The sequence below is a fragment of the Paenibacillus sp. An7 genome (assembly GCF_009870785.1).
Lineage (GTDB): Bacteria > Bacillota > Bacilli > Paenibacillales > Paenibacillaceae > Paenibacillus.
In genome coordinates, this window is the sequence record NZ_WTWX01000006.1 from 1 (window position 1) to 57,671 (window position 57,671).

At 42.6% G+C, this 57,671-nt stretch carries 48 protein-coding genes and 1 pseudogene (1 of these 49 running past the window's edge); 36 read left to right on the forward strand and 13 right to left on the reverse strand.

Features of this window, described 5'->3' with window-relative positions:
* From purE to GQY27_RS09690, 14 genes are all read left to right on the forward strand, one after another.
* Window positions 1–403: 5-(carboxyamino)imidazole ribonucleotide mutase (gene purE / locus GQY27_RS09625; RefSeq protein ID WP_160033707.1), on the forward strand; the 403-nt coding region annotated here is incomplete at its 5' end.
* Window positions 400–1,614 (forward strand): 5-(carboxyamino)imidazole ribonucleotide synthase, encoded by a 1,215-nt coding sequence (gene purK, locus GQY27_RS09630; RefSeq protein ID WP_160033709.1) that lies wholly within the window; start codon window positions 400–402, stop codon window positions 1,612–1,614. The genes purE and purK, both read left to right, overlap by 4 nt.
* Complete coding sequence (purB, locus tag GQY27_RS09635) at window positions 1,611–2,906, forward strand: adenylosuccinate lyase (protein WP_160033711.1); 1,296 nt, start codon at window positions 1,611–1,613, stop codon at window positions 2,904–2,906. The genes purK and purB overlap by 4 nt, the downstream gene beginning before the upstream one ends.
* Before the next feature lie 149 nt (window positions 2,907–3,055).
* On the forward strand, window positions 3,056–3,925 hold the full coding sequence (locus tag GQY27_RS09640) for a phosphoribosylaminoimidazolesuccinocarboxamide synthase (protein ID WP_160033717.1): 870 nt from the start codon (window positions 3,056–3,058) through the stop codon (window positions 3,923–3,925).
* A gap of 701 nt (window positions 3,926–4,626) precedes the next feature.
* Window positions 4,627–4,872: a phosphoribosylformylglycinamidine synthase subunit PurS gene (gene purS, locus GQY27_RS09645; RefSeq protein ID WP_160033719.1), complete on the forward strand. Its 246-nt coding sequence runs from the start codon at window positions 4,627–4,629 to the stop codon at window positions 4,870–4,872.
* Window positions 4,873–4,875: 3 nt separating this feature from the next.
* Window positions 4,876–5,565, forward strand: a complete 690-nt coding sequence (gene purQ / locus GQY27_RS09650; protein WP_160033721.1) for a phosphoribosylformylglycinamidine synthase subunit PurQ — start codon at window positions 4,876–4,878, stop codon at window positions 5,563–5,565.
* Window positions 5,543–7,786 (forward strand): phosphoribosylformylglycinamidine synthase subunit PurL, encoded by a 2,244-nt coding sequence (gene purL, locus GQY27_RS09655; protein ID WP_160033723.1) that lies wholly within the window; start codon window positions 5,543–5,545, stop codon window positions 7,784–7,786. The genes purQ and purL overlap by 23 nt, the downstream gene beginning before the upstream one ends.
* Entirely contained in the window at window positions 7,771–9,252 is a 1,482-nt protein-coding gene (gene purF, locus GQY27_RS09660) for an amidophosphoribosyltransferase (protein ID WP_160033725.1), read from the forward strand. Before purL ends, purF begins: the two co-directional genes overlap by 16 nt.
* A gap of 192 nt (window positions 9,253–9,444) precedes the next feature.
* Window positions 9,445–9,678, forward strand: a complete 234-nt coding sequence (locus GQY27_RS09665) for a hypothetical protein (RefSeq protein ID WP_160033727.1) — start codon at window positions 9,445–9,447, stop codon at window positions 9,676–9,678.
* Window positions 9,679–9,811: 133 nt separating this feature from the next.
* On the forward strand, window positions 9,812–10,852 hold the full coding sequence (gene purM, locus GQY27_RS09670) for a phosphoribosylformylglycinamidine cyclo-ligase (protein ID WP_160033729.1): 1,041 nt from the start codon (window positions 9,812–9,814) through the stop codon (window positions 10,850–10,852).
* Window positions 10,852–11,496 carry a phosphoribosylglycinamide formyltransferase gene (gene purN / locus GQY27_RS09675; RefSeq protein WP_160033731.1) on the forward strand — a complete coding sequence of 215 codons (645 nt, stop codon included), beginning with the start codon at window positions 10,852–10,854 and terminating at the stop codon, window positions 11,494–11,496. Before purM ends, purN begins: the two co-directional genes overlap by 1 nt.
* A 217-nt stretch (window positions 11,497–11,713) precedes the next feature.
* Window positions 11,714–13,261 carry a bifunctional phosphoribosylaminoimidazolecarboxamide formyltransferase/IMP cyclohydrolase gene (gene purH / locus GQY27_RS09680; RefSeq protein WP_160033733.1) on the forward strand — a complete coding sequence of 516 codons (1,548 nt, stop codon included), beginning with the start codon at window positions 11,714–11,716 and terminating at the stop codon, window positions 13,259–13,261.
* Between the two features lie 275 nt (window positions 13,262–13,536).
* A complete protein-coding gene (gene purD / locus GQY27_RS09685) occupies window positions 13,537–14,802 on the forward strand; it encodes a phosphoribosylamine--glycine ligase (protein ID WP_160033735.1) in 1,266 nt (421 codons plus the stop codon).
* Between the two features lie 434 nt (window positions 14,803–15,236).
* Complete coding sequence (locus tag GQY27_RS09690) at window positions 15,237–15,851, forward strand: alpha/beta hydrolase (RefSeq protein ID WP_442950899.1); 615 nt, start codon at window positions 15,237–15,239, stop codon at window positions 15,849–15,851.
* A 135-nt stretch (window positions 15,852–15,986) separates the two neighbouring features.
* On the opposite strand, the gene GQY27_RS09695 is transcribed toward GQY27_RS09690, so the two are convergent.
* On the reverse strand, window positions 15,987–16,271 hold the full coding sequence (locus GQY27_RS09695; protein WP_160033739.1) for a DUF4176 domain-containing protein: 285 nt from the start codon (window positions 16,269–16,271) through the stop codon (window positions 15,987–15,989).
* A 218-nt stretch (window positions 16,272–16,489) separates the two neighbouring features.
* On the opposite strand from GQY27_RS09695, the gene ilvA reads away from it, so the two are divergent.
* Complete coding sequence (ilvA, locus tag GQY27_RS09700) at window positions 16,490–17,770, forward strand: threonine ammonia-lyase IlvA (RefSeq protein WP_160033741.1); 1,281 nt, start codon at window positions 16,490–16,492, stop codon at window positions 17,768–17,770.
* A 147-nt stretch (window positions 17,771–17,917) separates the two neighbouring features.
* Here the strand turns inward: ilvA and GQY27_RS09705 are convergent, their stop codons facing one another.
* Both GQY27_RS09705 and GQY27_RS09710 read right to left on the reverse strand, forming a co-directional pair.
* Entirely contained in the window at window positions 17,918–18,298 is a 381-nt protein-coding gene (locus GQY27_RS09705; RefSeq protein WP_160033743.1) for a VOC family protein, read from the reverse strand.
* A gap of 101 nt (window positions 18,299–18,399) precedes the next feature.
* Window positions 18,400–18,858, reverse strand: a complete 459-nt coding sequence (locus GQY27_RS09710; protein ID WP_160033745.1) for a hypothetical protein — start codon at window positions 18,856–18,858, stop codon at window positions 18,400–18,402.
* 196 nt (window positions 18,859–19,054) lie between these two features.
* Between GQY27_RS09710 and GQY27_RS09715 the strand changes: the two genes are divergently transcribed.
* Window positions 19,055–21,850, forward strand: coding sequence for a copper amine oxidase N-terminal domain-containing protein (locus tag GQY27_RS09715; protein WP_160033747.1), 2,796 nt, complete (start codon window positions 19,055–19,057; stop codon window positions 21,848–21,850).
* A gap of 113 nt (window positions 21,851–21,963) precedes the next feature.
* Here GQY27_RS09715 and GQY27_RS09720 read toward each other — a convergent pair whose 3' ends face one another.
* Window positions 21,964–22,989, reverse strand: coding sequence for a PocR ligand-binding domain-containing protein (locus tag GQY27_RS09720; RefSeq protein ID WP_160033749.1), 1,026 nt, complete (start codon window positions 22,987–22,989; stop codon window positions 21,964–21,966).
* 313 nt (window positions 22,990–23,302) lie between these two features.
* On the opposite strand from GQY27_RS09720, the gene GQY27_RS09725 reads away from it, so the two are divergent.
* Together GQY27_RS09725 and dhaK are read left to right on the forward strand one after the other, a co-directional pair.
* Window positions 23,303–24,436: a glycerol dehydrogenase gene (locus GQY27_RS09725; RefSeq protein ID WP_160033997.1), complete on the forward strand. Its 1,134-nt coding sequence runs from the start codon at window positions 23,303–23,305 to the stop codon at window positions 24,434–24,436.
* A 5-nt stretch (window positions 24,437–24,441) separates the two neighbouring features.
* Window positions 24,442–26,199 carry a dihydroxyacetone kinase subunit DhaK gene (gene dhaK / locus GQY27_RS09730; RefSeq protein WP_160033751.1) on the forward strand — a complete coding sequence of 586 codons (1,758 nt, stop codon included), beginning with the start codon at window positions 24,442–24,444 and terminating at the stop codon, window positions 26,197–26,199.
* A gap of 70 nt (window positions 26,200–26,269) precedes the next feature.
* Here dhaK and GQY27_RS09735 read toward each other — a convergent pair whose 3' ends face one another.
* Window positions 26,270–27,022, reverse strand: coding sequence for a DUF1129 family protein (locus tag GQY27_RS09735; protein ID WP_160033753.1), 753 nt, complete (start codon window positions 27,020–27,022; stop codon window positions 26,270–26,272).
* Window positions 27,023–27,217: 195 nt separating this feature from the next.
* Here GQY27_RS09735 and GQY27_RS09740 point away from each other — a divergent pair, with 195 nt between their 5' ends.
* Window positions 27,218–28,048: an alpha/beta hydrolase family protein gene (locus GQY27_RS09740; protein ID WP_160033755.1), complete on the forward strand. Its 831-nt coding sequence runs from the start codon at window positions 27,218–27,220 to the stop codon at window positions 28,046–28,048.
* A gap of 102 nt (window positions 28,049–28,150) precedes the next feature.
* Complete coding sequence (locus tag GQY27_RS09745; RefSeq protein WP_160033757.1) at window positions 28,151–28,933, forward strand: DODA-type extradiol aromatic ring-opening family dioxygenase; 783 nt, start codon at window positions 28,151–28,153, stop codon at window positions 28,931–28,933.
* 71 nt (window positions 28,934–29,004) lie between these two features.
* Here GQY27_RS09745 and GQY27_RS09750 read toward each other — a convergent pair whose 3' ends face one another.
* Together GQY27_RS09750 and GQY27_RS09755 are read right to left on the reverse strand one after the other, a co-directional pair.
* Complete coding sequence (locus tag GQY27_RS09750) at window positions 29,005–29,217, reverse strand: hypothetical protein (RefSeq protein WP_160033759.1); 213 nt, start codon at window positions 29,215–29,217, stop codon at window positions 29,005–29,007.
* Window positions 29,218–29,342: 125 nt separating this feature from the next.
* Window positions 29,343–29,873, reverse strand: coding sequence for a DoxX family protein (locus tag GQY27_RS09755; protein WP_160033761.1), 531 nt, complete (start codon window positions 29,871–29,873; stop codon window positions 29,343–29,345).
* Between the two features lie 309 nt (window positions 29,874–30,182).
* Here GQY27_RS09755 and GQY27_RS09760 point away from each other — a divergent pair, with 309 nt between their 5' ends.
* From GQY27_RS09760 to corA, 4 genes are all read left to right on the forward strand, one after another.
* Entirely contained in the window at window positions 30,183–31,265 is a 1,083-nt protein-coding gene (locus GQY27_RS09760; RefSeq protein WP_236570542.1) for a DUF3048 domain-containing protein, read from the forward strand.
* 321 nt (window positions 31,266–31,586) lie between these two features.
* Window positions 31,587–32,204: a DUF47 domain-containing protein gene (locus tag GQY27_RS09765; protein ID WP_201450713.1), complete on the forward strand. Its 618-nt coding sequence runs from the start codon at window positions 31,587–31,589 to the stop codon at window positions 32,202–32,204.
* A gap of 14 nt (window positions 32,205–32,218) precedes the next feature.
* Window positions 32,219–33,211, forward strand: coding sequence for an inorganic phosphate transporter (locus GQY27_RS09770; RefSeq protein ID WP_442950898.1), 993 nt, complete (start codon window positions 32,219–32,221; stop codon window positions 33,209–33,211).
* Between the two features lie 306 nt (window positions 33,212–33,517).
* The gene (gene corA, locus GQY27_RS09775; protein ID WP_160033763.1) at window positions 33,518–34,477 is read left to right on the forward strand and encodes a magnesium/cobalt transporter CorA; all 960 of its coding nucleotides are present in this window, start codon (window positions 33,518–33,520) and stop codon (window positions 34,475–34,477) included.
* Between the two features lie 151 nt (window positions 34,478–34,628).
* On the opposite strand, the gene GQY27_RS09780 is transcribed toward corA, so the two are convergent.
* Complete coding sequence (locus tag GQY27_RS09780; protein ID WP_160033765.1) at window positions 34,629–35,327, reverse strand: hypothetical protein; 699 nt, start codon at window positions 35,325–35,327, stop codon at window positions 34,629–34,631.
* A 407-nt stretch (window positions 35,328–35,734) separates the two neighbouring features.
* On the opposite strand from GQY27_RS09780, the gene GQY27_RS09785 reads away from it, so the two are divergent.
* The 4 genes from GQY27_RS09785 to rlmD all read left to right on the forward strand — a co-directional run bounded on the left by GQY27_RS09785 (window position 35,735) and on the right by rlmD (window position 39,903).
* On the forward strand, window positions 35,735–36,025 hold the full coding sequence (locus GQY27_RS09785; protein WP_160033767.1) for a YerC/YecD family TrpR-related protein: 291 nt from the start codon (window positions 35,735–35,737) through the stop codon (window positions 36,023–36,025).
* Window position 36,026: 1 nt separating this feature from the next.
* Window positions 36,027–36,800, forward strand: a complete 774-nt coding sequence (locus GQY27_RS09790) for a sirohydrochlorin chelatase (RefSeq protein WP_160033769.1) — start codon at window positions 36,027–36,029, stop codon at window positions 36,798–36,800.
* 272 nt (window positions 36,801–37,072) lie between these two features.
* A complete protein-coding gene (locus GQY27_RS09795; protein WP_160034005.1) occupies window positions 37,073–37,954 on the forward strand; it encodes a diacylglycerol kinase in 882 nt (293 codons plus the stop codon).
* A gap of 56 nt (window positions 37,955–38,010) precedes the next feature.
* Window positions 38,011–39,903, forward strand: coding sequence for a 23S rRNA (uracil(1939)-C(5))-methyltransferase RlmD (rlmD, locus tag GQY27_RS09800; RefSeq protein WP_201450714.1), 1,893 nt, complete (start codon window positions 38,011–38,013; stop codon window positions 39,901–39,903).
* A gap of 465 nt (window positions 39,904–40,368) precedes the next feature.
* Here rlmD and GQY27_RS09805 read toward each other — a convergent pair whose 3' ends face one another.
* The 3 genes and pseudogenes from GQY27_RS09805 to GQY27_RS22070 all read right to left on the reverse strand — a co-directional run.
* On the reverse strand, window positions 40,369–40,587 hold the full coding sequence (locus tag GQY27_RS09805; RefSeq protein WP_160033771.1) for a hypothetical protein: 219 nt from the start codon (window positions 40,585–40,587) through the stop codon (window positions 40,369–40,371).
* A gap of 226 nt (window positions 40,588–40,813) precedes the next feature.
* Window positions 40,814–40,933, reverse strand: coding sequence for a hypothetical protein (locus GQY27_RS22065; RefSeq protein WP_442950900.1), 120 nt, complete (start codon window positions 40,931–40,933; stop codon window positions 40,814–40,816).
* Window positions 40,879–41,046: pseudogene (locus GQY27_RS22070) on the reverse strand (hypothetical protein); the annotation flags it as partial. The gene GQY27_RS22065 and the pseudogene GQY27_RS22070, both read right to left, overlap by 55 nt.
* A gap of 228 nt (window positions 41,047–41,274) precedes the next feature.
* Here GQY27_RS22070 and GQY27_RS09815 point away from each other — a divergent pair.
* A complete protein-coding gene (locus GQY27_RS09815; RefSeq protein WP_160033773.1) occupies window positions 41,275–45,933 on the forward strand; it encodes a PDDEXK-like endonuclease domain-containing protein in 4,659 nt (1,552 codons plus the stop codon).
* 1,127 nt (window positions 45,934–47,060) lie between these two features.
* Window positions 47,061–48,221, forward strand: coding sequence for a glycoside hydrolase family 27 protein (locus tag GQY27_RS09820; protein WP_160033775.1), 1,161 nt, complete (start codon window positions 47,061–47,063; stop codon window positions 48,219–48,221).
* 237 nt (window positions 48,222–48,458) lie between these two features.
* On the opposite strand, the gene GQY27_RS09825 is transcribed toward GQY27_RS09820, so the two are convergent.
* Window positions 48,459–49,271, reverse strand: a complete 813-nt coding sequence (locus GQY27_RS09825; RefSeq protein ID WP_160033777.1) for an AraC family transcriptional regulator — start codon at window positions 49,269–49,271, stop codon at window positions 48,459–48,461.
* 118 nt (window positions 49,272–49,389) lie between these two features.
* Between GQY27_RS09825 and GQY27_RS09830 the strand changes: the two genes are divergently transcribed.
* From GQY27_RS09830 to GQY27_RS09845, 4 genes are all read left to right on the forward strand, one after another.
* The gene (locus GQY27_RS09830; protein WP_160033779.1) at window positions 49,390–50,493 is read left to right on the forward strand and encodes a DUF1648 domain-containing protein; all 1,104 of its coding nucleotides are present in this window, start codon (window positions 49,390–49,392) and stop codon (window positions 50,491–50,493) included.
* 552 nt (window positions 50,494–51,045) lie between these two features.
* Window positions 51,046–52,014, forward strand: coding sequence for a tRNA dihydrouridine synthase (locus GQY27_RS09835; RefSeq protein WP_160033781.1), 969 nt, complete (start codon window positions 51,046–51,048; stop codon window positions 52,012–52,014).
* Window positions 52,015–52,373: 359 nt separating this feature from the next.
* Window positions 52,374–53,531 (forward strand): cobalamin-independent methionine synthase II family protein, encoded by a 1,158-nt coding sequence (locus GQY27_RS09840; protein ID WP_160033783.1) that lies wholly within the window; start codon window positions 52,374–52,376, stop codon window positions 53,529–53,531.
* A 280-nt stretch (window positions 53,532–53,811) separates the two neighbouring features.
* Window positions 53,812–54,381 (forward strand): SF0329 family protein, encoded by a 570-nt coding sequence (locus GQY27_RS09845; RefSeq protein ID WP_160033785.1) that lies wholly within the window; start codon window positions 53,812–53,814, stop codon window positions 54,379–54,381.
* A 247-nt stretch (window positions 54,382–54,628) separates the two neighbouring features.
* On the opposite strand, the gene hcp is transcribed toward GQY27_RS09845, so the two are convergent.
* Window positions 54,629–56,317 (reverse strand): hydroxylamine reductase, encoded by a 1,689-nt coding sequence (gene hcp, locus GQY27_RS09850; protein ID WP_236570543.1) that lies wholly within the window; start codon window positions 56,315–56,317, stop codon window positions 54,629–54,631.
* A gap of 212 nt (window positions 56,318–56,529) precedes the next feature.
* On the opposite strand from hcp, the gene GQY27_RS09855 reads away from it, so the two are divergent.
* A complete protein-coding gene (locus GQY27_RS09855) occupies window positions 56,530–57,552 on the forward strand; it encodes a 2-oxoacid:acceptor oxidoreductase family protein (protein ID WP_160033787.1) in 1,023 nt (340 codons plus the stop codon).
* On the forward strand, window positions 57,549–57,671 hold the 5' end (the start) of the coding sequence (locus GQY27_RS09860; protein ID WP_160033789.1) for a thiamine pyrophosphate-dependent enzyme. It continues 2,175 nt past the right edge of the window; the window shows 123 of its 2,298 coding nt (coding positions 1–123); it begins with the start codon at window positions 57,549–57,551; the stop codon falls past the right edge of the window. The genes GQY27_RS09855 and GQY27_RS09860 overlap by 4 nt, the downstream gene beginning before the upstream one ends.

The following is a 57,671-nucleotide window of genomic DNA, read 5'->3' on the forward strand; positions in this document are numbered from 1 at the left end:
TGGTCTTTCTTATGAGAAAAAAGTAGTATCTGCTCATCGTACACCAGATCTTATGTTTGAGTATGCAGAGACCGCTTATGAACGTGGAATTAAGGTCATTATTGCCGGAGCCGGGGGCGCTGCGCACTTACCTGGGATGGTAGCATCCAAAACGGTCGTGCCTGTCATTGGTGTTCCTGTACAGACAAAAGCTCTAAATGGTCTGGATTCTCTGCTATCCATCGTGCAAATGCCGGGCGGCATTCCTGTTGCTACCGTAGCGATCGGAAAAGCGGGTGCAATAAACGCTGGGCTACTAGCTGCACAGATGATCGGCTCCTTTGACCCTGAGATTGCAAAACGTGTAACAGAAAGAAGAGATCGGATTCGCACTGAAGTCCTAGAAAGCAGTGACACTTTATGAGTCAAAACACAACTAGCAGAGTAGTGCCTGAACGGAACGTGATTGATTCAGAGAGTAAGGTACTGAAACCAGGTTCAGTTATAGGGGTACTGGGCGGTGGACAGCTTGGACGTATGATGACTCTCTCAGGAGCTGCGATGGGATACCGGTTCATTACTTTAGATCCGGCCCATGCATCTCCCTGTGGTCAGATTGCTGAGCAGATTGTTGCTGATTACAGTGACCAAGATGCGGCTCGTGAGCTTGCAAGACGGTGCGATGTCATCACATATGAATTCGAGAATGTAGATGCAGGGGTCGCAGCTCTTTTAGAAAAAGAATCTTATGTTCCTCAAGGAAGTAAGCTGCTGTACACAACACAGCACAGACTTAGAGAGAAACAAGCCATAGAAGCTGCGGGTGTTCCTGTTGCTCCCTACCGGGAAGTGAAGAGTGCGGCCGGCATGGAAGAGGCAGTAGAAGCGCTTGGTGTACCTTGTGTACTTAAGACAGTCACTGGCGGTTATGATGGAAAAGGGCAGCGAGTGATTCGTGAGAAAGAGGCAGCACTCCCTGCATATGAGGAACTTGGCGGTTCTTCAGTGGAACTCGTTCTTGAGCAGTTTGTTCCTTTTACTTGTGAAATCTCTGTCGTTGCAGCGCGTAATCCGCAAGGGGAGATCAAAACATTTCCACCGGCAGAAAACATACATGTAAACAATATTCTTCATACCTCTATCGTACCTGCCAGAGTATCTTCGGAACTTCAGCTCGAAGCACAGCATCTAGCTTCACAGCTTGCTGAATCCTTACAGGTTGTAGGGCTGCTGGCTGTAGAGCTGTTTGTCACAGAGGATGGGAAACTTTACGTTAATGAACTGGCTCCGCGTCCTCATAACTCAGGTCACTATACGATGGAAGCCTGTACGACAACTCAGTTCGAGCAGCATGTAAGAGCGATCTGTGGTTTACCTCTTGCAGATACAACGCTGCTAAGTCCTGTGGTTATGGTCAATGTACTTGGCGAACATATGGAAGAAGTAGTAGATCGCTTTTCTGTATCCGACCTGGAAGCAGAAGAACTGGGTATAGCGGCTAAACTTCATCTGTATGGAAAAGCGGAAGCAAAAACAGGACGTAAAATGGGACATATCAATCTCTTATGCCACGATGTGCAGCATGCATTGATGTGGATTGAGAAAACGAATATTTGGAGGAATCAAAATTCATGATTGAACGTTATAGCAGACCCGAAATGAGGGCTATCTGGACGGAAGAGAATAAATTTCAAGCTTGGTTAGAAGTTGAACTTTGTGCTTGCGAAGCATGGGTAGAACTTGGCGTTATTCCTAAAGAAGATGCGGAGTTGCTCCGGAAAAATGCAAGTTTCGATATTGAGCGGATCTATGAAATTGAGAAAGAAACGCGCCATGACGTGATTGCTTTTACTCGTACGGTATCGGAGAGCTTAGGCGAAGAGCGCAAATGGGTGCATTACGGATTAACTTCTACTGACGTAGTGGATACAGCGAATGGCTATCTGCTTCGTCAAGCTAATGAAATTTTGGAAAAAGATATCTTGAATTTCATTGAAATCTTGAAAGACAAAGCGATCCAATACAAACACACCCCAATGATGGGACGTACGCATGGTGTACACGCAGAGCCGACTACTTTTGGTCTGAAAATGGCACTTTGGTACGAAGAAATGAAACGGAATTTGGAGCGTTTCCGCCGTGCAGCTGACAATGTACAGTTTGGTAAAATTTCAGGTGCGGTTGGAACATATGCAAATATCGATCCTTTTGTTGAAGAGTTTGTATGTAAGAAACTCGGTACAAAAGCAGCTCCAATCTCTACCCAAACACTGCAGCGTGATCGTCATGCGGAATACATGGCTACTCTCGCTCTAATCGCAACATCACTCGACAAATTTGCTACAGAAGTGCGTGCGCTTCAGAAGAGTGAGTTCCGTGAAGTGGAAGAGGCTTTTGCTAAAGGTCAAAAAGGTTCATCTGCGATGCCGCATAAACGTAACCCAATCGGCAGCGAAAATATTTCCGGTCTGTCCCGCGTTATCCGCGGACATATGCTGACTGCTTACGAGAACGTAACGCTCTGGCATGAGCGTGATATCTCTCATTCATCTGCTGAGCGTGTCATCTTGCCAGATGCAACGATGCTGCTGAATTATATGTTAAACCGTTTTGGTAACATCATTAAGAACCTGACGGTATTCCCAGAGAATATGAAACGCAACATGGCTAGAACATATGGTGTTCCTTTCTCCGGCCGCATTATGACGAAGCTGATCGACAAAGGGTTCAGCCGTGAGCAAGCATATGACACGGTTCAACCACGGGCAATGGAAGCATGGGAAACACAGCGTCAGTTCCGTGAGATTGTAGAATCTACACCAGAGATCACTGAAGTGCTAAGTGCAGAGGAGATTGAAGATGCATTTAACCCAGCTTGGCATCTGAAGCATGTGGATACGATTTTTGCGAAACTCGGCCTGAACTAGAAACGAAGATAGCATGTACTAGCCTTGCCATGATATGAATTGATATTTGTTCTTTAGCAACATGATTCCTGATCTGCCTTTGACGCTTCATAAGAAAATGAGAAGGCAGATCGATTTTCTAAATATAAAGTTGTGGAGTGATTCAGGCTATGACACTATCAACCGCGGTAGAGCTCGTAAACGCACCGCTGTTATACAAAGGAAAAGTTCGTGAATTATATGATCTTGGTGAACATTATCTAATTGTTGTAACGGACCGCATTTCCGCTTTTGACTATATACTTGAGCCGGCTGTCCCTGAGAAAGGGAACGTTCTTAACCGCCTAAGTGCATTCTGGTTCGAGCAGACAAAAGATTGGATGGAGAACCACGTTGTTCATACCGATGTAGAACTGCTTGGCGATATAGTCAAGGACAAAGAGCAGTTGAAAGATCGCATCATGGTTACCCGCAAAGCGGAACGTATTGATATCGAGTGTGTTGTTCGCGGCTATATTACAGGCGGCGGCTGGAGACAATACGAAGCTTCAGGAACCGTAAACGGGATTAAGCTTCCGCAAGGACTGCGTAAGAATTCCAAGCTGGAACAGCCGATCTTTACGCCTGCTGCCAAAAATGATGTCGGTCATGACGAAGATATCTCAATGGCTCAGATGGAAGAGATGGTTGGAAAAGAGCTGGCTGAGGAACTGGAAGCGAAAAGCCTTGAACTCTATGCCTATGCAAGAGATTATTGCGAGAAGCGGGGCATTATTTTAGCAGACTGCAAGTTTGAATTCGGTATGGTAGATGGGAAGGTCATTCTCATCGACGAGATTTTTACACCGGATGCTTCAAGATTCTGGGCGAAAGAGAATTATGCACTGGATGTAGAGATTGACAGTATGGACAAAGAACCGGTAAGAACGTACCTTTCTTCTACTGGTTGGGATAAAAATAGTCAGCCTGATCCTCTTCCGCAGCATGTGGTGGAAGCTACGTCAGCCCGCTATATGGATATTATGAACCGATTGATATAGGGGGACCTCATAGGGGTCTCATATTCAACTCCCTCACTCCGGTTGGCTTCGCCAAAAGTCGGGGGTCTCATATTCAACTCCCTCACTCCGGTTGGCTTCGCCAAAAGTCGTTCGGGATTTGAATATTTCGACCTAGCAGGGAAGAGAAGAGATTAAGGGCAAGAGTAGAAGCTTAAGAGCAAGGTTAGAGACACAAAGTTAAGAGCGAAGATTAGAGATTAGAGATTAGAGTCAAGTACTAGGACAATAGCAATCCTTAAGGTGAAAAGCAACAATAAAGAGGGCGACTCAAAGAGCAAAACAAAGGGGTACAGACCCAGGAGTAACAAACGAAAAGAAAAACGAAGATATAATCAAAAGAGCAAGAACAAAGGGCAGAAATAGTGAATTAAAGAGAAGCTGCAAAACAAAGTTATTAGTGTTGTAGATAGTAAAAACTAACTCGGCAAACAACGCTCAAACGCGGCCTAATACTTCATCCCATAAATCATTCAGATAAGAAGTTATTAATCTCATATCTATTTGGTGCAATGAATGAGAAGATCGGGCACGCCCTGAAATAAAGATAGATTCATAAATAGATAGAGTCTTTAATTGCTAGATTTTGAAAACAATTAAATTTTATATCATCACAGTTAATCGCAAGCCTGTAACGAATAACACCAAAATCTTTTACCATTCCTTAGGAGGAACTTCCGATTATGATAAAAGCTACTGTATACGTAACGATCAAACAAAGCGTGCTAGATCCACAAGGGGTTGCGGTGCAAGGGGCACTTCATTCCATGGGTTTTGCAGAAGTGGAAAGTGTACGAATTGGGAAATACCTTGAACTTACTTTAGATACAAGTGATAAAAAGGAAGCAGAAGAACGCGTAAAAGTGATGTGTGAAAAGCTGCTCGCGAACACGGTTGTAGAAGACTATCGCTTTGAGTTGGAGGGTTAATCCATGAAATTTGCAGTTCTTGTGTTTCCGGGTTCCAACTGTGATATCGACTGCTTCAAAGCAGTAGAAGAAACGGTAGGGCAAACGGTCGATTATGTATGGCATACGGCGACGGATTTGTCAGCTTACGATTGTATCATCGTTCCTGGAGGTTTCTCCTATGGCGATTATCTTAGATGCGGAGCGATTTCTCGTTTTGCTCCTGTCATGAATGAAGTAGCTAAAGCAGCAGAACAAGGCAAATATATCATCGGAATCTGCAACGGATTCCAAATCCTGACGGAAGCGGGTCTCCTGCCAGGTGCGCTGCTTCGCAACGAAGGAATGAAGTTCATTTGTCATGATGCGGTACTTAAAGTGGAAAACAACAATACTCCATTCACTCGCGAATATGAGGCAGGCGAAGAAATCGTCATTCCGATTGCACACGGGGAAGGTAACTATTACTGTGATGAAGAGACACTGGCTGAGATTACTGCAAATAACCAGATCGTCTTTACTTATAAAAATAATCCAAACGGATCTTTAAATAACATCGCCGGTGTCAGCAACAAAGCCGGTAACGTCGTTGGCATGATGCCTCATCCGGAACGTGCCGTAAACGAAGTGCTTGGAACAACGGATGGCAAACGTATGTTTACTTCGATTTTGAATGCTTGGAGGGATCAACATGACGCAGCAAGTATCCGTTAAAGAACCAACCGCAGCACAGGTTGCGGAGCATAAACTTTATCAGCAAATGGGCGTTTCGGACAGTGAATATGATCTGATTGTATCCTTTATGGGACGTCAGCCTAACTATACAGAGATCGGCGTATTCAGTGTAATGTGGTCTGAGCACTGTGCATACAAGAACTCAAAACCATTGCTTCGCCGTTTCCCAACGACAGGAGAACGGGTTCTGATGGGACCTGGGGAAGGTGCCGGAATCGTTGACATCGGTGATAATCAAGCAGTTGTATTTAAAATTGAAAGTCATAACCATCCATCCGCAGTTGAACCTTTCCAAGGTGCAGCAACAGGTGTGGGCGGGATTATCCGCGATATTTTCTCAATGGGAGCAAGACCGATTGCAACACTGAACTCCTTGCGTTTTGGTAAGCTCGAAAGCGACCGTGTGAAGTATTTGTTCGAACATGTTGTCTCCGGTATTGCTGGCTATGGTAACTGTATCGGGATTCCAACCGTTGGCGGCGAAGTGATGTTCGATGAGAGCTATGACGGTAATCCGCTCGTGAATGCAATGTGTGTTGGACTGATCGATCATGATAAAATCCAGCGCGGTGTAGCTAAAGGGGTAGGTAACCCTGTGTTTTATGTGGGACCTCCAACGGGCCGTGATGGAATTCACGGGGCAACATTTGCTTCTGTTGAACTTACGGAAGAGTCCGAATCCAAGCGTACGGCAGTTCAAGTTGGTGATCCGTTCATGGAAAAACTCGTTATGGAATCTTGTCTTGAACTGATCGACTCCGGTATCGTGCTTGGTATTCAGGATATGGGCGCAGCAGGACTTACATGTTCTAGTGCGGAGATGGCAAGTAAAGCAGGAAATGGTCTGGAACTATACCTTGACCAAGTACCACAGCGTGAAGAAGGTATGACTCCTTATGAAATGATGCTGTCTGAATCTCAAGAGCGGATGCTCTTCGTTGTTGAGCCGAAAGATGAAGCACAAGCGATGGAAATCTTCGAACGTTGGGGCGTTATCTGTGCCAAAGTTGGTAAAGTAACCGATGACGGAAGACTCAAACTATATCATCACGGCGAGGTTGTTGGCGACATGCCAGTTCATGCACTTGTTGACGAATGTCCAGTGTACAACAAACCTTCTGCTGTTCCTGAGTATTACATTGAAAATGGAAAAATCGACACCCTGCGTTATGAAGAAGTGTCGGATCTTACAGGCGCTCTTAAAACGGTACTGTCCTCTCCGACCGTTTCCAGCAAGGCGTGGGTATACAACCAATATGACTATATGGTTCGGACAAGTACAGCCGTTCGTCCTGGTTCCGATGCAGCCGTGGTAACGGTTCATGGAACACGCAAAGGACTTGCCATGACAACAGACTGTAACGGACGTTACGTATATCTCGATCCAGAAGTAGGCGGGAAAATTGCAGTCAGCGAAGCTGCTCGTAACATTGTCTGCTCTGGAGCAGAACCACTGGCAATTACAGATAACCTAAACTTTGGTTCTCCTGAGAAACCAGATATTTTCTGGCAAATGGAAAAATCCGTAGATGGTATGGCAGAAGCTTGTAACGTACTTGGAACACCAGTTATCGGCGGTAACGTAAGTATGTACAACGAGAATGCCAAAGGAGCAATCTATCCAACTCCGGTTGTCGGTATGGTGGGTCTCGTACATGATACAGATCATATTACGACACAAGGCTTCAAAAACGAAGGGGATGTTATTCTCCTGCTCGGAGATACTTTCGCTGAACTTGGCGGCAGTGAATTCCAGTATGCGGTTCATGGTGTGACCGAAGGACGTCCGCCGAAATTGGATCTGGCTACGGAGAAAGCACTTCTAGATACAGTACTTGGCGCGATTCAAAAAGGACTTGTCGAGTCTGCACATGACTTATCTGAGGGCGGTCTCGCTGTTGCTCTAGCGGAAAGCTGTATCAGCGGCGGTAAAGGGGCTAAGGTAAGTATGGCAACAGAGCTTCGCAGAGATCATGCTTTGTTTAGTGAAAGCCAGTCTCGGATCTTGCTGACAGCAACAAAAGAAAATGCAGAAGCTTTAGAAGCATTTGTGAAAAATAATGGAGTTCCTGTACAAGTGATCGGACAAGTAACAGGCAGCAATCTAACAGTGGAGTTGAACGGTACATCAGCTGTGGACGAATCGGTAGCGGTTCTGAAGCAGGTCTGGGAGGATGTTATTCCATGTCTGATGAAGTAAGCGTTCCGAAGTTCTGGACAGGTGACTATTACAACGAAGGTTCGGGTAAAGAAGGACTTTTCGATAAATTAAAAGAGGAATGCGGGGTTTTCGGGGTGTATAGACACCCTGAAGCCGCTTCTTTATCCTATTACGGACTTCACGCCCTTCAGCATCGTGGAGAAGAAAGTGCCGGCATGTGTGTTAGTGACGGTAATGAGTTCCATTACCACCGCGGGATGGGACTTGTAAAAGAAGTATTTACAAAAGATCTTATGGCTACGTTGACTGGAGATATCTCCATAGGTCATGTGCGCTACTCCACTAGTGGAGACAGCAAGCTGACAAATGCACAGCCGCTTGTATTTAAATACCGTGACGGCGATCTTGCCGTTGCTACGAATGGTAATATCGTGAATGCGCCCGAAATCCGTAAAGAACTCGAGCAGAGCGGTTCGATTTTTCAGACAACCAGCGACACGGAAGTCATTGCTCACCTGATTGCACGGTCATCGAAGGATTTAGTCGAGGCAGCGAAAGATGCTTTCCGCCGAATAGTGGGGGGATATGCTTTTCTGATTATGACGAACGATCGTCTGCTCGTAGCATCTGATCCACACGGACTTCGTCCGCTGACGATGGGCAAGCTCGGGGATGCTTATATTTTCGCTTCCGAGACCTGTGCACTGGAGACAATTGGTGCGGAACTGATTCGTGATATTGAGCCTGGCGAGCTGCTGATTTTGGATGAGGACGGACTTCACGAAGATCGTTTTGAGGAGCAAAAGCACCGGAAAGCACTTTGTGCAATGGAGTATATCTACTTTGCTAGGCCGGATAGTGATATGAATGGTTCTAACCAGCACGCAGCAAGAAAACGGATGGGCAGCCAAATGGCGCTTGAGTCTTTCGTCGATGCTGATGTAGTAACAGGGGTACCTGACTCTAGTATATCGGCAGCGATTGGATATGCAGAGCAAACAGGCATTCCGTATGAGCTTGGAATGATTAAGAACAAATATACAGGTCGTACATTTATTCAGCCAAGTCAGGAACTGCGAGAGCAGGGCGTGAAGATGAAGCTGAGTGCGGTACGCCGGGTAGTAGAAGGCAAACGTGTGGTTATGATTGATGATTCCATCGTGCGGGGAACGACGTCGCGCCGGATCGTCAATATGCTGCGTGATGCTGGAGCAACGGAGGTACATGTACGGATTACCTCACCTCCATTTAAAAATCCTTGTTTCTACGGGATTGATACACCAAATCGGGATGAACTCATTGCTTCTTCCAGATCGGTTGAAGAGATTTGTAGAGAGATTAATGCGGATTCTTTATCTTTTCTTAGTCCCGAGGGCCTGATTGCTTCGATTAAAGGCAATCATCAAGATGAATATAAGGGCGGCTTATGCCTTGCCTGCTTTGATAATGATTATCCGACGACCCTAAATTTCAAAGAAGGGGCGAAGGCCGGCTGCGGTTGCTAAGAAGCTGCACGCGCAAAGCGTGAAGGCACTTGCGCAGCAGAGGAAGCCACTGCATTTTCCGCAGGCAAACAGGAGGACTTCCTGGCGAAGCTCCGCGCGCAGCGCAGCTCTTGGCGAAGCCGAGAATCCCCGTATTTGCCGCAGGCAAACAGGGAGATTCGGCGGAGCTGCACGCGCAAAGCGTGAAGGCACTTGCGCAGCAAAGGAAGCCACTGCATTTGCCGCAGGCAAACAGGAGGACTTCCTAGCGGAGCTACGCGCACAGCGCTGCACTTGGCGAAGCCGAGAATCCCCGTATTTGCCGCAGGCGAACAGGGAGATTCAGCGGAGCTACACGCGCAAAGCGTGAAGGCACTTGCACTTGAGCACAATGAGCCACATGTAAGCCGGTCTGAAAGACCATTAGCGATCCAATCACCAACGTAAACATAGCAAGAACACCCAAAACTCCGGTCCGCTAGCAAATTTGCGGGTGTCCAGAGGGGCGCTGCCCCTCTGGGGTCCTCCCTGTCAGGGAGGATTTAGGTGGGTGATTTTCCCCTTAAGGATGGTGTCCAATTTGTCAGAAGCCTACAAGAATGCCGGCGTTGATATCGCGGCAGGCAACGAAGCGGTAGAAAAGATGAAAAAACATGTGAAGCGTACATTCCGTCCAGAAGTGATGACAGACCTTGGTGGATTTGGCGCTTTGTTTGGTTTGAATAAAGACAAATACGATGAGCCGGTTCTGGTATCTGGTACAGACGGCGTGGGAACGAAGCTCAAAATTGCATTTGCCATGGATCGTCATGACACCATTGGTATTGATGCAGTGGCGATGTGTGTGAATGATATTGTTGTTCAAGGTGCGGAGCCTCTTTTCTTCCTAGATTACCTTGCTTGTGACAAAGTCGTTCCAGATAAAATTGAAGCCATCGTAGCGGGTATTGCTGAAGGTTGTCATCAATCAGGCGCAGCACTGATCGGTGGCGAGACAGCGGAAATGCCAGGTATGTACAGTGATGGTGAATATGATATAGCTGGTTTTACGGTGGGTATCGTAGATAAAGCCAAAATCATTAACGGAACTACCATTGCACCTGGAGATACTGTGATCGGAGTTGCTTCTAGCGGAGTTCATAGTAATGGATTCTCCCTAGTTCGTAAGCTGCTTCTGGAGCAAGCTGGCTATAGTCTTCAGGATGAGGTTGCGGAACTCGGCGGTAAGCTTGGAGATGAACTCTTGAAGCCAACCAAAGTCTATGTAAAGCCAATCTTAGCACTCCTGGATGAAGTGAAAGTTAAAGGTATGGCGCATATTACGGGCGGTGGATTTATCGAAAATATTCCGCGGATGCTTCCAGCAAACGTGAATGTAGAGATTAACTATGGTTCATGGCCAATCCTGCCCATCTTTAAACTGATGCAGCAAAAAGGAAGTATTTCTAACAAAGACATGTTCACTACCTTCAATATGGGGGTTGGCATGGTGATTGTAGTAAGTGAAGCAGATGCAGAAAAAACACTCGGATCCTTACGTGCAAATGGAGAGGAAGCCTACACCATTGGCCGTGTAACCGAAGGAAACCAAGTAGTGACCTTTACTGGAGCGGAAGTATAATGTCCGGTTTTCGCATTGCCGTATTCGCTTCCGGGCAAGGAAGTAACTTTCAGGCTTTGGTAGAAGCTGCTTCTAATGGGAAAATAAAGGGTTCAATTGAGCTTCTTGTCAGCGATAAACCGCAGGCGCTTGTTGTCCAAAAGGCACAGTCTGCGGGGATTCCCTGCCACCTCTTTCAGCCAAAAGATTATCCTTCACGTGAAGCGTATGAACAGGAAATCGTCGAAAAGCTGAACAACCTCAAGATTGATCTTGTTGTACTGGCAGGTTATATGAGACTACTGACTCCAGTTATTGTCGAAGCGTACGCAGGAAGACTCATCAACATTCATCCATCCCTGTTGCCAGCTTTTCCAGGTAAAAATGCAATTGGACAAGCTTTGGATTACGGGGTAACTCTTACGGGTATAACGGTACATTTTGTTGACGGAGGAATGGATACAGGGCCCATTATTGCACAGCGTGCAGTAGAGGTTTCTGCGGAAGATACCGCGGAATCGTTAGGGGAATCCATTCATGCACTGGAGCAGCAGTTATATCCAGAGGTTGTATCCTGGTTTGCGAGAGACCTCGTAAAACTGGAAGGACGTAAAGTTACGATTCTTGCGAAAGTATGCCAGGAAAATACTCAAACTGCACCATAGCGGAGACATTCCAACATTTTGTGCGAGGCTAGTAAAACCGTTACGGCATGATGTGATATTTCTCGGGAAATAAACGTAGTTTCGACGTTGGTTAGTAGATGTAAAAAACTACGAAAAACTGCATTTTTCAAATTATTTATCCAAATGAGCTGTGAATCGGAATTAAGTTCAGAACTATTCATTCTATGTGGTGACACACAAGAGGAGGAGCTTCATCGTGAGTATAAAAAGAGCACTCGTTAGCGTATCAGATAAAACAGGCATCGTGGATTTTTGCCGCGAGTTGTCTAATTTAGGGGTCGAAATTATCTCGACAGGCGGCACCAGCAGCCTGTTGTCGAAAGAAGGTATTCCAGTCATCGGCATTTCCGACGTAACGGGATTCCCTGAGATTATGGATGGACGAGTAAAAACACTTCACCCTGCCGTGCACAGCGGGCTTCTTGCAGTTAGAGATAACGAAGAACATCAAAAACAAATGAAGGATCTCGGTCTTGACTACATTGATCTGGTTGTTGTAAATCTCTATCCTTTCCAAGAAACAATTGCTAAGCCAGATGTATCTTACGAGGACGCAATCGAAAATATCGATATTGGCGGGCCGACTATGCTCCGTTCTGCTGCAAAAAACCATGCTTTTGTTAGTGTTGTTGTAGACGCGAATGACTACAGTCAGGTACTTGCTGAGGTTCGTGAACAAGGAGATACCACCCTTGAGACTCGTAAACAGCTTGCGGCAAAAGTGTTCCGCCATACGGCATCTTACGATGCACTTATTTCCGATTACTTGTCTAATGTGAACGGTGATCCTCTTCCTGAGCGGTATACAGTTACTTATGAAAAAATTCAGGACCTTCGTTACGGAGAGAATCCTCACCAGCAAGCTGCATTCTACCGGAAACCTCTTGCACCGCAAGGTACGCTGACTACGGCAGAGCAGCTTCATGGTAAAGAGCTCTCCTATAACAATATTAATGATGCTAACGCTGCGCTCCAGATTGTAAAAGAATTCGAAGAGCCGACTGTTGTGGCGGTAAAGCATATGAATCCTTGCGGAGTAGGCACAGGGGAAAGTATTTATCAAGCTTATATGAAAGCTTACTCAGCAGATCCAACTTCCATTTTCGGAGGTATTGTTGCAGCAAACCGAATCATTGATGCAGATACAGCGGCAAAACTTAGCGAAATCTTCCTTGAGATTGTGCTTGCTCCAGACTTCACAGAAGAAGCACTCGAAATTCTGACGAAGAAGAAAAATATTCGTCTGCTCAAAATGGGCGAACTTTCTTCTGCTAAAGAACGCACAAGTCAGTTTGTTGTTACAAGTATTGACGGCGGTATGGTCGTTCAGCAAAGTGACGTACACTCCGTGGACGCAGACGATTTGCAGGTCGTAACTGACCGTGCTCCTTCTGAAGAGGAACTAAAACAACTTCTGTTTGGATGGAAAGTAGTTAAGCATGTGAAATCCAATGCGATTGTACTTGCTTCGGACAACATGACAGTAGGCGTAGGTGCAGGACAAATGAACCGTGTAGGTGCAGCGAAAATTGCGCTTGAACAAGCGGCAGATAAAGCAAAAGGAGCTGTGCTCGCTTCCGATGCGTTCTTCCCGATGGGCGATACGGTAGAGCTTGCAGCAAAACACGGCATTACTGCCATTATTCAGCCAGGTGGTTCCATCAAGGATGAAGAGTCCATTAAGGCAGCGAATGAGAACGGAATTGCCATGGTCTTCACAGGAGTACGTCACTTTAAACATTAATTTACCGGAAATAAAGTAACAAGGAAATTTTTCTTTTCATCACATGAAAGATATAGTACCTAAAATAGATTCATTTTCGAGCGTGATCTGCACACGATCAAAAAGGGGTTTTTGAACGGAACAGAATCTATTTCATAAATTCATAATAAGGTTTTATGAAATTAATTCTTCAGCAGAGCGTTATCTTATCTTTCCTGGGGCTGGGAGTGCAAAGCGGAGAGCTTGGCCTCTCAGCCTTTATTCTTATTCAAAGGTACATACTTAAGGAGGAACTTATGGATATTCTCGTTATTGGTGCTGGTGGACGCGAGCATGCGATCGTATGGTCTCTATCAAAAAGCGAAAAGGTAAACACCATTTACTGTGCGCCTGGAAACGCAGGAATCAGCCAAATCGCACAGTGTGTGCCGATTGGTGTACATGAATTTGAAAAACTAGCTGAGTTTGCAATCCAAAAAGAAGTGGGACTTGTTGTCGTTGGCCCTGATGATCCATTAGCAGATGGAATTGTTGATGTGTTTGAAGCGAAGAACATACCTGTCTTTGGACCACGAAAAAATGCAGCCGAGATTGAAGGAAGTAAGACATTTATGAAAGATCTCCTTCGGAAATATAACATCCCTACTGCAGCTTACGAGAAGTTCGATAACTATGAGGCAGCACTTGATTATCTTCGTTCTCGCCCGGTTCCCATCGTCATCAAAGCCGACGGACTTGCTGCTGGTAAAGGAGTAACCGTAGCTTATACCCGAGAAGAGGCAGAAACGGCACTTCATAGCATGATGGTAGAGAAAACCTTTGGTGAAGCAGGTACAAATGTCGTAATCGAGGAGTTCTTAGAGGGTCAGGAAATGTCGATTCTAGCTTTTGTCGATGGAGAAACGGTAAGATGTATGCCAGCAGCACAAGATCATAAACCAGTATACGATGGGGATAAAGGTCCAAATACTGGCGGGATGGGGACGTATTCTCCACTGCCGCATATCGATCAGGCGATTATTGATAAAGCTATAGAAACCATTGTGGTTCCAACAGCAAAAGCGATGGTATCCGAAGGTCGTCCGTTCCGCGGTGTTCTTTTTGCAGGACTTATGATTTCACCAGATGGTACACCGAAGACCGTAGAATTCAATGCTCGTTTTGGTGATCCGGAGACGCAGGTTGTTCTGCCAAGACTAAAAACAGACTTGCTCGATATTTTCCTGGCTGCCGTGAACGGTACGCTTGCTGATATCGACATTCAGTGGAGTGATGAAGCAGCGGTATGCGTCATTCTTGCTTCTGGTGGATATCCTGCTTCCTATCCGAAGGGAATCGTGATCTCTGGGCTTGAACAAGCTGGAGATGCTCTCGTATTCCATGCAGGAACAGCGAAAAATGATGCAGGTGAGTATGTAACAAATGGAGGACGTGTACTTGGTGTCGTTGGCAGAGGGATGTCCATAGAAGAAGCAAGAAGTAACGCTTATGCGACTGCAAAACAGATCCATTTCGAAGGTAAACACCAGCGCTCTGATATTGCAGCAAAAGCTTTAGTGTAGTGTGAAAATATAGCTCTCGCATACAAATAGCAACAGATTAAAAACTAAAGATCAATAACTAGAGATCAAAAACAAATAGATCAAGAGCAAACAGATCAAATCAGAGCAGAGTAGAGTAGGAACGCTCGGTTTGGTCTGTTTTTCTTTTATTAAGGGGAAATTAGATCTACTCTTGAACTGCGGCCGAAAAAGAAGTATGATGGATTCAAAGAATTGTCTTAAAATTAAGATAATTAATCGAGGATGCACAAAGAACGAGAGTAATGGGTCACAAGACTGGGTATTAGGTAATAGAACTGGAATAAGAACTGAACTGAGAAAAAGACAAAAGAACTGAACAGAAAAGAATTGGAATCAAACTAAACTGTATTGATAACGGCTCGATTGTCTATTGGTAGAGTGATACGAAATAAAAGGAGAGCGAAGATATGACGATGAAACATGTATTCCATAAAGGGTCAAATCCAGAATTGCCTACCCTATTAGTGCTTCATGGCACAGGCGGAACGGAAACCGATTTAATTCCTCTTGCAGAGATGGTATCTCCATATTCAAATATTTTAGGGGTTCGTGGAAATGTAAGTGAACATGGAATGTCCCGATTTTTCCGCCGTTTGGCAGAAGGGGTGTTTGATGTAGAAGACCTGATTTTCCGCACAAAAGAATTGCACGAGTTCTTAGATGAGGCAGCTAAGACTTATCACTTTGACCGAAGTAACGTGGTAGCGATTGGTTATTCAAACGGCGCTAATATTGCGGGAAGTCTCCTATTCCACTATGCCGATTCATTAAAGGGAGCTATTTTGCATCATCCCATGGTTCCTTTACGTGACAAAGAACTGCCTGATTTATCAGGAATTCCTGTTTTTATCGCTGCCGGCAAAAACGATCCGATGTGCGCACCTCAAGAATCCGAAGATCTTCAGCAGCTTCTTGAAGGGGTTGGGGCGAGCGTACAATTACACTGGGAAAATCATGGTCATCAGCTGAGTCGTACAGAAGTGGTAGCGGCCGCTGCATGGTTTAAGCAGAATCTTATCTCTAATTAAATAGGATTTCTAAAAATGGATTATAAATCTGATTCAAGTAACTTACAAAAACCCAAAGGGTTCTCTCTATACGAGGGGAACACCTTTGGGTTTTCTTTTTCCACTGCTAGTTGCAGTCACGGTCGTAAATTTAATTTAATTTGCTTCTTTAATCGCTTCAGCAAGAATCTTGCGGAAAGCAACTTCCTCATGATCCTCAAATCCTTTGAAAATAACGTCTTTAATATCTTCATGATTAAAGAATGCGTTGGAATCTTCCGTCAGATTCCCGTGAGGATAGTAGCATGCAACATAATCCCATGTATTTTGAGATTCCGTATCATTTTGCAAACGGCCGTAAATCATCAGCTTCTGTTTCCATTCTTTGATACGCACAACAGAGCCAATTGGCAGTAAGTCTTGTTCGTAGTTAATCGACATTGGTTAGGGTCCTCCTCTTTCAAACACTGCTCTTATTTAAACATAGGTTTATGGTGATATGCAAAATGTAACCTGAAAGTAACGTTGATTTTAAGAAAATTCAGGAAAATCCGCAAAACGAACCGTCCCTCGTCCGTCCAAAGATGGTACAATACATAAAATAGAAAATATGTGCAGCAAGCGTAAAGCTGACCAATTCAAGCGGAGTGTGGGAGAAAATGAAATCAGTAGAGACACCTAATCATGGAACTGTCCCTGTAGTGGGAATGGAAGATATCGTTAGAGCACACCATGTACTGAGAGAGGTCATTGTAAGAACGCCCCTCCAGCATGATGCTGTATTATCTGCAAAGTATGGTTGTGAAGTCTATCTGAAAAGAGAAGATCTGCAAGTCGTTCGTTCTTTTAAAATTCGCGGTGCCTATAACATGATCCGAAACTTATCCGCTGAAGAGCGTGAGCGCGGCATTGTATGTGCGAGTGCAGGAAATCATGCACAAGGGGTTGCTTTTTCATGTAATGCCCTTGGGATTCAAGGCAAAATCTTTATGCCAAGCACAACTCCAAATCAGAAGGTTAAGCAAGTGAAACGTTTTGGCGGCAGTAACATTGAAGTTGTCCTTACGGGGGATACGTATGATGATTCCTATGAAGCCGCTATGCGAGTAAGAGATGAGCAGGAACTTACGTTCATTCATCCATTTGATCAGCCAAAGATTATTGCAGGGAATGGGACAATCGGGATGGAAGTCATGGAGGATCTTGATGGTCCTGCAGACTATGTATTTGTGACGATTGGCGGCGGCGGTCTGGCTGCTGGAGTTGGAACCTATGTTAAAACAGTGCATCCACAGACACAGGTAATTGGGGTTGAGCCTTTAGGCGCAGCATCCATGACAGAGGCGATGGCTCAGAAACAGGTGGTTACGCTTCAGAAGATTGATAAGTTTGTCGATGGGGCAGCGGTGAAGAGAGTAGGGGATCTAACCTATGATATCTGTACCCGAACGCTAGATGATGTAGTGAAGGTTCCGGAAGGAAAAGCTTGTACCACCATCTTGGAACTATATAATGAGAATGCAATCGTAGTCGAACCTGCGGGCTCTCTTGCCGTAGCTGCACTGGAACAGTATAAAGATCAGATCAAAGGTAAAAAAGTCGTATGTATTATTAGCGGCGGAAATAACGATATTGACCGGATGCAGGAGATTAAGGAACGTTCGCTTATATATGAAGGACTCAAACATTATTTCATGATTAATTTCCCACAGCGTGCAGGTGCCCTTCGTGAATTTCTCTCGGATGTACTCGGTCCAGATGATGATATCGCAAGATTTGAATATACGAAGAAAACGAATAAAGAAAATGGTCCTGCCCTTGTCGGTATAGAGCTGCTAAACAAAGAGGATTACGAGCCGCTGGTTGAACGGATGAAGGCGAAAAACATCCAGTATACGGAACTAAACAAAGACCAAAATTTATTTAATCTACTGATTTGATCATTTTCTGAAAAACCCATAGTAGATGGATGAATTCGAATTTTAAAGTGCTGGTTCTAAAAAGTGAATATAACGAACGACAAACCCCCGTGAAGAATAGTTCGCGGGGGTTTGTTTATTTGGCTGCATATCATAAAATATCGATTATTAAAGATTGCTTCGTTCCATAAACTCCAGTCGATTTCCAAAAGGATCATGAAGATAAAACCGAACGACACCATCCGCTTGACGGGCATCATCTGCGATGATCGAAATTCCTTGATCTACTAAGTTACTGCGTAAAGATTCGATCTGTTTAACATTAAAAGCTGGATGAGCCTTGGTAGCTGGAGAAAAATCAGCCTGTACACCGATATGAACCTCGTGACTTCCACAAAGAAACCATACACCGCCCCTTTTTTGCAGTACTTCCGGTTTAGGGATTTCAGTAAACCCAAGGATTTCACTATAAAAACGACGGGCTTCTGCCTCACATCCCGGTGGACCTGCAAGCTGAACATGATCAATACCAACATAATGATAGGTCATCTTTTCACTCCTATTCATATTTCATATAATGAAACCAAATTTCATTATATGAAATAAATACAATTTTACCATTAAATTGGAAAATAGAGAAAGACTAACTATTACTGTTTTTCATTGATGTTTTCTGTAAGCCAATTCTCTACCTTTGCTGTTCTTTTATATTTTTCCTCTTTCACAAGCTTCATGAATTGTTTGAGTTGAATGCGTAACTCACTCTTATTCGTATTTGGAATCCGGGATATGAATTCGTACGTTTTCCGAGCATTTGGATGCATCGTATTTTCCTCATAGGAGAAAAGAGGGGGATTGTTAAGTCCATAAAATACATATAGTTTATAGTCGTTGAACAAGGTCTTTACCTGTCCTGCACGATTGGATGTTGGAAATTCAAGCAGGAAATTCTCCTGAATTAGCGCTCGGTTCACCAGTTCTTGATATCTGATGGTTAGTGCTGCATCACTTGAAGCATATTTGTCCGTTTCGGCCATCTGGATAGCGATATAGGCCATTATATCGTCTTTTACATTATTCAGATATTGCTCAAATCTGGAATAGTCCATGAATCTTCATATTGGTACCTCCTAGAAAATGGCTTGCTGTTCATCTGTTAACCGATAGACACACGATCGAAAGGGATAGAAAGAAAATATTTTTTGTTTTCCATCCCTTTTATGGAACTTTATCCCATCCAATTGCGTTATAAGATTGCTAAGCTAAACCAAGTTAATAATCCAAATACTGGAGGTAACAATAATAATGAAAAAATGGATCTCCACAGCAGTCATTGCTGCCTTAATTACAGCAAGTGTTCCGCCTGTCGTGTCTCACGCAGCAACAGCCATACAGATTTACATTGATAATGAGAAATTATCAGCTTCACAACCCCCAATTATGAAAGGCGCCAGAGTACTCGTTCCACTTCGGTCTATTTTTGAAGGGCTGAACGCTAAGGTCGTATGGAACAATAAGTCGAAGACGGTTACGGCAACGAAAGGCGATCAGACCGTATCACTAAAGATCGGATCAAAGACGGCTACTATTAATGGCAACACGGTCTATCTGGATATTCCCGCCTCTGTAGTTAAGGGGAATACCATGGTTCCCATTCGTTTTGTAACGGAAGCATTGGGAGAAGAAGTGTACTGGAACTCACAGGCCAAACGTGTGGACATCGTCACAAAGAGCGATGATTTGTCTACTTCGACTATTACAACGACTGTAGGTACTCAGTATGGTGACGGCCGGGATATAAAAGTAAACTTCACACCTTCGCAGAACGAAGGGGGAGTATACGAATATCGTGTCATGTTAGTCAAGGATACGAGTGCAGGTAACTTTACACTTAATGCAGCCATGAATATAACCTCTGCGAACTATACTGAAGTAAGCAAAAGAAATGGAAATGTGAGTGTCACTTTAGGAGAGAACACAAGGGATGTGAGCGGAGAAAAGATTAGATCCGGCGTAACTTACAAAGTGTATGTATTAACCGTTGGAAATGATGTAGCTAACTATGCCTCACTTCTTTCATCCGCTCGAAATTCAATTACCCTGACAGCAAAACCAGCGGTTCAAGCGGTAAGTGAACTGCGTGTCAAAGATGTTGCAAATAACGGAGATGGCCGTGATCTTCAGATTAGTTTCAAACAGCCTGGAACGACGTCTGATATTAACAGCTACCGTGCCTTTATCGTTAAGACCAAAGACGCCTCTTCTTTTGATCTAAATGCGGCGAACCGTGCTTCGAGCAGTTACTCGACAGTCATCGGTAAATCAGGAAGTTCCGTGATTACGACGACCCTTTCTTCTTCATCCCGTGATGTATCAGGGGATCTTATCAAGAATGGAACGGCATATACGCTGTTTGTTCTCTCAACTAGTACGAATACGAATGATAAACAGAATCGACTGTCCTCTGGTTCTTCGAGCTTCACATTGGATGGAAGTACACTGACTGCTCCTTCCATTACATCGGTAACCGACCGAAGTGATTACGGAGATGCACGAGACCTGCAGGTTTCTTTCAACAAGACAGGTGACGAGTCAAAAGTAGGCTTTTATCGGGTGTTTGTAGTCCGCAATAATAACAGCTCTTCATTTACCATGAGTGAAGCGAATAAAGTATCTTCGGGAAGCTATTATGATATTTCGAAGAATGGAAAAAATCAGACGATTACACTGCCGCAAAGCCTAAAAGATACGAGTGGAATTACGGTTCGTGAAGGAGAAAGCTATCGTGTGTTCGTAGTAGCGATGGGAAATCAGCAAGGAGGATATGAGAACTTATTATCATCTTCCTCTAATGTAATCTCCTTAAGTAACAACTCGGTATCAAAACCGGCGACAAGTGTAGCGGTAAGTGATATTCAGGATTACGGAGACGGACGGGACTTACAGGTTACCTTTAACAAATCATCTGAAGAATCTCGCGTAGATCATTACCGTGTATTTGTAGTGAAGTCAGGCAATGCAGGAAGCTTCGACCTTTCTAGAGCGAATGGGATGAGCAGCGATCGGTATACAAGAGTAAATAAAACAGGCGGAAATCTGAAGTTTACACTCGCATCGGGAGCAAAAGATACAGATGGATCAGCGATCCGCAGCGGGGTGAGTTACCGGGTATTCGTACTTGCCGTAAGTAACCGCGGAGATAGTAAGCTAAATGCACTGTCATCTGCTTCTTCAGCAGTACAGTTGTCTTCAAGCAGTGTTAGACCTGCTTCTAATGTATCTGCGAATATCAAAGGAAATAATGGCGACGGCCGTGATGTGACGATCGCTTTCCAAAAAGCTTCGGATGAAACCGGAATATCCCGTTACCTGATCATGCTTGTGCGAGCAGATGAAGCAAGCCGCTTTGATCTTTCCGCAGCAAATCGTGTATCGTCAAGTAATTACACAGCAGTAAATAAAAACGGATCAAATATCTCAAAGCTTCTTGGAGAAGGAACCAGGGATATTAACGGGAATAAGCTCGCTGCAGGTATCAGCTATAAAGCGTTTGTTCTCTCACTAGCAGATGGTTCAACCCGTTCGGACAATGCTTTATCCGATGGATCAAGTAACTTTACACTGAGCCAGCCTGCAGTTCAGGTAGATCAAGCGAGTATTACGAAGGTAGAGAATAAGCCAAATGGAAACCCTGCAATCCAAGTGAATTTCAATAAAGCAGGGAATGAGAAAGGTCTTTCTTTCTATGCAGTAATTGCTGTTAAAGCAGCTTCAGCTAGCCAGTTTACTTTGGATCAAGCGAATGCCTTGCCAAGATCACAATACACATCCGTAAGTAAAACGGGTGGAAACGGAGTCGCCACGATAGATACTTCGGCGCTGGATTCAGAGGGAAGTTCACTGAAACCAGGAGTTAGTTACCGATTCTTTGTTCTATCTGTAGCCGATGGAGATAAAGCAACGATTAACAGTTTATCCCGAGCTAGCGATTCCATTGTCCTTGAAGAAATAACACCGATGAAAGAAGAAAAGAAAGAAGAACCGAAAGCAGAGCTGAATGGGGAAAAGAAAGAAGAACCAAAAGAAGATAAGGGGAACTAGGCAGATTGGAAATAAGGCAATTTAAATAGAGAATGAGGAATAAAAGCCGGGACCATGGAGTATGGTTCTGGCTTTTATGCTTGCCAGCGTTTTTTTTTGATAAGGGCGCGAGATTACCGAATCATCCTGCGATACACCGCTGGAGTAAGACCTTCTAATTTCTTAAACGTTTTAATAAAATATCCCGCATCCGTATATCCCAGATCCTCGCTGATTTGATGGATGGGAAGATTGGTTTCTTCAAGCAGCTGCTTTGCCCATTCCATTTTCAGCCTAGGTACAAATACAGAAAAATTCTCTCCCGTTTCTTTTGTGAAGATTCGGCTGAAATAGCTTGGACTCACGTGACATAACTTTGCCATTTCCTGCAGCGTAATATTCTCATTCTTGTGATGATAAATATACTCAAAAGCTGGGGTAAGCAGTGGATTCATTGTCTGAAAATCATGGGTTGTGAACTTCTTGATTTTGCTGTCGATCATCGTGTTAACCAGCTCATGCTGCATGGCTTCCATATTTTTAAATGCTTTTACGGATGGAACGTGAGCCGGAACTGTAAGCGGTATGTCCTGTGACAGCGCCTTTTTATACATTTCAATGGTAGCATTCTTCTGAATGGACTCTTCAACAATATAAGTAGAAAGCTGAAGCAGCATCTCTGCCGCTTTGGCTACCTCATCGTAAGTAAGCTGCGGCAGTGCATTATATTCTTTTTCAAGTGCTTTAAATTTAGCCCGGCTTTCCGTATTCTCAGGACGATTCACAATCTGTTCAAGATATAATTCCTGATCCGTAAGTTTAATCTGTCCTGCCATAATCGCTCCCACATATTGACCATCAACAAGGATCGGAATGGCTATATCCACGATATTAAAATGACAGGAGTATATGTAGGGTTTGTTCGTTCGAACCGCCTCCAGCCCGCCTCTGGCATCACATTTCTGGCAGTACTCAGACAGCATCTCGTCTTTACGCACAGCTTGACAGAAGGACTGGCAATGACTGTGTTTCGTGACAGGGACACCTTTATAATCGACCGTAATGATCGCCATTTTTGTTACAAGGGAGAGAGAATCTTGAAGCCCATGCCATTTATCAATATCAATGATTTGACTCAGATGGAAGTGTACTGGTTTCATAGTGGTGTACTCCTAAAGTGAAAAATTGAAGTTAGATGCTTAATTTCTTCTTAATAGTATATCTTTTTACGGAAGCAAAGTACATAAAAGTACTATTTATAATAGTTTAGTGCAAAAAAACACAATAAGAAAACGCTTTAATTAGTAATCGGAGTTCAATGTAATGTGATTGGGTAAAAAATATAATAGAGATATAGAAAAAGTAATGCTAGAGAAACAGAAAAAAGGATAGAGAAGCAAAAAGAAGATAGAGAAACAGAAAAAAGATAAAAGATAAAAGATAATTGAACCATTTTCCTAGGAGGTAATAATGATGAGAAGAGCTTTTATTAGTCCAACGAAATATGTACAAGGTGAAAATGAACTTTTAAATTTAGGATATTTTATTCGCACATTCGGTGAATCTGCATTACTGATTGCTCATCCCGATGATATCGCTCGTGTAAAAGAACAACTAAACACAACTTCAGATAAATTTAATGTAACTTTTGTAGAAGGTGGATTCGGCGGAGAATGTACCCGCGAGGAGATCGCTAGACTACAAGAACTTGCAAAAGAAAAGAACTGTGACTGTACAATTGGCCTTGGCGGAGGGAAAGCCATAGACACAGCGAAGTGTGTAGCTGAAGGGGAAGCTCTGATTATCGTACCAACCATTGCTGCAACAGATGCACCTACAAGCCATTCTGCTGTACTTTATACGGAAGATGGGGCATTTGATGATTACGCTTACTTCAAACAAAGTCCAAGTGTGGTTATGATTGATACTACGATTATTGCGAATGCACCTACTCGTTTCCTTGTTTCCGGAATGGGCGATGCTCTATCCACTTATTTTGAAGCAAGAGCAACGGCTAGATCTTACTCTAGTGTGAACGCAGGTCTCCCTTGCGGCGTACTTGACGGAAGCGCTCCAAAAGTAGTCGGTACAAAAGCAGCGCTTGCGCTTGCAAAACTATGTTATGAAACCTTGCTTGAAGATGGACTGAATGCGAAGGTTGCATGTGATTGCAACTTAGTAACTCCAGCGCTTGAGAATATTGTAGAGACAAACATCTTGCTGTCCGGACTTGGTTTTGAAAGTGCAGGTCTTGCAGCAGCTCATGCGATCCACAATGGACTTACTGCACTGGAAGGCACACATCATTATTTCCACGGTGAAAAAGTAGCGTTTAGTACCATCGCTCAATTGGTGCTTGAAAATGCTCCGAAAGAAGAGCTGGACGAAGTTCTTGCTTTCTGTGTATCCATCGGACTTCCCGTATGTCTTGCTGATATCGGTGTTGATACAGTGACAGTGGAAGAACTGAAAGAAGTGGCGAGAAAAGCATGTATTCCAGAGGAATCGATTCACTCCATGCCATTCCCGGTAACCGAAGAAGCAGTTGTTGCTTCCATCATGGTTGCTGACCAAATTGGACGAGAATATAAACAAAAGTTAGGGTGAACGATATGAAAAAAATAATGAACAAACCGGAAACACTTGTAAGAGAAATGGCGAATGGTATAATTCTCGCTCATCCAGAACTTACATTTGATTCAAGATATAAAATCATTGCGAAAAAAGAACTTAACCCGAACAAAGTCACGCTGATCAGCGGCGGAGGGAGCGGTCATGAACCCGCACACGCAGGTTTTGTAGGGAAAGGGATGCTAGATGTAGCCGTCTGCGGAGACGTATTTGCTTCTCCATCTCAGATTCAAGTCTACCAAGCGCTTCGCGGGTCACGCAGTGACAAAGGTACGCTGCTTATTATTAAAAATTACAGCGGGGACATCATGAACTTCCGTAATGCTGCCCATCTGGCAAGAGAAGACGGAATTACCGTTGACTATGTAAAAGTAGAAGATGATATCGCAGTGGAAGACAGCCTGTACACAGTAGGTAAGCGCGGTGTAGCAGGTACCGTATTTGTTCATAAGATTGCGGGAGCTGCAGCAGAACTGGGCAAATCACTGACAGAAGTTAAAGAAGCGGCTCAAAAAGCAGCGGATCGTACAAAAAGTATTGGCTTTGCCCTGACTTCTTGTACCGTTCCTGCTAAAGGAAGCCCTACGTTCCAACTGAACGAGGATGAGATTGAATATGGAGTAGGTATTCATGGTGAGCCAGGGATTCGGCGTGAGAAAATGCTTTCTGCTGATGAACTTGCTGGCCGAATGGTTGAAGATTTGCTGAAACATATGGACCCGAATGGTGAAGATGAGTATGCTGTTCTCGTTAATGGCTTTGGAGGTTCACCGCTTCAGGAGCTGTATTTGCTGAATAACGCAGTCATGAGAGAGATGAAGGCGAGAGGCAAAAAGGTGATGAAGGTTCTCGTTGGTGACTATATGACAAGTATTGATATGGCAGGCGCATCTTTGTCACTGATGCAGCTTGATGAGGAGCTAAAAAATCTGCTTGCTGTAGAGTGTGAGACACCGGCGCTCACCATGAGAGGTCCTCTAACCGAAGTGACCTACACAGACAAAGTGGAAGAAGTTCAAGGAGATGCAGGTAAGAAACCATCTTATACTGTAGAAACCTCTGAAGATGATTCAAAGGTACAAAATGAGCAGCTCTCTCTTAATAATCTGATCTATTATATCGACAAGATGAGTGAGATCATTATTAAAAATGAGGGACCGTTCTGTGATCTCGATTCTCATGCAGGAGATGGTGATTTCGGTACAAGTATTGCGACCGGATTTAAACAACTCAAAAAAGAATGGGATCACGTACTAGAGAAAAGTTCCAGCATGTCTGAATTCCTTGATGCATGTTCTCTTATTATTATGGAGAAATGCGGCGGGGCTTCAGGTCCAATCTGGGGATCGGCTTTCCGCGCAGCAAGTAAAAGTGCAGGCGAGAAAGAAGTTCTTGGGGTGCAGGACGTTGCTGATCTGTTCTCTGCTGTAGTGAAAGGTATTCAGGATACAGGAGAAAGATCCTTTGGACGCGGAGCAGTGGTGGGTGACAAGACACTCATTGATGCGCTTGTACCTATGGCTGATTCCTGGCAGAAGAGTGCAGAAGCAGGAGAAGATTTGAAGACGGCTTCTGAAAAAGCTGCACAAGCTGCGGTGGATGGTGCGAAGAAAACCGAAGAAATCGTTGCTCGTATGGGAAGAGCAGGAACGGTCGGAGAACGAAGCATTGGATATCCAGATGCAGGAGCTTATGCCATCGGATTTATTTTCACCGAGTTGTCTGAAGCAATGAAATAACGAGCTCTTATCCTATATTAAGAGGCTGCCAACGTATCGTTACCTATCGATACGTTGGCAGCCTTTTGTTTTATTTTTTTCGTTTACGAACAAAGATTGGATAGATCAAGAGGAGAGCAATAAGTCCGATGATGAGAAATGTGATAGAAGAAAGCTCGATAATCGGAAGGACCCTTCCGAGTGTATATCCTAGTAGTAGAATCACTACAACGACGATGAGATATTTGAGCATAGATGCAAGCTGAAACCCTTTTTTTCTTACAGAGGATTGAACATCATCGGTCTCGTTATTGAAAGAAAGCAGTACCTGAATCAGTACAATGGCTCCGCCTGCGATAAGAGTTAAAGTAAATAAGCTGATCCGAGTATAGGGAGTCGGGTCCTCACCGCTCCATTTTGTTACGAATCCGATAAATCCCATAAGTACAAAAACAATCGAAATCGCTGACCAAGCAATCAGTAAATTGAATGAAATGCCTCTTGTTTCTCCCTCTGTCGCAGAAGATGGAATTTTAGATTTCGTATCCTTTGGTGAAGTCCGCTCCGTATCCGTTTGCGGTCTGTATTTCTGTTCTAGTTCTTTTATGTATCCCAGCTGATTACCTTCATAGATGGATTCAGGTGCATCCCCTTTGTTTTGTGCTTCTACAAGGCGCTTAGCAGCATCGAGGAGCAGTTCTTCCTGCTTCTGTGCTGGAATAGGCGTGTCACTGACATTCCTAGAGAAAGACTCATAAAAGGCTAAGGTACTTTCCTGCATCTGTCCTAGAAAAGTATTCCTGCGATTACGGAGCAGCATGATCTGTTTGTTGTTCGGTTTCATTCGTGTTCTCTCCTTCGGAGTACAGGCTCTGCTCATAAATTATACGGGAGGATATCTTAATTCGCAAAAATGGATACAGAAAAAGGTTTGATTGACTTTTTTAGCAGGTGGATGCTACACTAATTTTACTTTAATTCACATTAAACCTATCGGATTTAAATAAATAGATATATTTCATGCTTAGGAGGCTCTTTTATGGAAAGACAAATTGTTATTCGTCACGGTGAGGAAGAACTGGCTGCAACGATTCATTATCCTGTTGTACCTGAACTGCAAGAAGGAGAACGTCCTTCACGTGTACCGCTTATTATCATATGTCACGGCTTTGTAGGCAGCCGGATTGGTGTGGATCGTCTTTTTGTAAAAACGGGCCGAGAACTTGCGGAAGATGGATATTTAGTGCTTCGTTTTGATTACATTGGGTGCGGTGAAAGCAGCGGAGAGTATGGAGCAGAAGGCCTTGAATCGATGATTAATCAGACACGCACAGTTCTCGATTATGCCATCCAGTGCTGTGACGTTGATCCTAAGAGAATTACGCTTTTGGGACACAGCCTTGGCGGAGCAACAGCACTGCTTACAGCGGTGAGAGATAAGCGTGTGAATAGACTAATCATGTGGTCAGCAGTAGGTTATCCGTTTAGTGATATCGTGAAGATTACGGGCCGCAGTACCTATAATCAATCTGTAAAAGAAGGAAGCGCAGATCATCTCGGTTATAATTTTAATCCGGTGTTCTTTGATTCGCTGGCTCAGTTTCAGCCGTTTCAGGAGGCAGTTAAATTTACGGGAGATGTACTTATTGCGCATGGAACAAGCGATGATACCATTCCGGTCGATTATGCTTTTTTATATCAGAAAATATTTTGGATGCGTTCCACGGGGCGCTGTGATAAAGATATTATTTTCCAGGGAAATCATACCTATTCATCGGGACCAGAGCGTGAGCAGCTTATCAAACGTACCCGTGCCTGGCTTGCTGAACAGAATCGGATCGACGAGGACTGGCAGCACTGGATGATCTGATGAAAAATTATGAAATTCTCCCTGAAAATGATTGGAATTCTTACATTCTAGCGTTAAAATAAAGGGGCAACCATTATACTTGTGTCTGGAGGCTTGGCAGCGATGACCTTACCTACATTGTTTATAGCTCACGGTTCACCTAACCTTGCGGTGGAGGATAACGAGTATACTGCTTTCCTGAGAGAACTCGGTACCCGTATGCCGCTTCCCAAAGGCATTGCCGTTTTTTCGGCGCATTTCGATGAGCCTGTACAGACCGTATCGATGGACGAGCATCATTCCACGATGCATGATTTTTATGGTTTTCCTAGCGAGATGTATGAACTGGATTATCCCGCTCAAGGTGATCCTGAATTATCTACGAGAATATGCGAAATTTTTAAGGAAGCAAACCTTCCTGTAAAACCACTCAAGGACAGAGGACTCGATCATGGGGTATGGGTCATTCTTCGTCATATGTTTCCGGAAGCGAACATTCCGGTAGTCGCCTTATCTGTAGATTCACAGCGTTCTCCGGAGGAACAATATCATATTGGACGTATGCTGGCCCCGCTTCGAGATGAAGGGATTTTACTGATTGGCAGCGGAGGACTAGTTCATAATTTGAGGAAGCTGAGTCAGCAAGACGAGCCTGAGGCCTGGGCAGTGGAATTTGATGAATGGGTTGCAGAGCGTCTTGAACAGTGGAACCTTAGGGAATTGTTTGCTTATGAGAGAAAAGCACCTAATGCTCAGGATGCCGTTCCTTCTTATGCTTCAGAGCACTTTGCTCCTTTGTTCTATGCAATGGGCGCAGCTGATGCAGATCGAAAGGCGGAAAGGAAATTTCAGGCCTATCAATATGGCAGTCTCAGCTTGAACTGCTGGCAGTTTGGAACAACGTAAGTCTTACTTTTATAAAATAAAACAAGGCATCCCTAATCAAACGGGATGCCTTTCTTATCATTTAAACAGAATTACTTTTTGATCTCGAAGAATTCACATTCATTCCGTCCATGATAGGCCAGGTCACTGACACTTGACTGAATCACGATCGTTTTCTGATCAAACCGAATAATCTGTCCTCCGTTATTGATCTGATGATTATCTTGAAATACGCGAATTTGCCTCTTGCCGTTCATGGCTTCTTCGAAGTCAGCATCGGTATTCAGGCGGCGATTAACAGCCATATACACACCTCCAGGTGGTTTATTAGGAAACGATAGACTTTTCTTTAACAAAAATTATAACATAGGCAAAGCGTATATTGAGGCAAAAAAACAAGCTCCCGTATTCAGGGAACTTGTTATTATTTCTATTGATAATTTTGCTGTGTTTTAATGTGAACTACCTTGTCTTTATTTCTGAATTTACCAAACAGACCGCGGATGTAAGGAACCACCCAGTTATCAAGACCGATTTTACCTGCGTTAAATCCAGCAACCAGGATAAACATTTGAAGCAAGATCAGTTGTGCATTCGTGCTTACCGTACCCGAGAAGAGGAAAGCGAAGTTCATCACCATTGCCATCAGTACAGCGAAAGTAGTGAAACATCCAAGGATAAGACCAACACCAACAAGGAACTCACCAAGCGGTACAAGGACGTTGAATAGTCCTACATTTGGTAGAGCAAAGCTTTGAAGGAAGCTTCCCCACCAACCTTGAACAGTTGCACCCTCACCAGTCGAATTGGTGATCGCATAGCCGATAAAGCCACTTGCATCAAAACCTCCGCTGGTAAGTTTAGCCCATCCGTGAGTCATCCAATCATAACCGATATAGATCCGCAGTACTGTTAGTAACCACATTGCTACTTTATTTTCTCTAATCCATGTTGTAAACATAGAAACCACTCCATTCATTTTTTTATGGTCTATAAAGATATTACCGAGCATCCAAGTTGCGGTTGCTTATTGCTGAACTGATTTTTTTTGCTGTAAAAGTGATCACTCTTTCGATGTCTTTATAATAAAATAAATTCCATATCATGGTTGTGATGTTTTTCACAAACAAAAAAAGAATTTATTTACTCCATTTTCCATCATTGTTATTTCCAAAATTACAACAAATAGGGACAAAACCTCTGCTGGTGTGATTAAATAAATGAGATAACCATGTTCATTAGAGTGGACAAACGGAGGGGGAAAAATCGGTTGCATAAAAAATGGAGACTTGTGACGTTATGGATGTTCTTATTGGTTGTGCTTCTAACGACAGCCTGCCGTGCTGAATCATCAGAACTTGCGGAACCTTCAACGCTTGAAATGGAAGCACCAACGGAATCAATAGATTCAATAGATTCGCCCCAAGAGAATCTAGAGCCAGACTACGCTTATACGGCTCCTTTAACGGGGATGAAAGTAGAAGAACCTGCTGTGAAAAGACCCGTTGCGGTGATGATTAATAATGCCCCGGCTGCAAGACCACAATCAGGTCTAAGTCATGCCGATAAGATCTATGAAGTGCTTGCTGAGGGTGGTATCACCCGGCTGATTGCTATTTTCCAAAGTGAGGGTACGACGGAAACGATAGGTCCGATTCGCAGCATTCGCCCTTATCTGATAGAAATTGGAGAGAGCTATGGCAGTATTCTTGCTCATGCTGGAGGTAGTCAGGCAGCCTATTCTATTTTGCAAAACCAGGACAAGCCTTATCTCGATGAAATTTCGAACGCAGGTCCCTACTATTTCCGAAGCAGTGATCGTAAGGCACCCCATAATTTATATTCATCGCTGGATCAGCTGAGAGAAGCTGCTGTGAAACGGGGATATTCAGAAGAGAATAAATCACCTGTGTATAACTATTTAGAAGAAGGAGCGCAGGTGGAGGGAGAAGAAGCTCTCCATTTTGATATTACCTATTTAACCAGCAGTTACAAGGTAAGTTATGACTATGACAAATCTACGAGTACGTATTTAAGAAGCGTGGAGGGAAAAGAGGATATCGATGCAGATAATGGGGAGAGACTCGCAGCTTCCAACATTATCGTACTATCCACAGCGCATAAAGTACTCGACGATGTTGGGAGACTGAGTGTTGATCTTACTTCTGGCGGAGATGCGATATTATTTCAGCAAGGGAAAGCAATTCATGCGACATGGTCTAAGAAAACGGGGGATCTTATTCGTATAACAAGAGAAGGCAAGGAACTGCCGCTTGTGCCTGGAAAAACCTTCATAAGCATTGTGACAAACGTACCGCCGCTTGATGAGCATGTCCTAATCCGTACACCTTAATATAAAGTAGAATCACAAATGTACTCATATACCATGTTCTTTACAAAGCTAAGCCTCTTAGGTCCTGACGGATTAAAGGATTAGCTTATTTTCTTTGAAAGGAAGAAAAGGGGAATAGAAAGAAGTTAATGTTATACGTTATAAACAGTATTTGGATAAAATGTGTCAGCACTGGTCAGCCTATGACAAAAGTTGACGAATTCAATTGTAAAAATCGTTCGTTTTTGATGTAAACACAATGAAAAGTGTGATAAGATATCACTTGTTGTCATTTCTTTTCATTAAAATTTCACGTAATCTTTCTGTGAAGGGGATATAAAAATGGCTTTTAAGAAGAAAAAAGATATTTTTTTCGAGTCACTCGAAAATATGGCAAATACCGTTGTACAAGCTGCAGACTACTTTGCACAGAACACCGGCGATTTAAGTAACATGGTTCAGTTCACTGACCAAATGAAAAAGTACGAGACCGAGTGCGACAACTATACGCATACGATCATCAAAGAGCTTAACAAGACATTTATCACACCGATTGAACGTGATGATATTATGGCTCTGGCGACAACACTTGACGATGTACTCGATGGACTTGAAGCAACGGCTTCCCGTTTCTACATGTACGATCTGAAAGAAGCTGACGAGTATATCATTCAGTTCGCCGAAATCCTTCGTGAGTCTGCTTACGAAATTCAGAAGGCAGTTCACCTCTTGTCACAGAAAAAATTGCTCGCGATTCGTGAGTATACGATTCGCCTGAATGATCTGGAGAATCAAGGAGACGAGCTTCTTCGTATCTGTACTAAAAACTTGTTTGCTTCCGTACAGGATCCAATCGAGCTGATTAAGCGTAAAGAAATCTACGAGCGCCTTGAGACAACTACAGATTCTTGTGAACATGTAGCTAACTGTCTTGAGTCTATCATTATGCGGAATTCATAAGGAGTATGTGAGATATGGATATAACAACTCCACTCTGGATTCTAGGGATCGTCGTCTTTTTGGCTTTGGCCTTTGACTTTATCAATGGATTTCATGATACAGCAAATGCCATAGCAACTTCGGTATCTACCCGTGCATTGACGCCGCGTCGTGCGATTCTCCTCGCAGCCAGTATGAACTTTATTGGAGCCCTCTTATTCACAGGGGTAGCCAAAACAATTGGGGGAAGCGTAGCTGATCCCACGAAACTAGATAACGGGATCAATATTGTCATAGCGACGCTCATTGCCGCGATTATTTGGAATTTGGTCACTTGGTGGTTCGGACTTCCGTCTTCCTCTTCCCATGCGCTGATTGGTGCACTGGCAGGCGCTGTATTCATCAGCGAACCTGGAAAACTGAACTGGTCAGGTTTTACCAGCATTGTGGAAGGTTTGGTTTTGTCGCCGATTATCGCTTTTGCGATTGGTTACGTGGTTATGACGATTCTGAAGTATATTTTTGCGAAGCGCAGTCCACATACGGTCAATAAGGGATTCCGTACCGTACAAATTTTCACAGCTGCCCTGCAATCTTTTACACACGGAACGAACGACGCACAAAAAGCGATGGGGATTATTACATTTGCCCTTGTTGCTGGCGGTGTTCAGGATAACATGGAAGTTCCGCTGTGGGTTAAAATTGCAGCTGCAACAGCGATGGCGGGCGGTACAGCCATTGGCGGTTGGAAAATTATCAAGACGATGGGTACGAAAATTTTCAAAATTGAGCCCATTAACGGATTTGCAGCTGATTTATCGGCAGCTTCTGTTATTTTCACGGCTACACTGCTTCACTTGCCTGTAAGTACAACACATGCGATAACTTCTTCTATTCTCGGTGTGGGTTCTGCAAAACGTTTTTCTGCTGTTAAATGGTCCCTTGCAGGACGGATTGTAGTTACTTGGTTTATTACGATCCCGATTACCGGAGTTCTTGCAGGTCTAATTATGTACTTGTTCTTCTAAACATCATAACTGCGATTTTATATATAGGAAGAACCCAAATCACTCGTAAAGTGTGGATACTTTATTACGAGTGATTTGGGTTCTTTACGCCTTTATGTGGAAAATGTTCATAACTCTGTGAATATGGGGACATTTTCCTGAAGATAATAGCATTATAGAAGTTATCCACTTGTGGACAGCCAAGGTGGGCTAGAGATCTTGTTCGTTTGTGAATAACATAGTGTTCAGTTACAGGTTTATAGAGTGTAATAAAGAATAAGTACATAACTTCTAGGAATGGACACGGGAAATGGAGGGGAAGCTCCCTTGATTCGTACACTGGCAATAACTCAGGAGCATGAGGTTGTCATGAATCAGCCGCTGCAGGAGATGAATCTTCAGGATTACACATTTGTATGGGCCGACTTTAGCCGTCCAACCGAAGAAGAAACTCAGCTGCTTACTGACTATTTTCATTTTCATCCTCTGGCTGTTGAAGATTGTCTGCATGTACTTCAGCGTCCTAAGCTTGATTATTATGACGATGTTTATTTTCTCGTACTGCACGCCCTTCGCATAGGAGATGCAGAGCCGCTTGAGGTGGATTTATTTCTAGGCCCGAATTACCTGGTCTCCTATCATCATGATGAACTGGAGGAAATGAATCAGGCGTGGGAGCAAATTGCAGAACATGCGGGAGAACGAACCATTTGGAGTAAAGCTACTGTATCTGTGGCTTATGCCGTGATGGATAAGCTGGTAGATGGGTATTTCCCGATTCTCTTTGCTATAGAAGATGAGCTCGGGGAGCTGGAGGGACGAAGCAGTAATGAACCTGTTGATGAGCTCATGAATCAAGTGTTTATGCTCAGAAGCAGGTTACTGCGGCTGAGAAGGACCTTTGTGCCGATGAGAGACTTGTTATATCGGGTAGTTCATTCCCACAGGATCCAAGGTGGAAATGAGCATAAGCTGTATTTTATAGATATCTACGATCATCTGCTCAAGCTTACCGATATGCTCGAAGCAGACCGGGAAATGACAGCGGACCTCAGAGACAGTTATATCTCACTGAATTCGAATCGTATGAATAATATTATGAAAACACTCACTGTAATTACAACGATATTTATGCCGCTTACTTTGATTGCAGGGATTTATGGGATGAACTTTGAACACATGCCAGAGCTGAGAGTAAAGTATGGGTATTTGAGTGTTCTTCTGTGTATGGGACTGCTTAGTGCAGGAATGATCTTCTGGTTTAAAAAACGAGGATGGTTTTATTAACTCAGTAAAACTCTGCTATGAAGATGAATAGTAGATTTTGATTGATCATTGATCGCTACGTGAAAGATAGATGAAAAATAGCACAAGAGCACCCATCACTTAAAATAAGCGAGGGTGCTCTTATGAGCTGTCTTGTAGGGAACTACGGAAATTAATATCTTCTGGCTGCTGAGGGGTAGTAAGCCTTTGTTTTCGCTGCGTTACTCTTTTTTTTACCGGAAGAGTTATTGCTGGATTTTTTAGAAGAACCACTTTTGCTTTTGGAATTTGATTTTTTTCTCTTTTTTCGCCGTTTCGGTGTATAATATTCTTCCTCATATAGCGGGGGCGGAGGGGAAGTACTGTCTGTGGCTGCTTTTGCAGCTGCGGCAGCGCCGAATGGCAGAAGACCTGTAACCAGTTTGAACATAGGAGCCATCTGCTGAACTCCGTTAACGACCCTTTGAACTTTACCCATTCCATCCATAATGCCATCAATCCCGCCCATACGATCAATGAATCCTTTGAGTTCTTTAAGATTGCCGCCGAGTCCGCTTAAGCTGCTAAGAATTCCGCCTCCTGCAGCAGCTTCTGCTGTTTCTGTAACAGCGGCCTCCTCTTGTGTTGTTTGGTTTGCGGGATATACTGGGGTTTGCTGAGCATAATTATGGGTTGGATATAAAGGAGGTCCTTGTTGCTGAGGTACGATCTGGGGCTGATTATAGGCCTGCAAAGAATAAGGCGGAGTCGAGGGAACAGGCATGGGCTGAGTATTATTGTACTGTGGAATACCTGGATAGGGGGTATACTGCTGCGGGTCTCGTAGAGCACGAGCCTGCCGGCTGCGTCTTCCATGGTATTGCTGAGACATGTTCATCACATTCCTTTGCACATGATTTACCACAGTATATGTAACAATAACCTATAGGGTTTTTGAAAAGCCGCTTTTTTCCGTGATAATCGCGGATTTGGGCCGCTGCCTACTAGGCATTGATGAGATCAAAACACGTGTTAACGGTCTAGATACACACATGATGTGCACATCATGAACTGTGGATAAGAATTCTCGTTTCGAGTTACAGGAAAAATGTGGACGAGTTTTTAAATACATTCGCCAGCAGAATTATTGTGTTATAATGTGTAGTGGTGCTGCGACAGGGAAACCGAGTTACTAACGGTTTTATTCTGTAGCGCGTGAAACCGTTAACGCTTGAAATACCTACATAGGGTAGGTACAATGGAGAAAGTAATCAGATAACCTTAGGGGATGATAAAATAATGCAGCTGAAAAAGCTAGATGATAGAAGTATAGATCAATTATTTGAAGCGATTTTGACACTTAAAGATATCGAAGAGTGTTATGTATTCTTTGATGACTTGTGCACAGTGAACGAAATTCAGTCACTGTCTCAGCGTCTGGAAGTAGCACGTATGCTAGGCAAAGGAAATACGTATAATCAGATCGAATCTGAGACAGGAGCAAGCACGGCGACAATTTCTCGTGTGAAACGCTGCCTGAACTACGGAAATGACGGGTACAAAATGGCGCTGGAGCGCCTCGGACGCTAGGATGAAACAGGGCGTTCTCATTATCAGCCATGGATCCAAGGATGCAGGCTGGACAGAACTTGTAGACGAGGCGGTAGGGCAGCTTACGTTTATGCAACCTGCTCTTGTGGAAGCTTCTTTTCTCGAGAATGTAGAAGGAAGAGGAATTCAGGATGGGATTGACCGATTGGAAGCAGCAGGGGTAACGGATATTCTAGCAATCCCTTTGTTTGTTTCAGCGGGAAGTACGCATGTGGATGAGATTGGGTATGCTCTTGGCGCGAAGCCGTCCCCTGAGAAGGAGACGGATCTTGCCCCTTTTCGAATTTCAGCGAGACTGCATTTCGGATCTCCGCTTCATGATGATCCTCTGCTAGCTGATATGGTCTGGGATAAAGTGAAGTCCTTCTCGGAGGATCTAACTCGCGAAGTCATTCTGCTCATTGGTCATGGAAGTCGCCATGATGGTTTCCTACAGCGCTGGGAACAGGGTCTAGGAACACTTGCAGAGCGAGTGCACATGATCAGCGGCGCTGCAAAAGCAGATTATGCGCTACTGAATCCAGACCAGGTCAAAGAACGTGCAAGTTACTGGCGAGAACAAGGATACCGCGTGATTGCGGTTCCGCTGTTTCTAAGTGCGGGATATTTTACCAATGTAGTGATTCCAAAACGTCTTGATGGGGTGGAAGTCATCTACAGCGGCGAACAAACCTTGCTTCCGCATCCGCTGCTTCATACCTGGATTGAGAGACAAGTTGCCGCGATGCAGCAAGACATAATCTCTCGTTCATAGGAAAGCTCGGACAGCAGAATGAACAATAGAAGCACTATATGAATATAGTGAATACAAAATATAGCCTGGCTGATTGTCCTGATGTGATTACACGAATCAGATTTGTGACGACAGCTGGGTTTTTGTTGTATAATGAACTATCTGTGTCTGTACGTGGGATACAAGCATATGGGACACTAAAGAGCGTTTTTGTTGGGAATACTTTAGAAGAAACTATGCTGCACAAAAGGAACGGATATTTGCTAAAAGTAGGTGGCGTAAGGATCATGACGATGAAAAAAGCGAGATTAATTTATAACCCGACTTCGGGCCGGGAAGAAGCCAAAAGAAGACTTGCATCTATCTTACAGCGTCTTGATGAAGGTGGAATTGAAGCTTCCTGCCATGCAACAACGGGTGAAGGCGATGCAACGAGAGAAGCCTCGGAAGCAGTTGACCGCGGCTATGACCTCATTATTGCAGCCGGTGGTGACGGTACACTCTATGAAGTGATTAACGGAATGGCCCAAAAAGAAAATAGACCGCCGCTTGGTATTTTTCCGCTCGGAACTACCAATGATTTCGCAAGAGCGATGGGAATTCCGCGTCACTGGGAAGATTACTGCGACATGGTTATTCGTCAAGAGACCCGTCCCGTGGATCTTGGACTTGTGAATGATCGTTATTTTATTAATATAGCCGGCGGCGGAACGCTGACGGAACTCACATATGAAGTGCCAAGCAAACTGAAGACGATGATTGGTCAGCTTGCTTATTATATGAAGGGCATGGAGAAAATGACGAACCTGGCTCCACAGGAGCTGTATATTCGTGCGAACGGGCAGGAAGATATTCATGATGAATTTATGCTCTTTCTCATCGCAAACACAAACTCGGTAGGCGGTTTTGAGAAACTCGCTCCAGGAGCTACGATTGACGATGGTTTATTCGATGTCATTGCTCTCAAGAAGTGTAATCTCCCGGAGATGATTCGCCTTGTTAGGCTCGCACTGCGCGGAGAACATCTGAACGACAAGAAGGTTATTCATTTTCAAACGGATTATATGGAAGTAAACTCCCCAGGTGAAGTACTACTGAACCTGGATGGAGAACTGGGCGGACAGCTGCCTGCAACGTTCCGTAATCTGCCGCATCACATTCAAATTTTCAGATAAGAAAGATATAAAGAGAGATATGATCAATTTTACTATAGAAAGAGGAATTAACTAATATGGATACAAACCGCAGCGGACGTGGAAAAAGCCGCCGGAACACAGAGCGTGAGGGAATGGAAAATGCAGGGAAGCCACAGAATAGTGCAGTTCGTCAGGACAGAGGACGCGATAAGGCTGAGAAGACAGGATACGTAACAGCGAAATCAGGTAACAAGGAAGTTCTGAATGGAGGAAGAACAGAGATGCGGCCGGAAGGCGAGGCATCTTTTTCTGCTGCTAAAGCGAGGGCAGAACAGTTGGAAGGTAGAGAAAGCCGTAAAACCGAGAAGAGAAGATCTGGAAGAGGGCGTTCGGGCAGTAATCGCGGCGGCAAGGACAGGCCTGAAAGAAATATTGCGGCTGAGCTCGGTTTGCCGGTAGCGAAGAACGACGAGACCGTGATCGATATCATCGGTATGAATCATGATGGCGAAGGAGTTGGCCGTGCGGAAGGGTATACCTTGTTCGTAGCGGGCGCGCTTCCTGGCGAGAAAGTTCGCGTCAAAGTATTAAAGACAAAGAAACAGTATGGATATGCGAAACTGCTTGAGATTGTAGAAGCAAGCAAAGACCGTGTCTCCGCCCCTTGTCCCATCTATGCACAGTGCGGCGGCTGTCAGCTGCAGCATATGAGCTACGAAGGACAGCTTCATTGGAAACGCCAGATGGTGGTAGATAATCTGAAGCGAATCGGGAAACTGAATGTCGCTGGCGAAAACGTGGATAATGAAGTGCGCGTCCATCAAGATGTGAATATGTCGTCTGCTGGAAACAGTTATCCACAGGTGGATAACCTTGGAGAAAGAACCAAAACTGTACACAGCAGTGGGGATAAGGCTGTGCATGAATGGATAAATACCCAAAATGCGTTTGCTGGAATTACCGTTCTCCCTACGCTTGGTATGGACGAGCCTTGGCGTTACCGGAACAAAGCACAGGTGCCGATGGGCGAGATGGAAGGCGGCCTAATCGGTGGTTTTTATGCCAAAGGCAGTCACCGGATCGTTGATATGGAGCGCTGCTTAATTCAGCATGAGCATAACGATGAAGTCGTTGAGCGTGTCAAAGAGATCGGCCGCCGCGTTGGGATTAGAGCATATAACGAAGAGACTGGGCGCGGACTGCTGCGACATGTTGTCGTGAAGAAAGCGTTCCGTACCGGTGAAATGATGCTGGTCCTTGTTACCAATGGAGACAGCATCCCAGAGAAGGATGAATGGATTCGCGGCATCCGTGAACATCTTCCGCAGGTGACAAGTATCTGTCAGAACGTAAACACGAAGAAGACGAACGTGATTTTCGGGGATGTGACCCGCGTGCTATGGGGCAGTGAAGTGATCTATGACTATATCGGAGACGTGAAGTTTGCGATCTCGGCGCGTTCCTTCTACCAAGTAAACCCGGTACAAACCGAAGTGCTTTATGGCAAAACCGTAGAATATGCCGGCCTTACCGGCAAAGAGACCGTTATCGATGCGTATTGCGGAATCGGGACAATCTCCCTCTTCCTCGCGCAGCATGCGGAGCATGTGTACGGGGTTGAGATTGTGAAGGAAGCGATCGAGGATGCGAAGAAGAATGCTGAGCTGAATGGCATTACGAATGCGACCTTTGAAACAGGCCCATCTGAGGATGTTATTCCGCAGTGGAAAGAACAAGGCATTACGCCAGACGTCATCGTAGTCGATCCGCCGCGTAAGGGCTGCGATCCAAGACTGCTGGATACAATTCTAGAGATGCGTCCGGAGCGAGTCGTATATGTGTCCTGTAATCCTTCGACACTGGCGAGAGATCTGCGTGTGCTGGAGGATGGCGGGTACCGGACAACTGAAGTTCAGCCGGTTGATATGTTCCCACACACCGTTCACGTAGAATCCGTGGCGGTGTTGGTTAGGGATTTTGTAGAATGAATAAACTCATGCTATTCGTAATAAACTCGTGCTTAAAATCGAATAAAGATGTGATAAAAGAGGAAGGGCTCAATGGAGAAGGGGAAAACCCAGCTCCATCAAGCCTTTCCTCTTTTTTTATATCAAGACATTATTCAGATTATAATAAAGTCGTGATATAAAAAGTGGGGGAAGAAATCGAGAAAATGACCGTTTATAGCATGGGTTTATTTATTCGCCCAACGGTGGAATGCGGGTTTGTGGCCTGTTTTTTAGCAAGGGTTTATTCATACTGAACTGCTGACTAATACCTTATTAAAGCGTGTTTTTAAACATATACTTTATTCAGACGTGTCTTTTGAAATAGTTAAATTAATATTTGTTGAAACATAAAAAGCAGACGTTTTAGAAGTGTGATAATGCACCTCTAATTGGCCGTCTGCTTTTACAATTATTTTGCGAATGAACTGAGCTAAATCATAGGTGTTATTCCTTGAGAGGCTCGTTCATATCTAAATAATTTAGTGCATATTCTTTCAAATCATTAATAGCACCGTCTGTCGTTTTTGATTCAGCTTGTAATTCCTTTAATTCGACTTTCAGTTGATCGATTTGTGGGTTTAAAATAGCAATTAATCCATCATAGGCATCTTGGTCGATTTTATCGTCTAAAAGCTTTTCAAACGCTTTTTGTTTACGTTGCATTAGATTTCTAATTCATTAGAAATTGGTGCTTCTCTCGACAATTCATTCTTTTATAAAGAGTTTAGCTTTGAATCAAGTGACTTTTCAAATTCTGCTGTTTTAAATCTGCAAAGTATAATGAAATGGTATCTTTTAATGAAACCTTGATTAAATCTTTTTCTACTGGACGGAAATTATCAAAGTAAGCGATTTTTCATGCTTATTTTGATGTCCGCATACATAGCGATCACGTTAAAATTACATCCCCGCATTGTGAACGGATTCGTTTATGTGAAGAAATAAGCTGTTGAACTAATTCAAATTGATCACGTTGAATGATTGGTTTATGTAAATTTTCAACAATAATCCAATTTCTTCAGCATTTATTCGTCGCTTGTCGTTTCGAGGTGAGATAGTAGTTGTTTTACCCGCCACTATATAACCAACATATGCATGACGTTTTAATATTTGCCTAACTGTAGAGTCATGCCAGTACTACCCGCATTTTTATTACCTTTTCGAGTAGCAGGAGTTGGTTTTTTTTTACGGGATAATCCCCAAGCGATTACATCGAAACTGCGTCGCACTTCATATTACAGTCCGTCTATTAAAGTCAAAGAATAGGTAATTGGTTTTGTTTTACATTGATATTATTATAAAATTATGTAAAGGTTTTATTTGGTTTACCTAATTTAAGGAGTGGTAATATTGGAGACTTTGACTATAAATAATAAAGCAGCTAATTTAATTCAATATATAAATGACCTATCGAAACTGAAACAACGTCCTATATCTTCTTATAAAAGCTATGAGGACATAATTTGGATTGAGAAGGATATCCCTAATGAACCCGAAGTAACAGACTTTTTTAGAAGTGATATAAGCAATTGGCTTACAGTAAAAAAACCTGTAAAGCCTAAAGAACCTATACTACCTAATAACTTAAAAGATTGGCTAATGATTAATTTTTATAGTTTAACATACGAAATAATCGATGAAAAAAATCAACAAGTTATAAATGATGATAATGAAACAGTAATCGTTAAAGTAACGATTGATGAATTTCTAAATTTAAAAGAAGAGCGTAAAGCTTTCATTGAGAATGTGTGGGACCCTTACGTAAAAGAAATAAAGCGTATTAAAAATATTCAGGATTTATATGATCGACTATTTACAATCTATCAAATGCTTCAAACTAATGCTGAATCGCTTGAATTAATTGTAGGAATTGGTTTACTACAGTGGAAACTACCTAAGCAAGCGGTGGAAAGGCATATATTGATTAATAAAGTAGAGTTGCATTTTGATAAAGAAAAGGCAGTTTTTATTATTGAAGACGGTGCGAAAGGTCTTGCAATTGAATATGAAGAAGATATGCTATCACTTGAAAATCAGTTACAAAAAGGCGATAACAATGAAGTTCAAAAACTGATAAATGAAATCAGTGAAGAACAAAGTTTAATATCGCAAATAGAAACGATATTAAACACTGTTGCTAACGCATTAGATTCGCGTAGTCAATATAATGATTCATTAACAATCCCTAGTGTAAAAAATAGTGTATCACCACTAATATCTAGCAGCCCTGCATTTATATTAAGAAAGAAAACACAAAAAAGTTTCCAGCAGGCATGCGAAGTTGCGGTTCAGCAACTAAATGATAATGCTGTTGAAGTACCAACCAATTTAGCAAACATGTTTAATTATCAAAAAGTGAAAAAAAACAGGATTCGAGAATATGAAATCGCTAAAAATCATGAAATTGAGCTACCAAAAAGTAAGCCGTTTTATTTTCCTCTTCCTTCAAATGAAGAGCAAGAACGTATCATTAAATCACTATCGAATAAAGACAATGTTTTAGTTCAGGGACCTCCTGGGACAGGTAAAACTCATACGATAGCCAATCTAACGGCACATTTATTATCTACAGGTAATCGGGTACTTATTACAAGTCAAACTGCAAAAGCATTGAGCGTACTGAAAAGTAAACTCCCTATAGACTTACAAGCATTGACAGTAAGTTACTTAGGTGGTGATTCTAGCTCAATTAAAGATTTAGAAAAAGTAGTAAGTACTATCTCAGTAAATAAAGAACAGTTTAATTTAAGAGAAAAGGAGCTATTTGTTGAGCAAAAGGAACAGCAGTTAAAAGAATTAAAACAACAGTTAAATAAAACAAAAACCGAGTTGTTAGAAATTAGAGAACAAGAAACATACGAACATCATTTTTGTAAATTATATGCAGGCACGGCACAACAAATAGTAAAACAAATCCAATCATTAGATGATCAGTATAATTGGTATAAATCAGATGTTAACTTAGATACGACAGAAGCTTATTGGCAATTAGAAAAGAAATTAATCCAAGGAATAATCCAGCTTAATGCTATCTATGAAGATATACCTGATGAATATATATCATTCGATTATCCTAATTTATTAATCGAAAAAGAAATAAAAAATAATGAAGTGTTGTTTAATGAAGAAGAACGTTTAATTGAAAATTTAAAAGCGCTAGATGTAGATAAAAATGAAAGGCTAATTGAAGTAGCACAGTCGTTATCACAAGAGCAACAATTTGATTTAATAAACGAATTTGAACGTTATAGCAATTTGAAACAGACACTATTATTTAAAACTTATCCACATTTAGAAAATGCTTTAATCGATGTATTTATTAATCGAGGAATGAATTGGAAAGAGTATAACGAGCAATTAATGTACGCATTAAGTATGTATTTACAATTTGAAAATGAAGTAGAAGCATCTTTATTTGATGTAAAAGATATTTCACTTGCAAGCTTGAAAATTATGTCCGCAGATTTAACAAATCACTTGGATCAAGGCGGTAATTTAGGTAACTTTTTAATTAAGCCAAAAGTTGTAAAACAATATAAAGATCAATTAAGCGTTATAACTTACAACGGACAGTTACTAAAAACATCAGAACAAATTTACCTATTAAATAAATATGTTTTACAAGAAAGTGCAAAACAGCAGTTAAAAGAATTATTAGTACCATTGTTTATAGAAGAGCATTTAATGCAGCCCGTAACATTAAAACAGGAAGTTCAGTCCATTGTTGAACAATTAAATATTCTAAACGCTATACATGAATGGCGAGAAGCTGTATTAAATAAGTTTGAAGTATTTTCACCAAATGATTTTGATGAATCCTTTATTGAACAATTAAAAAATAATATACAAATCATTCAGATGGAAAAGCAATTACTAAAATTGAATATTAAGTTTAATTATATTAGTAAACCAATTGAAGAAGTTATAACAGATAAAACACATTCATTATATAAGGAGCTGTTAGAGGCTTTACGTGTAAGAAATAGTGATCTAGTACATAGAGTGTGGGGAAAATATGTAGTATATCAAGAAGTTAAGAAACGAGACGAAACAGTAATCGAACTTAAAAATAAGTTAGTAGCTCATTCACCGTTAGTGGGTACTAATTTTATTGAATCTATGGATGATAGAGTATGGCAAAAACGACTTTTAGAATGGGAAAAAGCCTTTGTTCATAAACAAGTGAAAAATTGGTTAGAAGCATTCTTATTACGTGATGAACAAATGTTATCCCAAAAATATGATGAACTTGAAATGCAAATAAAGCAGACAATCATTGATATTGGTTCTACCAAAGCATGGATTAATATGTTGAAGTCAATGACTGATTTGCAAAGTCAGCATTTAAAAGCATGGATGAAATCTGTTAAAAATGTCGGAAAAGGGACAGGTAAAAATGCGGCAAGATATCGAATGGAAGCACAAATGCATATGGAGAAATGTATGAGAGCCATTCCAGCCTGGATTATGCCGATGCATCAAGTATACGATAGTTTTGAAATTAAGCCTAACTTATTTGATGTAGTAATTATTGATGAAGCGAGTCAATCTTGGCATGAAGCATTATTATTAAAATTTATTGCGAAGAAAATGATTATTGTTGGAGATGATAAACAAATTAGTCCAACTATAATCGGGATTGATGAAGATGATGTGAAGAAGTTACAGACAAGATATTTCAAAGAAATTGATTTTGATTTTGGGTTTGATCTAAACATTAAAAATTCATTTTTCGATATATGTTACATCATGTTTAAAGATACGATTACACTTCGTGAACATTTCCGGTGTATGCCGGAGATTATTGGGTTTTCTAATTTAATTTCATATAGTGACAGACCTTTAATTCCTTTACGACAATATCCAGCAGATCGTCTTGAACCAATAAAGACCAAGTATTTGCCAGAAGGAGTTCGTGAAGGAACAGGTCAGTATGCATTTAATGAAGCAGAAGGGGATGCAATTGTTGAAGAAATAACGAAATGTCTTGAAAATCCTCAATATGAAGGTAAAACCTTTGGGGTTATTTCATTACTAGGTATCGGACAAGCTAAGCATATTCAAAATAAATTACTGCAAACAATAGGAGCAGAAGTGATGGAGGAACGCCATATTATATGTGGCGACGCCTATAGTTTCCAAGGAGACGAAAGGGATGTTATTTTCCTTTCAATGGTAGCAGCAAAAGGTGAAAGACGTATAACAGCATTAACTACTGAAAGCGCTCGTCAAAGATTTAATGTTGCAGCCAGCCGAGCTAAAGATCAATTATGGTTAATGCATTCTATTACGATAAATGATATTTCTAATCGAGAATGTTTACGATACCAGCTATTATCTTATGTAGCAAATCCAATACAGGAAGAAAATGAGTCGAATCGTATGCTGTGTGAAAGTGAATTTGAAAAGAGTGTATTCGATGCTATAACGGCTAGAGGGTATAAGGTCATTCCACAATATCAAGTGAACGGCTATCGTATTGACTTAGTAGTTGTAGGTGAAAAAACAAGATTAGCGGTTGAATGTGACGGAGATTATTGGCATACCTCACCCGAAGATACAGAGCGAGACTTCCAACGAGAAAAGATATTGCAACGTGCTGGCTGGAGATTTTGGCGTATATTAGGAAGTAAATACTATCACAATCAAGATAAAGCGTTGGAATCATTATGGGTTACATTAGAGGAAATGGGTATTTATCCATTTGTAGAAGCAACAGAACAACAAATTGACATAGGATTAAAAGAAGTAGCAGCTGATATTGTTGAAAATGGCCACACTAGTAATCAAACGGAAACTTATAATCGTGTGAAAAAATTATTACGAATGGAAGGTTTTGAAGTTTTACAGGACCGACCATTAACAAACAAGCTTTATGTAGTAGGTTCGAAATTATTACAAAGAGAACTTGATTATGTTCTTCCCAAAGGTATTCAAACTACGTTTTATCAAGATGGATTAGATATTTCAGAAGGAATGCCAGTGTGGGTTGCTATAATAAACGAGTAATCTACCCGTAAATCAAAAAAGTTCCAGTTAATGGAGAATAAAGTATTCTTTACCCTAGCGGTGAAATCTTATTATATGTTATTCAAAAAGAATATGAAATCGAAGCTGCAAGAAAAAGAGATCTTGATGAAATCGCATCAAAGCCTTTAGGTCAAATTGCTACTAAATTAGCAGACTCAGAACTGATGTTGAAGATAATGGTGAAATATACGAGGATAAAGATTACAATTATACCATAAAACGGTTGTATTCATCTCTAATAGCGGTTAAGTCGAATTTGAGAGAAGTTACTAAGAAGGGAAAGGTTTAATTAGAAGATAAGGATAGTTGGTGGAGAGATTCTACTAAAGGGGTTCGGAGAGAAAAAGAGTAGTAATCCTTTTCAACCTCCAACAACAACAAATGATGCTGGAAAGTAAGATGTTAGAAGTGTTACTGAAACTGTCGATTGGAGAATACAGCTCTTCGAAAGAGCTAATTCTAAAAAAGTCGAATAAAAAGTAGGTGATTCTACTACATCCTGATTTTTAAAATGTCAATGCTCAGCACTTACGGCATGTTGAATCCGTGGCAGTGTTGGTTAGTGATTTTGTAGCCAACAAATAAACTCATGCTATTTGCAATAAACTCGTGCTAAAATCGAATAAAGACGTGAAAAAATAGGGGAAGGGAAGAATGGAGAGAGGGGAAAACCTAGCTCCATCAAGCCTTTCCTCTTTTTTTATCAAGACATTATTCGGTTTATAATAAAGTTGTGATATAAAAAGTGGGGGTAAAAAATTGAGAAAATGACGTTTTGTAGCAAGGGTTTATTTATACTAAACAAATATAATAGAAAGAACGAATTCTTAGAGTGGAATTCGTTCTTTTTGTTTTTCTAAAAAGGAAGAAAAGCATGCCTTCAGTTCCACTTTTATATCGTATAACTGCTTGTAATTTTTCGTCTGAACTAAACTTAGTCAGTTCAATAGACGGGTGGTTTTGTTTTTCTTCATCGCTATTAAAAATGATTCAAAGCAATAAATGTCCATATAGAAGCAACTTCTTGCTATAGGCATGGATAGGAGGAAAAATTAGACTAGTGGCATACATACGACAATTATACGCCGGAAAGGGATGGAGCCACTATGGATAAACTGCTTGGCTTGACACCAGCAATGGGATGGAATTCTTGGAACACTTTCACCTGGGATATCAATGAACAACTGATCCGAGATGTAGCTGACGTATTTGTGTCGGAAGGATATAAAGATGCTGGGTACGAATATATCGTCATAGACGATTGCTGGAGCTTAAGGGAAAGAGATGAGGAAGGAAGATTGGTGCCGGACCCTAAGAAATTTCCCAGCGGAATGAAGAGTCTATCTGATTATATTCATTCCAAGGGGCTAAAGTTCGGCATGTACTCTTGTGCGGGAACCCATACCTGCGCTGGATATCCAGGAAGCTTCGAGCATGAGTTCCAGGACGCGGCAACCTTCGCAGAATGGGGCGTAGATTTTCTGAAATACGATTATTGTTTCAAGCCACGGAATATGTCCGGAGAATTACTTTATAAAAGAATGAGTTTAGCCCTTAAAAACTGCGGTAGAGACATTCTTTTCTCTGCATGCAATTGGGGGGAAGACGACGTATATCAATGGATTAGGGAATCAGGCGCCCACATGTACCGTTCTACAGTTGATATTCAGGATAACTGGGAGTCCATCAAAAACTTAGCGATTTCCCAGCTTGGCAAGGAATGCTACACGGGGTCCTTCTGCCACAACGATATGGACATGCTGGTCGTAGGGATGTATGGCGGCAGCAACAACGGCTTTATCGGAAACAAGATCGGCGGTTGTACGGACAATGAATATAAAACCCACTTTTCCTTATGGAGCTTAATGGGATCCCCGCTAATGATCGGTAGCGACATACGTAAAGCGAGCCAGCCTACAAAAGATATTCTGCTGAACAAGGATATTATTGCGATCAATCAGGGCTTGGAAGCTCGCGGAGCCTACCGTATTAAGCCGGAACCCAATTGGTTCCATACGGATGAAACTTTTATGCTGGTGAAGGCATTAACTAATGGGGATGTGGCCGTAGGTCTTTTCAATCTGAGCGATAGCCAAAGGGAACTGCCTTTGTTATTTTGGGATATCGGGATTCCTTATGCATCCGGAGTTTCACTTTCACTGTACGATTGTTGGGAGCATAAGGAACTTGGCGTATTCAAGGAAAGATTCAATGCCGTCGTGCCGGCTCATGATTGTATGATCATCCGCGCAAAGCTGGTGAATTAACCGTGAATCCCCAGATATGCAAAGAGTGTGGAGCTCCATTAATGGCAGATGATATCGCCATTTATTCCAAACTTGTGACAAGGTATGCGAAGGAATTTCTATGTATCGATTGCCTGGGCATAGAGTTGAAATGTGGTCGGGAACCCATCGAAAAGCTGATCAGATATTTCCGGGAATCGGGAAATTGCGTACTATTCCGCTGATGCCTCGGGTCAGGGGGAGCGTTGTGCATCATGGTCAAGCTTCCTCTTTCCCACCGGAGGCAAGAGCATTCTTCTTCATGTACTCGGAAGGAGAGTAAGAGGTCGCCTTCTTAAACACCTTGGAGAAGTAGAGTTGATCTTGATAACCTACAGACCAGGCAACAGCCTTAATCGAAAACTTCGATGAATGCAGCAGTGTACAGGCTCGCTTTATTCGAATGGCCTTCAGATAGCTTAATATGGACATCCCGGTTGCATCCTTGAATAAACGGAACAAGTAGCTTCGTTCAATACTGACGTACTTGACGATATCAGAAACCGTCAGCGTCGCCTTCCAATAGTTGTTCTCGATATATTCCTTGGCAGATACTACATAGTCGTTTTTCTGGAGGATCTTCTCCTGGGGATAGTGCTCCATGTAATAAGATAATAGCAAGTGCAGGCAAGCACTCGATCGCTCTCTTTGAAACGGCGCCATACCTGTAGCCTCGATCTGGTGAAAAAACGGCTCCAGGTCGACGGGACTTTTCGTCACTATCGGCTTATCGTGGGTAAGCTTGGTCATGGACAAAAGGCGCTGCGATTCGGTACCTTTGAAGTCCACCCATACATATTCCCATGGATCCTGGGGATCGGGATAATAGTATACTTCCGTATTCGGGAAGATCATGAAGCTTTCGCCCCGAGTCAACTTATAGGTGGCATGGCCAACCTCATAATACCCGGTTCCGCGGACCACGTAATGCAGTGAAAAAATATCACGGACACCCCTCCAATGATGTAGATTGGGGGGTTTTTGTCCGCTGTCCGTACATATCAAATCCTCAGGAAGAAAGACCGAATTCATAAGAAATTGCCTCCGTGGCGTTTTAAAGTATTCATATCTGGAAAAATATTTAATTTAACCCTTGTATTCACTAAAAACGATTATAATAAAATTTATTGTAGATGAGGAGGGGAATGATATGACGATAATGCCTGTTTTAATAATGATCGGTGTATTTATACCTGCCATTGTACTCATGGTAAGCATGCCTTATTTAACAAGAGAAACGATTAGTTTTGGAGTTACTGTGAGCGCTGTGCAATTCCACAGTGAGCCTCTGCGCCAGATGCGGAGGTCTTATGTTAGGATTAGTACGATCTTACATACCATCCTACTCATTGTTTGTATTATCAGCCTAATATACAGTGATGAACAATCCAAACAACAAAGCTGGGTCATAACCACTTATTCACTCACCATGGTCGTAATCTCCCTAGTCATAAACATTAGTTATCATTTCAAAATGAAAAGTCTACTACCTACGCTGCCTATTGCTCCAGAATCTTCGATCTTGGCAGTAGACACTGGTTTTCGGAAAAGAAACATTGGCTTTTCTAGTAAATGGTTCCTTATTCATGTCTTAATTATTGTTGTTAGTATTGTAACTGTGCAACGCAACTACGATTTAATTCCTGATCAGATTCCGATCCATTACAACAGCAGTTGGAAGGTAGACCGCTATGCCGATAAATCGTATAGCTCTGTGTTTATGCCTACATTAATGCAAGTGTTTATCACACTTTTGTTCCTATTTGAGAATTGGAGTATTCGTAGAGTGAAGCAGCAGGTTCACCCCACGGATCCGAGCCGTTCCATCAGGCAAGACGTAACTTTCCGCCATGCTTGGTCCTGTTTTATGATTACAGCAAGCATCTTAATCGTTATCCTGCTTTCTGCCGTGCAACTAAACATGATATCTCTGCTTAACATCAATTTCGCTATCTCTATTATCTTAATTAGTATAGCCTTTATTAGCTTATACTTCTTCGCTTTATCGTTCTGGGCTGGTCAAGGCGGAAGCCGCTTGGAGCAATCTGCCGATAGATTTAACGTCAGACCTGTCCATAATGATGATAAATGGCTGTTAGGTATGATTTATTTCAATCGCAAGGATTCAAACCTTCTCGTTGAGAAAAGGTTCGGAGTCGGCTGGGGCTTAAATTTTGGTCATCCAGTAAGCTGGCTGTTTTTGCTCGGGATTATTATACTGCTAGTTGGGGTGAGTACAAGATTTGGAGGTTAGTACTCACCAGAGTGATATAGCTTTCAGCAAATTAGTATTGCATATTAACTAATGATGTTTTTTAACAATTTTACTGCATAAGCGGCTGGATTGTTTGTCAATCTCTGAGATCTTGAGAAAGACACGATTTTGTAGCAAGAGTTTATTTATTTGCCCCAACAGTGGACTGCAGGTTTGTGGCCTGTGATTTACATACTGAATAGGATAATTTAATTGGAGATGTATTGGGAGATAGCAAAGAGGGGTGGCTAACCTCTCTTTTTTGTTGCTTCAAGAGACGATACGCCGTTTTTATAAAAGCTAGAAATTAAGTTATTAATGGAGTTAGTTTATGTTTTTTCTTAGGTCTTCCATAATGATAAATGAATAAAGCTAGGGTATACTGTAAAATGATCTAATTCATTAATTTGAAAGTTCACATAGATGCTAGTTCCATTTGGTGATGGTCAGCTTTTCTACTGAATGTGTGTAAAAGAAATAGGCGATTATCGTTATTAATTTTTATTCAACATCTGAGATGTACCTATAAATGAAAGGATATGAAATTTAAATATGTCAGAAAATTTTTGGAACGACTTAGCTAAACCATTTTTCGTACTAGCTCCAATGGAAGATGTAACGGATGTGGTATTCCGTCATGTGGTAGCTAAAGCAGGCAGACCTGATGTGTTTTTTACTGAGTTCACAAACGCAGAGAGTTACTGTCATCCAGAAGGAATGAAGAGTGTTCGCGGACGCTTACTGTTTACAGAGGATGAGCAGCCGCTAGTTGCCCATATTTGGGGGGATCAACCTGAGAATTTTCGGAGAATGAGTATTGGCTTAGCGGAGATGGGTTTTAAAGGGATTGATATTAACATGGGCTGTCCTGTCCCAAATGTCGCACAAAGAGGGAAAGGCAGCGGTCTTATTCTTCGTCCAGATCTGGCAGCAGAGCTTATCGAGGCGGCAAAAGCGGGCGGGCTGCCGGTAAGTGTGAAAACACGGCTTGGCTTTAAGGAAGTAGACGAGTGGAGAGAATGGTTAACTCATATTCTAAAACAAGATATCGCGAACCTTTCTATTCATTTACGTACAAGAGATGAGATGAGCCAGGTCGATGCGCACTGGGAGCTCATTCCGGAGATTAAGGAATTACGTGACCAAATCGCACCACACACATTACTTACCATTAACGGTGATATTCTTGACCGCCAGATGGGGCTTGCACTTGCCGCAAAATATGGTGTGGACGGCGTGATGATTGGACGCGGTATTTTCAAAAATCCGTTTGCCTTTGAGAAAGAACCGAAAGAGCATAGCAGTAAGGAGCACCTGGATCTCCTAAGATTGCAGCTTGATCTTCATGATCAGTATATAGAAGTGCTGCCTCGTTCCGTATCAGCGCTTCATCGTTTCTTTAAGATATATGTCAAAGGATTCCGTGGTGCAGGTGAACTCAGAAATCAATTGATGAACACAAAATCTACAGATGAAGTACGTGCGTTGCTTGATCATTTTGAAGCAAATCATATGGATTAATACTTAACAGTGTGTGGATTAGACTGTACTAAGCAACTTACGTTTTTATATAAGCCGAAAAATAGGATCCTACTAATCTAACAATTTGTAACATCGATGTTTACAACATGTGAGCCAAGCTTTTTAATTAGTGTGCCGAACTTCTCGAAGTTCGGTTTTTTTGTATTAGACAGGTATGAGATAGGTATGAGACAGCTCTCCCTGTAAGGAGATGATAATAACTATAGGGTAAGCTTAACTTCTGGTTATAGCTTTTAGCTATAACCAGGTATTCCTTTTAAGTGTTATGTGTATCGTAATCCTCCATGCTAGAATCAAGACAATACATAACGAGATATACAAACAAGGAGGAAATACAAATGTGCAATAGATTTCAAATCGTAGGCAGCTTGCTGCGTCCGTCGGACTTATTAGAATATAAACATGAGATTGAACACCGTGATGATATCACTTATCCTTTTTACCAAGATTTCGAGGGGTATGAGCAGTGTGAGACGGATGCAATTAAAGCCGTAGTCGATAAAGAAATTAAAAATGGTGTATCCATTCTTACCGATGGAGAGTATTCCAAATCGATGTGGCATTTGGATTTTGTCTGGGGCTTTGAAGGAGTTGACCGCTATATTGCGGATCATGGATACTTTTTCAGAGATACGGATGGAGCTTCTAAATATGAGACTCGAAAAGATATTGGTCTGCGTATTACAGGCGAATTAAGCGGTAAAAATCATCATTTCATTCATGTGTATAAAGAGCTGCAAGCCGCTGCGGGTGACCATGAAACCAAGCTGTGCGTACCATCTCCATCCCATATTTTTGGAGAACTATCTTGGTCAGATAACATTGGCGGCGCGGAAGCTGTTTATAAAGATCGACATGAGCTTAAAGAGGGTCTCGTTAAAGCTTATAAGGAATTTGTAGAGGATTTTGCCGCTGTAGGAGGAAAAATTCTGCAATTCGACGATTGCCTATGGGAACTGTTCGCAGATGATAACCCGAACTCTCCTTATACGGGCGAGAATATCGATCAAGAGGAAGTGCAGGCTCTTGCTGCCGAATTTATCGACATTAACAATACCATTATTGATTATGGTCACAGCTTAGGTCTCAAAATGTGGACACATAACTGCCGTGGTAACTATGATTCCCGGAATATGGGCGGCGGCTCATATGCCAAGATTGCGAATCTATTCTTGAAGCAGCTGAAATACGATCGCTTTTTCCTTGAATGGGATGATGAACGTGCAGGATCACTTGAGGCACTTGCCGTTTTTAAAGATAAGCCTGAAACAGAAATTGTACTTGGATTGTTGTCTTCCAAAACTAATACGCTTGACGATGAGGCTCGTGTAATCAGAATGCTTGATGAAGCATCGAAAATTATTGATAAAGATCGTTTATTACTTTCTCACCAATGCGGTTTTGCGTCTTGTGATGGCGGTAATGAACTCACAGAAGATGAACAGTGGGCGAAGATTAATCAAGGACAACGTATTGCAGCGCAATATTGGGGTTAGTTGAATCGATTTCATAATACCTTTGGTTGCTTTAATCAGGAGTAAGAGGGAAGTAGATTCTCTCATGCGGACTGTCGATGGTACTTATCGGCAGTCTTTTTTCTATGCATAGACGAACGTGCTGTAAAATAAATAAAGATATGATAGAATCGGGGGAAGGTCTGAATGGACGATACAGAGTCTTTAAGTTAGAGAATGTTTCGTCATACGACAAGAAAGCATAGAAAGCCGGGCAACCGCAAAAAATAGGCAGTTTAGGCGTTAAGAAATAGGAGGATCTATGTCCTGGAGTAAATTGAAGAAAGAACTGGAGAGTTTTCTCTCTCCTGCGTTAATTGGAAGAGTTGAATACCGTGCAACAAGCTATCATTATTTACTTGGTAAATCAGGGAATTGTTATATTGCCGTTGATAAAAAGAATGTACTCAACATGAGTGATCCAAATAACACGATCAGATGGTATCAGTCAGACCAAGAAATAAAAAGTGATTCCACTCTGGAAGTCCCCATTAGCAATGAAGAGATGGAAGCGGTCAGACAAGATACGAAGGGAACCGTTCCCGAAGATCGGTTAATCGTAATTGCAAGAAAGAGGAAAATATCTGAACTTGCTAAGGAGCTTATGACAGCCCAAGCAACTTTAACTAAATCTAATTTTGTCGTTGCAGCGACCAAGTACTTATCTACTTCCATAGAGGATAACCTAGAAAGTAATGATATCCTATTAAATGTATTCGCATTAATCGACAGACGAGTTGGGAAGAAACGAATTCTAAACATGTCTGAGAAGATAAAGTTAAAGCATCCCATTGTGCAGTATTTTTATGAACTGCGGCGCAGTACATTATAATAAATAACTTCATTAAATAATTATTCAAGTAGATAAACTAATACGTGTCTTGTACCTATTCATGTCAGTGAAATAGGAAATCATTGAATCTTAGTATAAAAAGAAAAAGAAGACAACAGGGTGGTTAAACTGCCCCCCCGGAGGATAGACTCTTCTAAAAGTGTCTACTCTGTAGGAGACCGTTTAGGTCCTGTGTGTCTTCTTTTTTGTGTTCATTTAGCAAACAACAATACGGGGCATATATTTATTAGGCACCTAGGAACATTTTCATGTCATCTTCCACATTAGTAATACCGCCGATCCCGAAGTTCTCTACGAGTACTTTGACAACGTTAGGGGATAGAAATGCAGGAAGCGTAGGGCCGAGATGAATATTTTTAACGCCAAGATACAGCAGGGCAAGGAGCACGATCACTGCTTTTTGCTCGTACCAGGCAATGTTGTAGGAAATCGGCAGTTCATTGATATCCTCAAGTTCGAATACTTCCTTCAGTTTCAAAGCGATAACGACCAGGGAGTAAGAATCATTGCATTGCCCAGCGTCCAGAACCCGCGGAATTCCGCCGATCTCGCCTAGATCCAGCTTATTGTATTTGTATTTGGCACAGCCTGCAGTCAGGATGACCGTATCTTTCGGAAGCTCGGCTGCAAAGTCGGTGTAATAATTGCGGGATTTCATCCGCCCGTCACAGCCGGCCATGACGAAGAATCGGCGGATTGCACCTGTTTTCACAGCATCGACAATTTGATCGGCCACGTTCATCACAGCAGCATGAGCGAAGCCGCCAATAATCTCGCCTGTTTCAAGTTCGGTTGGAGCTGGGCACTGTTTTGCTTGTTTAATCAGCGCAGAGAAATCCTTTGGAGCGCCATCAATTCCTTCTGGAATATGACGGACGCCCGGAAATCCGGTGTTGCCCGTTGTATAAATGCGATCCTTATAACTATCCTTCGGCGGAACGATACAGTTGGTTGTCATGAGAATCGGTCCGTTAAAGGCTGCAAATTCACTAGTCTGCTTCCACCAGGCATTTCCGTAATTGCCTACAAAATGCTCATACTTCTTAAACGCTGGATAATAGTGAGCAGGAAGCATTTCACTGTGCGTATACACGTCCACGCCGGTTCCTTCCGTCTGCTTCAGCAGCTCTTCTAGATCCTTCAGATCATGACCGCTGATGAGAATGCCGGGCCGGTTTCTAACCCCGATATTCACCTTCGTTATTTCCGGATTTCCGTACACGGAGGTGTTTGCTTCGTCAAGCATCGCCATTGCGTTTACACCGTATTTACCCGTTTCCATCGTCAAAGCCATGAGATCCTGCACTTCAAGGCTGTCGTCAAGCGTAGCTGCAAGCGCACGGCGCATAAATTGGTTGAGTTCCTTGTCATCCTTCTCCAGGTGAAGCGCATGATACGTATATGCGGCCATCCCCTTCAGTCCGTATGTAATCAATTCGCGCAGCGAGCGGATGTCTTCATTAGGTGTGGAGAGGACACCAACCGTACGTGCTTTTTCATCAAAAGCAGCTTCGTTATCCGCTTCCCACACAGCAGCATCCGGGAGACTTGCAGCCCGGTCTGGATATTGTTCATTATAATAGCCTCGCACCTCGCCGCGGAGCGCAAACGCTTCTCTTATTTTTCCTACAAAAATTTCGCGGTCAAAGTTGGCGTTCGTAATCGTTGCAAACAAGGAGTCCATGATAAACAGCGATACGCGCTGTTCAAGTACTTCTGGCAGCCGGACATCTTGAGTGAGATAAGAGATACCTTTCAGCAGATAAATCAGCAAATCCTGCAGGTTCGCCACGTCATGCGGTTTACCGCATACCCCGATCAGGGTGCAGCCTGTTCCTTTGGATGCTTCTTGGCATTGGAAGCAGAACATGGATGGCTGATGCTGTAAGGTCTGCTCTGTCACGTTGTTATTCATTATCTTTCCTCCTGTTTTCATGTCATTCTTTATCGTTTGATTCAGTATAAGTTTGCCCTTCAATTGGACTGTCAGAAGTCAGTATACCCCGCCGCCAAGGCGGTATGGGTGATTGGAGTCACTATTTTTAAGGTTGTGATTAAAATCACAACCAGCGTTCGTCTCTTCTTTTAAACTGGTATCATTGACCCTAGAAGAAATGAGGAGAGAAGATGTCGATTTTACCTCAAAAAAATGAACTGGGATTTTACGAGATCCGTCTTGAATCCATCGGCGGGCTTGGTGCCAACTTAGCTGGAAAAATGTTGGCCGAAGCCGGAGTGACTGGCTCTGGTCTGAACGGTTCCAATTTTTCTAGTTATGGTTCGGAGAAAAAAGGTTCACCGGTAAAGAGTTTCGTAAGATTCTGTGATCCAGACGTGGAAATCCGCGATCACAGTCCCATTGAACAGCCGCATGTAGTTGGCGTATTTCATGAGGCATTATATACAACAGTTGATGTAATAAGCGGATTAAGACCGGGCGGAACGGTGCTTGTGAACACAGCGCGAGAACTTTCCGAAGTCGCCGCAGATTTGAATATGACGCAAGGTACTCTGGCCGCGATCGATGCGCTGAGAATTTCCGTTGAGGAAAAAACGAAAGTCAATACAGCGATGCTAGGTGCTTTGTTCCGGATTTGCAGCTTCCTTAACCCGGACGATATGCGGCAGGTGATTCGTAAGACTTTTGAAAAAAAACTGCCACATCTGGTCGAAGCAAATTTACGTACTTTTGATAGAGGATATAACGAAGTCCAGTTTCTTTCTTTAGAAAACGACGCAGAGCTTATGGACCAAGCGGCTTTTGTAAGACCACAGCCGATCCTCGGATATGAAACGCAGGAGCGGGGCGGAATACTGAAGGTTACAGCAAACAGCGTACTGAAGGATCTTAGCAGCTCCCGGCAAGGTTATTTGCCAGAATACAAACAGGAGAACTGCATTAGCTGTGCCGCCTGCGATACGGTATGTCCGGATTTCTGTATCGTATGGGAACAGAAACCGGATAAACGCGACAACCTGCAGATGTTTATGAAAGGGATCGATTATCAGTACTGCAAAGGCTGCCTAAAATGTGTGGAAGCTTGTCCGACGAGCGCTTTGTCCGCCATGTTGGAAGAGCCATATTATGCGCAGCAACACCGGGTGCCGCAATCATTTCCCTATCTAACTGCGGAGGGAGTTAAATCATGAACATGCAAATGACAGAAACAACGGGGCAAAAGATGCCGGCCGCTCAAACCGCGGTCTTTGAATCAGGCAACGAAATGGCAGCCATGGCTGCTGCCCAGATTAACTATCATATCATGGGT

What these genes read in the sequence shown, in the direction of transcription:
- GQY27_RS09825 (WP_160033777.1), bottom strand. Translation starts at nt 49,271, where the DNA reads ATGAATTCGGTCTTTCTTCCTGAGGATTTGATATGTACGGACAGCGGA.
- dhaK (WP_160033751.1), top strand. Translation starts at nt 24,442, where the DNA reads ATGAAAAAAATAATGAACAAACCGGAAACACTTGTAAGAGAAATGGCG.
- GQY27_RS09765 (WP_201450713.1), top strand. Translation starts at nt 31,587, where the DNA reads ATGGCTTTTAAGAAGAAAAAAGATATTTTTTTCGAGTCACTCGAAAAT.
- GQY27_RS09755 (WP_160033761.1), bottom strand. Translation starts at nt 29,873, where the DNA reads ATGTTTACAACATGGATTAGAGAAAATAAAGTAGCAATGTGGTTACTA.
- GQY27_RS09720 (WP_160033749.1), bottom strand. Translation starts at nt 22,989, where the DNA reads ATGAAACCAGTACACTTCCATCTGAGTCAAATCATTGATATTGATAAA.
- GQY27_RS09640 (WP_160033717.1), top strand. Translation starts at nt 3,056, where the DNA reads ATGACACTATCAACCGCGGTAGAGCTCGTAAACGCACCGCTGTTATAC.
- GQY27_RS09830 (WP_160033779.1), top strand. Translation starts at nt 49,390, where the DNA reads ATGACGATAATGCCTGTTTTAATAATGATCGGTGTATTTATACCTGCC.
- purN (WP_160033731.1), top strand. Translation starts at nt 10,852, where the DNA reads ATGTCCGGTTTTCGCATTGCCGTATTCGCTTCCGGGCAAGGAAGTAAC.
- GQY27_RS09770 (WP_442950898.1), top strand. Translation starts at nt 32,219, where the DNA reads ATGGATATAACAACTCCACTCTGGATTCTAGGGATCGTCGTCTTTTTG.
- purB (WP_160033711.1), top strand. Translation starts at nt 1,611, where the DNA reads ATGATTGAACGTTATAGCAGACCCGAAATGAGGGCTATCTGGACGGAA.
- GQY27_RS09705 (WP_160033743.1), bottom strand. Translation starts at nt 18,298, where the DNA reads ATGACCTATCATTATGTTGGTATTGATCATGTTCAGCTTGCAGGTCCA.
- GQY27_RS09780 (WP_160033765.1), bottom strand. Translation starts at nt 35,327, where the DNA reads ATGTCTCAGCAATACCATGGAAGACGCAGCCGGCAGGCTCGTGCTCTA.
- GQY27_RS09805 (WP_160033771.1), bottom strand. Translation starts at nt 40,587, where the DNA reads ATGCAACGTAAACAAAAAGCGTTTGAAAAGCTTTTAGACGATAAAATC.
- GQY27_RS09820 (WP_160033775.1), top strand. Translation starts at nt 47,061, where the DNA reads ATGGATAAACTGCTTGGCTTGACACCAGCAATGGGATGGAATTCTTGG.
- GQY27_RS09750 (WP_160033759.1), bottom strand. Translation starts at nt 29,217, where the DNA reads ATGGCTGTTAATCGCCGCCTGAATACCGATGCTGACTTCGAAGAAGCC.
- purS (WP_160033719.1), top strand. Translation starts at nt 4,627, where the DNA reads ATGATAAAAGCTACTGTATACGTAACGATCAAACAAAGCGTGCTAGAT.
- hcp (WP_236570543.1), bottom strand. Translation starts at nt 56,317, where the DNA reads ATGAATAACAACGTGACAGAGCAGACCTTACAGCATCAGCCATCCATG.
- purF (WP_160033725.1), top strand. Translation starts at nt 7,771, where the DNA reads ATGTCTGATGAAGTAAGCGTTCCGAAGTTCTGGACAGGTGACTATTAC.
- GQY27_RS09690 (WP_442950899.1), top strand. Translation starts at nt 15,237, where the DNA reads ATGAAACATGTATTCCATAAAGGGTCAAATCCAGAATTGCCTACCCTA.
- GQY27_RS09840 (WP_160033783.1), top strand. Translation starts at nt 52,374, where the DNA reads ATGTGCAATAGATTTCAAATCGTAGGCAGCTTGCTGCGTCCGTCGGAC.
- GQY27_RS09855 (WP_160033787.1), top strand. Translation starts at nt 56,530, where the DNA reads ATGTCGATTTTACCTCAAAAAAATGAACTGGGATTTTACGAGATCCGT.
- GQY27_RS09790 (WP_160033769.1), top strand. Translation starts at nt 36,027, where the DNA reads ATGAAACAGGGCGTTCTCATTATCAGCCATGGATCCAAGGATGCAGGC.
- GQY27_RS09795 (WP_160034005.1), top strand. Translation starts at nt 37,073, where the DNA reads ATGAAAAAAGCGAGATTAATTTATAACCCGACTTCGGGCCGGGAAGAA.
- ilvA (WP_160033741.1), top strand. Translation starts at nt 16,490, where the DNA reads ATGAAATCAGTAGAGACACCTAATCATGGAACTGTCCCTGTAGTGGGA.
- GQY27_RS09745 (WP_160033757.1), top strand. Translation starts at nt 28,151, where the DNA reads ATGACCTTACCTACATTGTTTATAGCTCACGGTTCACCTAACCTTGCG.
- GQY27_RS09695 (WP_160033739.1), bottom strand. Translation starts at nt 16,271, where the DNA reads ATGTCGATTAACTACGAACAAGACTTACTGCCAATTGGCTCTGTTGTG.
- purQ (WP_160033721.1), top strand. Translation starts at nt 4,876, where the DNA reads ATGAAATTTGCAGTTCTTGTGTTTCCGGGTTCCAACTGTGATATCGAC.
- GQY27_RS09735 (WP_160033753.1), bottom strand. Translation starts at nt 27,022, where the DNA reads ATGAAACCGAACAACAAACAGATCATGCTGCTCCGTAATCGCAGGAAT.
- GQY27_RS09740 (WP_160033755.1), top strand. Translation starts at nt 27,218, where the DNA reads ATGGAAAGACAAATTGTTATTCGTCACGGTGAGGAAGAACTGGCTGCA.
- GQY27_RS09710 (WP_160033745.1), bottom strand. Translation starts at nt 18,858, where the DNA reads ATGGACTATTCCAGATTTGAGCAATATCTGAATAATGTAAAAGACGAT.
- GQY27_RS09845 (WP_160033785.1), top strand. Translation starts at nt 53,812, where the DNA reads ATGTCCTGGAGTAAATTGAAGAAAGAACTGGAGAGTTTTCTCTCTCCT.
- GQY27_RS09715 (WP_160033747.1), top strand. Translation starts at nt 19,055, where the DNA reads ATGAAAAAATGGATCTCCACAGCAGTCATTGCTGCCTTAATTACAGCA.
- rlmD (WP_201450714.1), top strand. Translation starts at nt 38,011, where the DNA reads ATGGATACAAACCGCAGCGGACGTGGAAAAAGCCGCCGGAACACAGAG.
- purL (WP_160033723.1), top strand. Translation starts at nt 5,543, where the DNA reads ATGACGCAGCAAGTATCCGTTAAAGAACCAACCGCAGCACAGGTTGCG.
- purK (WP_160033709.1), top strand. Translation starts at nt 400, where the DNA reads ATGAGTCAAAACACAACTAGCAGAGTAGTGCCTGAACGGAACGTGATT.
- GQY27_RS09785 (WP_160033767.1), top strand. Translation starts at nt 35,735, where the DNA reads ATGCAGCTGAAAAAGCTAGATGATAGAAGTATAGATCAATTATTTGAA.
- purD (WP_160033735.1), top strand. Translation starts at nt 13,537, where the DNA reads ATGGATATTCTCGTTATTGGTGCTGGTGGACGCGAGCATGCGATCGTA.
- GQY27_RS09835 (WP_160033781.1), top strand. Translation starts at nt 51,046, where the DNA reads ATGTCAGAAAATTTTTGGAACGACTTAGCTAAACCATTTTTCGTACTA.
- GQY27_RS09725 (WP_160033997.1), top strand. Translation starts at nt 23,303, where the DNA reads ATGAGAAGAGCTTTTATTAGTCCAACGAAATATGTACAAGGTGAAAAT.